Origin of the sequence: Pseudarthrobacter equi, from assembly GCF_900105535.1 — a bacterium.
In the GTDB taxonomy this organism is placed as follows: domain Bacteria; phylum Actinomycetota; class Actinomycetes; order Actinomycetales; family Micrococcaceae; genus Arthrobacter; species Arthrobacter equi.
Map to the genome: position 1 here is coordinate 3,989,267 of NZ_LT629779.1, position 54,357 is coordinate 4,043,623.

The following is a 54,357-nucleotide window of genomic DNA, read 5'->3' on the forward strand; positions in this document are numbered from 1 at the left end:
CCCTCTTTACGGCCAATGCCCGCGCCGGGGCGCAGGTCAACATCGTCTGCGCGTCCTGGGGTGCCGGCGAGGGTAAAGCAGAGCAGTGGGACCTCCTGGTGCGCGCCAGGGCCCTGGACAGCACCACCTTCGTGGTGGCCTGCGGACAGGGCGACCCCGAAACCATCGGTGCCGGGCCCGCCGGCAGTGCCCCCACCGGAATCGGCCACAGCGCCGTCATCTCTCCGCTGGGCAGCGCCCTGGTTGCGCTGGGCGGAAAGCCGGAACTCGCCGTCGTGGACGTCGATCCCGCCGTCATTGAGGACGTCCGCACCAAACTGCCCGTCTTGGCCAACGCCCGCCAGTTCTAGGGGCAGTCCGGGCGCTGTCCATGCCCCTCACGGTCCAGGAAACCGCGGAGGGCGCCCACCCAGTCGTCGAAAGCGTCCAGATGGGCGTCATGCGACGCTTCAGGCAGGTCAACCCGCGAAACCCGATGACCTTGCTGAACGAACGCGTCCTTGGCGTCTGCGGTGAACATCCCCCGGCCGCCATAGACCACCAACGCCGGCGCCTGGACCGCATGCCATTCCTTCCAGCGCGGCGCGGCCAACCCGGCCGCCGCTTCCGCCATGACATCCGGATCGAACCTCGGCCAGAAACCGTCCGCCCGTTCCTCGAGGTCTTCGGCCCAGGCCCGGGCCAACGGACCATCACCCAGGAAGCTGCGCGCCGCCGCCCGGCTGCTGAACGGCGTCGGCCAGGACCTGAAGTACTCCCCAATGGCCTCATGACCGTCGAAGTCTCCGCCGGCCGCGCCGCACTCCAGGAGAACCAGGCCGCCCACCAGGTCGGGGCGCTCCGCCGCGACGAGCATGGCCGTATGCGCTCCCATTGATTGGCCAACCAAAACCACCGGCGCACCAACGTGCTCGATGATTCTGACAACGTCCGAAACATAATCCGACCGCGCGACGCCGGGAGGGACCCGGGTGCTGCCCCCATGGCCCCGGAGATCAACCAGGACGGCACGGTACTCGGGGAGCGCGGCCGCCGTCGGAAAGAATTCGCGGGCTGTCCCCGCCAAACCGTGCAGCAGCACCACGGCAGGCCCGTCGCCACCGGAGTCATAGCAGCTCAGCTCGACGCCGGGAGCAGGGCCAACGGTGAACGCAGCCATGCCCATTCCCAGTTTCGTCCGCGGTGGCATGGTGCCACGCTACGGCACGCAGAAGCGTCCGACGGCGGTGAGTCGCCGTTCACGGGCGGGAAACCTTGACCGATCGGGGGCACGACGGCGGGAGCTCACCCTGGTATTCCCTTGCGCACCTTTGGTTGCGGGCCCGCGCAGGCCGGACGACGACGGGCGGGGCCGTATCGGTGGGAGCGCGTTTACATGCCTGAAACATTGCTGACACGCGAACTTCACGCAGGCACGTTTTGTGTAACGTAACGGCAACTTTCCACAGCATCGGATGAAACATGGGCGACGAAAAATAGACCCCGGGGGAAAAGCCGGGGTGGCACATCACCCCCTTGAATCTCATGCGAAGGGACCACCGGTGGAGATCTCTGCCCAACACGTCTGGCTGCTTATCTCGGCAGCGATGGTACTGCTGATGACCCCCGGGCTCGGTCTCTTCTACGGCGGCATGACCCGTGCCAAGGCCGCGCTGAACATGATCATGATGAGCTTCATCTCCGCAGGCATCGTCGGAGTTGTCTGGGTCCTGTGGGGCTACTCAATGACCACCGGTGACGGCTTCCTGGGCATCTTCGGCAACCCGTTCACCAATTTCGGGCTGCAGAACCTGATGGGCTCCCCGGACCTGATCAAGGCCGGCTACAGCGCAACCTTCGCCATCATCACCGTGGCTCTGATCAGCGGCGCTATTGCAGACCGTGCCAAGTTCAGCGCCTGGGCCGTGTTCGTGCCGGTTTGGATCACCCTGATCTACTGCCCCCTCGCCTACATGATCTGGGGCGGCGGACTGATGAGCGCCGGCGGTGCAGTGACGGCCATTTTCGGCCAAGTCATCGACTTCGCTGGTGGCGCCGTGGTGGAAATCAGCTCCGGCACAGCCGCGCTGGTGCTCGCCGTCATCGTGGGCCAGCGCCACGGCTTCGCGAAAGACCCCAACCACCGCCCCCACAACCTCCCTTTCATCATGCTGGGTGCGGCCCTGCTGTGGTTCGGCTGGTTCGGATTCAACGGTGGCGCGGCGACCAGCGCCGAACAGGCAGGCCTTATCTGGATCAACACCCTGGTTACACCTGCCGCAGCAATGCTCAGCTGGCTGGTGACCGAGAAGATGCGCCACGGCCACCCCACTTCCCTGGGGGCCGCCTCCGGCGTGGTGGCCGGCCTCGTTGCTATCACACCTTCCTGCGCCAACATCAGCCCGGTGGCCGCAATCGGCCTGGGCCTGGTGGCAGGTGCTGCATGCGCCGTCTTCGTTGACCTCAAGTACCGCTTCGGGCTCGATGACTCCCTGGACGTGGTGGGTGTCCACCTCGGCGCCGGACTCATCGGCACCCTGGCGCTCGGGTTCATTGCCCTGCCGTCAGCCGGCCAGGCCGGGGGTCTTTTCTACGGCGGCGGCGTGCAGCAGCTCATTGCCCAGACGGCTGCGGTAGTCATCACGCTGTTGGTCTCAGGGCTTGGCACCCTGGTGATCGGCCGCGCCATCAACAAGACCATCGGCTTCCGGGTCAGCCACGAAGCCGAAACGGCTGGCGTGGACCTGTCCGAGCACGCCGAGAGCGCCTACGCGTTCAACGAGGTGGGCGCCGGCTTCAACCCGCTGCGGGCGGTATTCGGCCACATTCCGGCCGGCGGGCACTCCGCAGACCGCCAGGCCGCCGAGGGTTCAAACCGCGAGGTTTCAGGCACCCAGGGCCCGGACCGTCAGGCAAAGGAAGATACTTTCGCCTGACGGCCGCCCGTACTCCGGCAGCCCCGCCACTAGTCCGCCAGGATTTTGTAGAGCGCGCGCCGGGTTTCGTCCAGCTTCTCGATGGCGGCGGTCCGCTGCTCCTCAGTGACACCGCCCCGGAACTGGTGGATAACGCCCATCAGTTTGCCGATGCTGTGGTGGAACTCGCGGTCCGATCCTTCCGGGACCGCGTTCCATGCACTGTCCATCTCCTCCGCGTGCCCGGCCACGTACTCCCGGCCGGATTCGGTGAGCGAGAACTCGGTGCCGCGGCCTTCACTCATGGCCTCGATCAGCCCTTCGTCCACCAGTTGCTGGAGCGTGGGGTAGATGGAGCCCGGGCTTGGTCGCCAGGCTCCTTCGGTCTTTTCGGCGATGGTCTTGATCAGCCCGTAACCATTCGACGGTGACTCCGCCAGGAGCGAGAGTATGGCGGCGCGAACGTCACCACGGCTTGCCCGCCGCCCTCCACGCCCGAATCCCGGACCGAAACCCGGGCCAAAGCCTGGACCAAAACCAGGGCCGAACCCGGGACCAAAACCTGGGCCGAACCCGCCGCCGCCGCCGCGGTGACCATGCGGTCCCCGGCGTCCCCTGCCCCGTTCAAACCGGCCCCTTGCGAACTCTGGGCCAGGGAATTTTTCGTCAGAAATGCCTCTCATGATGGCATCCGCCTTTCAATCTTCTTATTTACGCCGATCTCTTCGGCGATACTTAACGATATGTCGTTAAGTATCGCCGGTCAAGGATTTTTTGTGACCGTATCCTGACCTTCGAAGTTCTGGATCAGCCCATCCCAGCGGCGTAGGCTGGACGCACCTCCAAGCTTGAGGGCTGATAGATGGCGAAGAAGAAGAAGCGCAGAAGCGGTTTCGGCGCCGCCCTGGGACGATTCCTGGGGTTCCTCGCAGCCAGTGCCATGTGTGGCGTGCTGGTGGCCAGCCTGGTTGTCCCGGCAGTTGCGGCAGCCGGGATCGGAGTCAGCAATTCGATCGGATTCTTCGAGGGCCTGCCCAAAGAGCTGACGGTCCAGCCGCCGTCGCAATCCACCAGGGTCCTCACCTCCGACGGCCAGCCGATCGCCACGTTCTACGCCGAGAACCGCGTGCGGATTCCACTGGACCAGATGTCGCCGTATATCAAGGACGCCATCATCTCCATTGAGGACAGCAGGTTCTACGAGCACGCGGGAATCGACCCCCAGGGCATCCTCCGGGCGGTGATCGCTAACGTGACGAAAGGGGACCAGCAGGGCGCGTCCACCATCACGCAGCAGTACGTCACCAACGTGGTCAATGAGGCGCGGCTGTCCCAGGACCGGCCGGACGAAGTGGTCCTGAGCGGCCAGAAGGACATGGGCGACAAGTTGCGGGAGATGCGGCTGGCCATCGCCCTGGAAAAGAAGTACAGCAAGGACCAGATCCTTGAGGGGTACCTGAACATCGTCTTCTTCAACAGCGATGCGTATGGCGTCGAGGCGGCGGCACGTTACTTCTTCGGCACCACCGCAAAAGACCTCACGCTGCCGCAGGCCGCCCTCCTGGCCGGCCTGGTCAACAGTCCCACCTTCTACAACCCGGCCATCAACCCCGAGAACTCGCTGGCCCGCCGCAACCAGGTCCTTGACGAGATGCTTCGCCTCAAGAGGATCACGCAGGCGCAGCATGACGAAGCAAAAGCCACGCCGGTGGAACTCAAGATCACCCCTGAACGTCAGGGCTGCGCCAACGCCGCCATGGCCCCCTACTTCTGCGACTACATCTCCCACCTCATCCTCAACAACCCCGCCTTCGGGCCCAACGAAGTGGAGCGCGAGCGCAAGCTCTACCGCGGCGGACTGACGATCGTCACCACTTTGGACAGCAGGCTGCAGGCGGCGGCGCAGGCCCAGGTGGACAGCACAGCGGGCGCCAATCCGGACAAGTGGGGTGCAGCCCTGGTCACGGTGCAACCGGGAACGGGCAAGATCCTGGCCATGGCGCAGAACACCGTGTTCCTGCCCGAACCGGGCAAGTTCGACACGCAGCTGAACTTCAACGTGGATGCCCGCGATCCGCAGGGGAACGACCTGAACGGGGCAGGCGGCTTCCAGACCGGTTCCACCATGAAGCCGTTCACCTTCGCCGAGTGGCTCAACGAGGGCAAGTCCCTGACCACCGAAATTGATGCTTCACGGCGGGTTTATCCGCTTGGTTTCCCGTGGCGCTCCAGCTGCGGCAAGGTGCTGGGCGCCTACAGCACAGCGCAAAACAACCCCGAGCTGGGTGCGGCGGATGACCTGCAGAATTCGGAGGAGGGCTTCTACCGGAAGATGCCCATCAACTACGGCCTCTACAACTCGATCAATACGGCCACCTTCGCGTCAGCGGCGCAGCTGGATTTCTGCGGCATTCAAAAGATGGTTGACGCAGTGGGCCTGCACAGCGGCCTGGACGGGACACCCATCAACATGCACCAGCTGGGCAATCTGCTCGGAGCCACCGGCGTGGCACCCCTCCACCTTGCCAACGCCTTCGCCACCTTCGCCAACGACGGCCGCTACTGCAACCCCATCGCCCTGCTGGACATCAAGGACGCCACGGGTGGAAAGCTTCCCGCCCAAACAACCGAGTGCAGGGATGCCGTGAAGCCGGAGGTGGCACGCGGCGTCAACAGCGTCCTCCAGGACGTGCTGGTGAGGGGTTCGGGCTTCTGGATCCAGCCGAAGGTTCACGACAAGTGGCCAACGGCCGCCAAGACCGGCACCTCGAACAACAACGGCGCCACCTGGATTGTTGGGTACACCAGCGGACTGGCCACAGCATCCTTCTTCGGGGACGCACTTGAGGGGCAGAAACGTGCAGGCCAGAACGTCACCATCAACGGAACGTTCTATCCCCGCCTCGATGGGTACATGATCGCCGGCCCGCAGTGGGCGTACTTCATGCTGAAGGCCGTCCCGCTGTATCCGGCTGCGGCATTCCCGGGGCCTCCCCAGTCGATGATCGGTCCGGTTCCGGCACCCACCCCCGCGCCCAAGCGGTAGGAACGCAGGCAGGCTGCCTGAACCTGCCGCCCACAAGCCCTACGTCGAAAAGCATTGCTTCCGGGGCGATCACGGGCACAATGAACGGCGTGGAGAACCTTGAAACAGAGCGGCTGATCCTCCGGCCCTGGGAGCCCGAGGATGCTGACTTTGTGCTGGATCTGTACTCCCGCTGGGAGGTACAGCGCTTCATCGGAAACCCGCCCCGCGTAATGGCGGACCGCGGTGAGGCCGAGGACCGCATCCGGGCGTGGCGGGCCATGGACCATCCGGTCCACGCCGTCTGGGCCGTGCGGCTGAAAGGCACAGCCCAACCATCGAACCCCGCGCAGCAAACAAACCCCGCGCAGCCAAAGATCCCCGGACACAGCCGGCCCGCACTCGCCGGGACGCTGCTCCTCAAATCCATTCCGGCGTCGGGCGCTGAACTCCCCTGCAGCCCTCGGGCGACACGGAGATCGGCTGGCACTTCCACCCGGACCACTGGGGAAAGGGCTACGCCACCGAGGCCGCGGCGGCGGTCCTCCGCTACGCGTTCGCAGGCGGCCTGCCCAAAGTGGTGGCGGTAACCAACCCCGCCAACGCGGCGTCGCAAAGTGTGTGCCCCAGGATCGGCCTGCTCCACCAGGGGCAGACCAGCAGGTACTACAACGCCCTCTGCGAGCTGTACCAACTGGCGAACCCGGCGGCCTAGCCCGGCCCCTTCCACAGCCGCTGCCACCAGGAACGCTCCGGAACGGGCTCCTCCACCACCTCAGGCGTCCGTGCGGCACGCCTGGCCCGCCACCGCTCCACCTGTTCTTCCACGTCTCGGGTCTGCGTAACCACCGGAGGCCCGCCCTGGAGCTGGCGGCGCGCATCAATGACGCGGCGGTTGAAATCAGTTAGGAGGTCACGGACCTGCTGTTCGGTGTACTGCGCATCCAACTCGGCGTCCAGCCCGGCATCCTCCGCCCTGAGCAGGATGGCGGGCGGTCCCAGCCCGCTGATGTTCTCGCGCTGCAGCAGGCCCTTGACCCACCAGTCGGGATCGTAGGATTCGCCCAGCCCGGGGATCGGCTTGCCGGCGTATTTGAGGTCGTCGAATTTTCCCTGCGCCATCGCGTCGCGCACCAGGTACTCGGCCCGGGCTGAGTCGCTGACTTTGCGGCGCTTCTCCCGTTCCTTGGCGTCAAGCGCGTCCAGGGCGGCTTCTTCTTCGGAGCTGATGCCCGCCCCTCGGTACGAACGGACCTCGGCTGCGCGCTCCAGCCGTTTCCGGTATTCCGATGCGCCGCCGCCCATCCGTGTCACCGCCTTGCCTTGGTTGATGCCGTCCTCCCAGTATTTCGAAGCATCCCGCCGGGTTCAACGCCCAGCAGCAACCGCCTCAAGAAAACGTTTCCCGAGTGTGCAATACTTCCTCCCATGCCATCACCCTCCAGCGGTTCCCCGTCCGTCCTGCGCGCCGCCCACACGCCATGGGAAACTCCCCTGACGTTGCCGGCCATGAGCAACACCCATGACCGGCACCGCCGCTACCGCGTCACCAACCGCTACCTGGAGGCGGACGGGCAGCCAGTCCTTCCCGTGTCCGGCGAGCTGCACTACAGCAGGGTGCCGCGGGCGCGGTGGGAGGAGCGGCTGCGGCTGATGAAGGCCGGCGGCATCACGGTGGTGGCCACCTACGCATTCTGGATCCACCATGAGCAGACCGAGGGCAAGGTAAGGTTCGACGGCGGCCTGGACGTGGGTGCGTTCGTCCGCCTGTGCGCGGAGATCGGCCTGGACGTGGTGCTGCGCATCGGTCCCTGGTGCCACGGCGAGGTCCGCAACGGCGGCTTTCCGGACTGGGTGCAGGAGGCTCCGGTGCAGCATCGCACCAACGATCCCGCCTACCTGGAACTGGTGAAGGGCTGGTTCGGGCACCTCGGGGAAGAACTCCACCAGCTGACCGGGCCGGACACCAACGTGATGGGCATCCAGCTGGAAAACGAGCTGTACGACCAGCCCGGCCACTTCGTGGAGCTCAAGAAACTGGCCAGGAACGCCGGCCTGACCGCACCCATCTGGACCGCCACGGCCTGGGGCGGCGCCGACCTGCCGGCCGGGGAGGTCCTCCCCCTGTTCGGCGGCTACGGCGATGGGTTCTGGGTGGATGCGGACGCCCCCTGGGATCCCACGTTCAGGGAGCACTACTTCTTCAGCCATGTGTGGGACGATCCGGGCATCGGCGCCGACATCCGCGAGTTCGTGGGTAACGGTGCCGGGGATGCAGGCAGCGCGGGCGGCGGGACTGGCGCAGCGGCACCTGCACCCCGTACGCCGTCGGTGCTTTTCCCGCCGGCCACGTGCGAGCTGGCCGGTGGCATGGCCACGGCTTACCAGCGCCGCCCCTGGCCGCAGGGGCTGGACGTGGCCGCCGTGGCGCACAACAAGATCGGCAACGGCTCGGCCTGGCAGGGCTACTACATGTTCGCCGGCGGGATGAACCCATCCGACGGCCTCCAGGAATCCCAGGACACCGGCTACCCGAACGACCTGCCCCGGTTCGATTACGACTTCCACGCCCCCATCGGCGCGTCCGGCCGGCTGGCCGCCAGCTTCGCTGCCCTGCGCAAGCAGCACGCCTTCCTGGCAGCCTTCGGCGACCGGCTGGCCCAGATGCCGTCATCCCTTCCCGGGGCCCTGCCGCACGGTATCGAGGACACCACCACCCTTCGCTGGGCGCTCCGGAGCGACGGCACCGCCGGCTTTGTGTTCATCACGTGGCACCAGCCGCACATTCCGCTGCCCACCTACCACGACGCCCGCTTCGAGGTAGCGCTCGACGCCGGCCCGGTCACCTTTCCGGGGCAGCCGGTGGACATCCCGGCGGGCACCGTGGCGCACTGGCCCGTGAACCTCGAGGTGGCCGGCGTGACCATCGCCTGGGCCACGGCCTCTCCACTGACATGCCTGGAGCCGTCCGCCGAGGACCCGGATTCGCTGCCCACCCTGGTCCTAGCGGCCGAGCCCGGAATACCCGTGGAACTCTGCTTCGCCGCCGGAACAGAGGTTCATGGTGCTGGAGGATCGGACGCTGCGGGCTCCTACCGGATCCACGGCAACGAACCCGTAGTGGCCACCGCCCGCCACGGGGAGGCCCGGCTGGACATCCTGGTCCTCCCGGCAGAAGTTGTGGACACCGCCTGGGTCCTGGGCAGCCCCGCCCGGCGCGAACTGGTCCTTTCCGGCGATCCGGTGTGGCTGGATGGCCGCGGCAACCTGGCGGGCCGGTCCCGGGCCGCTGCTGAAGTACTGCGCTACCGCCCGGGGGCACGCTCATTCGAACCCGCAGCCACACTGCCGGTACTCCCGGCCGCAGCCAGCGTCGACGTTGCCGCGGAGCTGGTCAAGGCAGCAGGCCCTGCCCCCGCAACCTACGGCTCCTCCGCCAACCGGGCCGCGGCGCCGGACCCTGCGGTGATCACTGAGCTGGCCCGGGCCTACCGGTTGCCTCTTCCCGTCCAGGCGCTGGCCGGAGCGCACACCGAGCTGGAAATCCACTGGGCCGGGGACGTGGCCCGGCTGCTGGTGGACGGCGCGGTGGTGGCCGACAGGTTCTGGGACGGCTCCCCCTGGGTCCTTAACGTGTCCGACGCCGGAATCGGGCCCGGTGCCGACGTCATCCTTGAGATCCTGCCGCTTTCCCCGGAAGCCAAGGTTGGGCTGCCCGCCGAGGCGCAACGGCGCCGGGAAGCGTCGCAGGGAGACCTTGCCGCGCTGGATTCTGTCCGGCTGGTGGGCTGGACCGCCTGGCGGGAGGCGCCAGCGACGTAACCCGCACGGCAGCAGCCCAGGCACACGGAAGCGGACGACGCCGGGAGGCTCCGGCGTCGTCCGCTTCTTTTGTGTGCGGCGCAGTCAGCCCGCCTCGTCAGGCGTTGGCGTGCTCGGCGAGGATGCTGTCCATCTGGCCGACGGCCTCCTTGAGGCCTTCTTCCATGCCCATCTGCATCATCTGTTCCAGCTGCTCTTCGGACTCGAAGGCGGAGAGCATGGTCATCCGGGTGCGGTCCCCGAGCCGCTCCAGGGTCACTGTGGCGTGGCTGGTTCCGTGCTCCCCGGTGGGATTGCCGTCGCTGTCCGCGAAGCCGTCGTTGAATTCCAGCTGCTGCGGCGCCTGGATACTGGTGAACTCCCACCAGCCGTGGAACTTTTCGCCCTCGGGGCTGGTCATGTAGTAGCCGGCCTTGCCGCCTGGCACAAAGTCGTGCTGGTAGAACGTTGCCGGGTACGTGGGCGGACCCCACCAGCGCTCCAGTTGCCGCGGGTCCTCGAAGAGCTGCCACACGCGTTCCGCGCCGGCCTCGAACTCGGCAACCAGGGTAAGGCTCAGGGCCTCGAAGTTCTTGTCCGTACTGATGACTGTCATGGCAATGCCTTCCTAACCTTCAGCGAGAATGTCGGCCATCCGGGCGGCGCGTTGCCGCCAGATGTGTTCGTATTCGTCGAGCAGCCGGCGGGCTTTCTGCAGGCCTTCATGATTACCCCGCACAATCTGCTCCCTTCCGCGCTTCTCCTTGGTCACCAGGGAGGCACGCTCCAACACCGCAACATGCTTTTGGACTGCGGCGAAGCTCATGGCGTAGAGCGCTGCGAGGCCGGAAACCGAGAACTCGCCAACGGTCACCCTGCGGACGATGTCGCGGCGGGTGGAATCGGCGAACGCCTGGAAGAGGCGGTCCATTTCGGTCTCGCGGAGCTGATCTACAACCATTTGGTTGTACGATAGCCCCCGGCAAACGGCGTGTCAATGGTTCTGTATGTTGAGGGGCATGAGCATTTTCCTGGTGGGTGCCGGGCCGGACGCAGATTCGTTCCCCGACGTGTTTGACAGGTTTGCAGCCGAGGCGGAGCTGAGGGCAGGACCGGGACGGCAGGCCCGCATTGCCGTGGTGGTTCATGACAGCGGCGGCGCCCCGATGACCCGGCTGCCGGAGTATGCCGGTCCGCTGCAGGAACGGATTGCCTGTGACGTGGTTCCCGTACTGCTCGGCAACGGAGGCATCGCGGATCCCGCGGCGTTCGCCGGAGTGCACGGCGTGGTGGTGGGCGGCGGTCTGACGCCGGCTTACCTGCGCGGCGTCGAAAAAGCGTCCCCCACGCTCGCTCAACTGGTGGGAGACGGCGTTCCCTACCTCGGCTTTTCCGCGGGTGCGATGGTGGCGCCCGGCCGGGCGCTGATTGGTGGATACCTCGTCAACGGGATCGAGGTCTGCGGCGAGGAGTGCTCCGAAGGCCTGGCGGACCTGGAATTCCGCACCGGGCTGGGGATTGCCCCATTCGCGGTGGACGTCCACGCCGCACAGGCCGGCACGTTGAGCCGGGCCGTCGGCGCCGTGGCGGCCGGACTGGTAGACCATGCCGTGGCGATCGACGAGGGCACGGCCATCATCCTTGCCGCAGCGGACGCCGGGGACTACACAGTGATTGGCGCGGGCACGTCCTGGGATGTCCGGGCTGACCGCGGGCCGGGCCTTGGCGGAGGAGCCGCGGTAGTCACCGCACGGACGGCGGAACCGACGCGGGACTGACGACGACGGCGCAGGCCGCCTGACGCCGTCGGCAATCCACGCCGGGGTGGGCGCCTACTCGAAGTGGGTCTGGATGCGGTCTCCGGAGAGCTGCTGGATCAGCTCCGCTGCCACATCGCGGAGTTTGCGGTTCCGGTTGCTGGACACCCTGGTGAGGATTTCCATGGCCTCGGCCTGGGAGCAGCGGTTCTGCGCCATGATGACGCCGCAGGCGAGGTTGATGGCGGTCCTGCTCTCCAGCGCAGCCTCAAGATCGTCTGCACGGTTCTGGGCCCTGTTGAGCCGTACGGAGAGATTGAAGGTGTTATGCGCCGAGGCCGCGAAGCCCACCGCCTTCGCGTAGACCTCTTCCGTAAACGCACCTGGCTGGTCAGCGAAGAAGTTCAGGGCCGCGCTTGCGCCTTCGGTAATCTCCAGCGGAACGCCCAGCGTGCTGTGGACGCCGGCATCCAGGAGCGCCTTGCTGTAGGTGGGCCAGCGCTGGTCCGCGGCGACGTCTTCCACCAGCACCGGGGCCATCTCGCGGATCGCCTCGATGCAGGGACCGTCGCCCAGGGCCTGCTCAACCCGGTCCAGCTCCACCGCCCGCTCGCTGCTGCCGGCCGCGGTTGCGGGCCGCCGCTGGATCTTCAGGGTGACGGCACATTCGATCCGGTCGCCGGCCGCCTCGGAGACAGCAGCTGCGGCAATTCCGGACAGCCCGGAGAGAAACTCCACCACGCTCTCAGCGCCGGTGAGGATTTCCTGGAGTTCGTGGACAACGTTGTTGTCAGCCGGTTTCGACATGCGCCTATCCTACTGCGGCAGCCAATCGGGGAACTTCCTGACCGGCCAAATCGATTGGCATATGCTGGGAGGCATGGCCCAGCAGCTTCCCCTTGACGAGCTCAGCATGCTTATTGCCCGCATCCGCGGACTGTTGCTGACCGAGGAGAAAGTGGTGGCAGCTGTCCACTCCCTGGCCCGGGCCGCCAAAGACTCTGTACCGGGAACCATCGGCGCCGGCGTCTCCTTGCTGGATTCGCGCGGCACGCGTACCAGCAGCGGCTACACGGACAGCATTGTCCAGCAGGCCGACGCCGTGCAGTACGAGCTCGGGGAAGGTCCGTGCCTCACCGCCTGGGCAACGGAGCAGCCGGTGCTGGTCCGCGACGTCCACGGCGAGCACCGCTGGCCGGAATGGCGGCGGGCCGTCCAGCAACTGCCTGTCCGTTCGGTGGTGACCGCTCCCCTGATCGCCGGCAAGGAAGCCATCGGTTCGCTGAAGCTCTACTCCGCCGGCCCGCATACCTATGACGGCTCCAGCGGACGCCTCCTGGAGCTTTTCGCAGCACCGGCAGCCACCCTTATCGCGCACATCCAGGCCAGCGAAGCTCCGCAGAAGCTGACCGAGGGGCTGCGCCAGTCGCTCTACAGCCGGGACGTGGTTAACCGCGCCTGCGGAGTCCTGATGGAGCGGCAGGGCGTCCCCCACGAGGCGGCCCTGCGGCAGCTCATCAAGGAAGCCAGGGACCGCGGCGCCACCCTCCAGCAGGTGAGCGAGGCCGTCCTGTCCGGGCCGCCGGCGCCCAGGGCCTAGGACCGCCGCTATGGGCTTCGATCCGAACGAACCGGAACAGCGGCGGCGCCTCCGCGCAGCGATGAAGGCGGCGGACATCCCGCTGTCCGAACTGTGGCTGAAATACTTCAGCCTGTCCGGAGATGCCGGCGAATACGAGGTGGAAGCGTACCTGCAGGGACTCCTCTCACTCCCGTCCATCCAGCGCGACCTGCTGGCGCTGGCTGCCAACGAACTGATCGATGACCTCCCCCGCCCTCGGGCCCCGTACTCGGATGATTTCAGCGAGGAACCCGGCCACACGGAGCCCGTCATCGCGGAGCCTGCCCAGGATTCCGGCGCAGCCACCGGGCAGGGCCCGGTTGAAGAAGGATCAGGCGACGACAGCGGCCTTGCTGGCGGCCCGGATGGACTGGCGGAGACACCGGAAGGATAGTCCGGGCTAACACACCGGGGTTCGCCTGCGGCCCCACCCAACGGCTCAATGCCGCGCCACCTCCTTCCGTCGCTACCGCCCTCCTGCCCACCACCCTCCAGCCCGCCGACCGCCTACCCTCCTCACCCAGCCACGGGTGTGTGATGAGTTTCACCTGCAATATTCGGCCATCTGGTTGGGCGGCCCCCGAAGCCCTGTGCACTATGGAAGGGCAGGGCTGGAGAATATCCGGCTCTCGACCCACCTGGTGAAGCAATGAAGCGCACCGGTGCGCCCCCGGCCGCCGACGCCTCAGAGCTCGACCAGGCCGCTTCCCGGCTTCCCGCCGGGGTACCCAGAAAGTACAGAACCGTGAATCCCTTGCCACCGCATGGGCCCGGTGTGATTGCTCACATTGCGGCTCGATTGGTTGCCATCTCTGGCAGCGGCATGCACCATGGAAGAACGGGAATGCGCTTTCCCACCTGATTGCCTCACCGACGAGGACCCGGCCTGTTCAGCCAGGCCGCCCACCGCAAGAAATGGAAGTTGAATAATGACGTTCGATGCCACTCACTCCGTAACCCTGAAGATCTGGGACAAGGCAGCCCTCCACCACACCCTTGATGCCGCCATCACCGATCTCTCCTCCCGCCACAACACCACCACCTGCCAGGTGGCCGTGACCTGCAGTGGCCCGAACACCTTCACGCTGAGCCTGCGCAACAGCGGCGCCCTGGCCACCGCCTAGGCAACCAGCACCGCACGGAAGCGGACGACGACGGGCCCTCCCGTCGTCGTCCGCTTTCTTTTTGGCCCCTCCCGCCGCCAGGCGTCCATTAGGAGAGGCAGCCAGCAGAGCAGGAAACCAGCAAAGCAGGGCGTCCAGTAGAGTCGTGGCAAAACCCGCGACCCAAAGGTTTGGAAGATGCAGGCTGGCGGTAATTCCATGCGCATGCCCTCGTCGGACCCCGAAGCCGGGCAGGCTGGGCCGGCGCCCGTTCGGGCCAGGCTGGCCGTTGTTCCGGCGGTGATGCTGTCGGCCGCTGGATTCCTCCTGTTCGCCCGCGAAGACCGGATCTCCGGCTTCCTCCTCCTGGCGGCCGCCCTTATCCTCGCGGGGTTCCTCAGCCGGAAGCTGGTGATCGACCTGGCCCTGATCGCCGTGGGACTGACCGCCATGAGCCTGGTGCCCATCACCACGGACATCAGCACTGAACACATGGCCGTCATGGGCACCGCCATGGTGCTGGCGGTGGGCATCCCCTACGCCGCCTCACGTTTCATTACCAAGGACCACGCCATCCGGTTCCCCATCCGGACCGGGCAGCCGTGGACGCGGGCGGAAAAGTGGTACCTGCCGGCGGTCCTGGTGATCGGCTACGCCCTGATGCCCGTGTACATGATCCGGACCGGCGTCTACGAGAACTGGCCCGCGGTCAGTGACGCTGACGGCATAGCCCGGCTCTTCCTGGGCACCAACGTCCTGGGCATCTGGGACGAACTGTTCTTCATCTGCACCACCTTCACGCTGCTCCGCCGGCACCTTCCGGACTGGCAGGCCAACCTGCTCCAGGCCGTGCTGTTCACCTCGTTCCTGTGGGAACTCGGCTTCCATGCCTGGGCGCCGTTCTTCATTTTCCCGTTCGCCCTGCTGCAGGCCCGGCTGTTCACGGTGACCAAATCGCTGTCCTACATTGTCAGCGTCCACCTGCTGTTCGACTTCGTGCTGTTCCTGGTCCTGATCCATGCGCACAACCGCGAATGGATCAACATTTTCCTGTACTGACTACCTCCCACTGCGCGTGATGCACGTCACACGAACAAGACCGTGACGATCTCCCGCCCTGCTGCGTCTTACCTGTAACGGCGCAAACCCGCGCCTGGAACAGAACGCCAACCGAGCAGGAGTGACCTAATGACCACGCAGACAAACGCCAGCACGCAGCAGACCGGCAACGCAGCGCAGGCCACCACCGCACCGGGTACCGCCGGGCAGAAGAAGCCGGCAGCTACCCACTCCCTGGGCACGGCCGAAGGCCACGACGGCCGTGGCCGCACCACCGTCGCCGACGGCGTAGTGGCAAAGATCGCCGGCATCGCCATCCAGGAAATCGACGGCGTCCACGCCCTGGGCGGCGGCGCTGCCCGGGCCATCGGAAACCTCCGCGAGCGGGTGGGCCAGAAGGACCTCACCCAGGGCGTGAGCGTTGAAGTGGGCCAGACCCAGGTGGCCGTGGACGTGACCCTGGTGGTCGAGTACCCGCACCCCCTCCAGCAGGTGGCGGACAACGCCCGCGACGCCGTCTACTCCGCGGTGGAGGACCTGGTGGGCATGGAAGTCACCGAGGTCAACATCACCATCACGGACATCCATGTTCCGTCTGAGGACAACGACGATGAGGCTGACGACGCCGGCCACGAGCCGAGGGTGGCATGACCCCGGTCATCGGCGGCGCGGCAGCCGGAGCAGTCCTGGCGATAGTGGCGCTGGCCTTCGGATTCTGGGGCTTCATCCTGACCCTGCTCTTCATGGGCATTGGTGCGGTCCTGGGACGCGCCGCCGAGGGCCGCCTGGACCTGGCCGAGGTGTTTGACGCCCTGCGCGGCCGCCGCACGTCGTCGTGAACCGCCAGGGCCACACCCGCATCGCCCCGGCCGCCCTCCGGAAAACCGTGGAAGCCGTGACGTGCCAGGCGTTCGACGTTCCCCACACCGACGTTTCGGCGTCGCTGCGGGACGATGCAGGGAAGCTGGGGGTGGACCTCCTGGTCCGCCTGCCGGCACCAACCCTGATGACGCCAGCCTCGGAGGGCCGGCCAGCCCTGTTTGAACAGGCGGAAATTGCCCGGCTGAAGATTTCCTTCATGGGGCGCCAGGTCACGGGCATGGAGATCGGAAAAATCAACATCAGGCTCGGGGCTGCATGAGAAGCCTTCCCGCGGCGGCACACAGGCTGCCCGCGGCCAGGGCGGCAGCACCGAATATCAGCAGCACATCCAGCAACCCACCAGGAGGTCACCGTGGGCACGGCCCGAACCCATAGCAGGATTGTCCGGCGGGAAACGCATTCATCGCGCGCCGGGTTGTCCGCCGCCACTGCGGTGCTCCTCCTGGTCGCCTTCCTCTGGCTGGGAACCGAAAGCGTCCTCGCCCTGTTGGGACAGGACGCCCTGGTGGCCAGCCCCGGCCGGCTTGCCGACGCCGCGGCCACAGCGCCGCAAACCACGCAACCGGCCGAACTGACCGCGGCCGGGGTTGCCGCCGCCGTCCTGGGACTCACGCTGCTGGTGGCGGCCCTCAAGGGCGGCCGCAAGGGACGCCGGGCCATGGACGGCGACCGGGCCGCGGTGGTGGTTGACGACCAGGTCATCGCCGCGGCCGTCTCGCGGCGGGTGCAGCTGACCGCCCAACTCGCCCCCGAACAGGTGGCCACCACCATCAGCCGGGCCCGCGCCCAGGTAGCCATCCGGCCGACGTCGGGCGCTCCCCTGGACCGTGAAGCCGTCACCCGGGCTGCCGAAAAGGAGATCGCTTCCTGCCGCCTGGGACGGAAACTCAGCACCGATATCCGCATCGCCACCGAAGGAGCACTGGGACGATGAACCACACCAACCGAGCCCTGAACCGCTTCTTCCTGGCCGCCACTGGACTGGTCCTGCTGGCCGCAGGCACCCTCACCGCGGGTGCCGGCATGGACGCCGGCGTCCGGGACCGCTGGAGTTCCGTCAGCACCAGCCTATTGGGGGGCTGGCGGAACCTCCGGGGCACCGCACCCCTGCAGGAACCCCTGGGCAGCTGGTGGGCACTGGCCGTGCCCGCCGTACTGCTCCTCGGCGCCGCGGTCAGCATCATGTGGCTGACCCGGCAGGGCGGCGGGCGGACCAGCGAGGCAGCCCGGCAGCGGGACCCCGAACTCGGGGACACCGCCGTCGACATTTCCTACCTCGAATCCGCCGTGGAGGCCGCGCTGGAAGGCAACCGGGCCGTCGTCGGCAGCTCAGTGTCCGCCTGGCGCGGACGCGGCCGGCGGCGCACCACAACCCAAGGACTGCGAATCACCCTGCAGGCACGGCGCGGAGCATCTCCGCGTGAGGTGGCCGACCTCGCCGAGGCACTGGTCACCGGCATGGAAACCCTGCTGGGCCATCGCACCACCGTTCTGGTCCGAATAGCAGGTGGAACCAGGACCCGGCTGGCGGGTGCACACCGCACCAGCTAGCAAAGGCTGCTGTGTTTCGGACACACAGGAGCACAACAGGAACACCGAGAGAAGGGCATCACCATGGGACTCGACGACAAGATCAACAACGCCGCCACCAACCACGCGGGCGCCGCCAAGGAAGGCGTAGGCAAGCTCACGGGCAACGAACGGCTCGAGCGCGAAGGCCAGCACGACCAGGCCCAGGCGAAAGTCCAGGAAGCCGGCGAGAAGGTCAAGGACGCTGCCAAGGACATCGGCCACAACCTCAAGGAAGCTGCGGAGAAGGTCAAGGAAAGCTTCCGCAAGGAGTAGCCAGCCCCTGGACGGCAGGCGCGTTGCAGCCAACCACGGCGCAACGCGCCCTGCCGTCAGTCCGTTCGAACGGCGCACTTCTTTCACGCCCAGCAGGCATGATAGCGCCGATAATGAAAGCAGAGTCAGGTGACAGGAACACCCTTGGTGCGGGACCAGTTGGACCTGGTCCCCGATGCCATCCTGGCCGGAAGGGCAGCCGACGGCGATACAGCGGCTTTCGAGGCCCTCGCCCGGCGGTACGGGCCGCACATGCGGGCATGCGCCCGCCGGCTGACCGGACAGTACGCCGATGCCGACGACGTGGTCCAGGAAGCCCTGGTCCAGGCCTGGAAGCAGCTTGAATCGCTGCGCGAACCCGCTGCAGTGAAGGGTTGGCTGCTCCGGCTGACGGGCAGCAGGAGCATCGACTACCTGCGCCGGCGCAGGAACCACACCAGCCTCTCGGCGCTGGAAGAGGGCGGAGCAGGAATGGAACCTGCAGCCACCGGGCCCAGCCCCGAGTCGTCCGCCGTGGCGGCGTCGGGTACCGAAGCCCTGAAGGCTGCCTTGTCCCGGCTGCCCGAGGAACAGCGCCGCTGCTGGGTACTTAAAGAGTTCAACGGACAAAGCTATGAGCAGATTGCGCAGACCCTGAACATCAGCCCAGCCAGTGTCCGGGGCCGCCTTGCCCGGGCCCGGATTACACTGGTCCGCGAAATGGAAGGATGGCGATGAGCATCCCCCACGACACGTTCGAGTGCGGGCACACGCTCGAGGAGTTGAGCCAGTACCTGGATACCGGCGAATTCCCCGATCCCCGCCACCTCGAGACCTGCCCTGATTGCCGCAACGGCCTCGACTCGCTGCGCCGGCTCTCCACCGCCGGCAGCGAGCTGTTCAGCAACGACCTCGCCGAGGCCGGCAGCGGCAACGACGACTGGATGAAGAACATCCTGGCCAACCTCAAGCTCGAGCTCCGGCCCGGGCGTTCCATCCCGCTGCGGTCCGGGCACCCGGCGGACACCCTCACCGAAACGGAAGGCTCGGTCCTCGCCCTGGTCCGTTCCGTCACCGACCTTGCGCCCGGGGCCGTGGCAGGCAGGGTCCGGCTTGAAGGAGATGTCACCGTGCCGGGCGAAGCCATCACCGTCAACCTGGACCTTGCCGTCGCCTTCGGCAATCCACTGCTGGGCAGCGCGGAAGCGCTCCGGCAGCACCTCGGGGAAGCCCTGGCCCGGCACACCGAGCTGAACATCGCCGCCATCGACATCACCGTCACGGACGTGATCGACATTCCCCGGGAGGAACCATGACAGTGCCGACGCAGCCAACTCCCGCGCAGCGGGAAGATGTGCCGGACGAACTTCCGGGCAAGGGACAGGAAGTGGAACGCAAAATTGGGCAGGCAGGGCAACCGGGCGCCGCTGCGGCGGGGTCCCTGCGCGCCGCCGTCCTGGGCGTGGAGGGCGTCACTGACGTCTTTCCGTCCCGGCCCCTGTGGCAGCGGCTGCCAGCCGGAGCCCTGTCCCTGCTGCAGCAGGCAGCGGGCCAGCAGGGTACCGGCAACCAGGGCGCCGGAGATCCCGACGACGGCCCGCTGGTTGAAGCCCGGGCGGAGGGCAGTGCCACGGACGTAACAGTCCGCATCGGCGTGGGTGCCGACGCCCGGACTCCGGACGTGGTGCGGGCGGTGGCCGCGGTGGTCCGCGCCCACTTTGCGCCCGCGGAGGTTTCGGTCAAGGTCACCGTGGCGCGCATATCCCCCGAGTAGCGGCAGCTGTGCACGTGCGGCGGCAGCGCATCCTCACACGCGTTAGGTAAACTGCAGCATCACTGTTGTTTGCCACCAGAGGATCACCATGAATCGCAAGGCCACCGCACTGGACGTCGCCAAGCTGGCCGGTGTTTCGCGCAGCGCCGTCTCACTGGTCCTCAACGGACGGGGCGACGGCAACGTGGCGCTGGAGAGCCAGCAGCGGATCCGTGAAGCTGCGGCCACCCTGAACTACACGCCCAACAAGATCGCGCTCAGCCTGCGGAACCGGCAGTCCCGGATCATCGGCATTGTCTCGGACCAGGTGGTCACCAGCCCGTTCGACGGCAACATCATCGCCGGAGCGGACGCCGTGGCCCGTGAACATGGCTTCGTCACCGTGGTGATGGACACCGAACTGGACGGGTCCCGGGACGAAGGGGCTGTGGAAACCCTGCTGGACCGGCAGGTGGACGGGCTGATGTACGTCACGGTGGGCCTGCGTCCCCTGCACGTGCCGGCGAACATGGAGCGGGTGCCGTCCATCCTGGCCAACTGTTTTGATGACCGGCCCGAAGCCGGCGTTGGGGCGGTGATCCCGGACGAGGTCCGGGGCGGGCGGGAGGCCGCCGAGCACGTCATGTCGCTGGGCCACCGGGACATCGCGTTCCTGGCCGGTGACTCGCTCACCCCCGCGGCGCCGCGCCGGATCCAGGGCTACAGGGACGCGTTCCTCCGGGCAGGGCTGCCAGTGAACGAAGCCAGGGTGCTGCAGGTGGGCTGGGACATCGACGCCGGTTTCCACGGTGCCATGAAGCTCCTGGACGGCGCCGAGGCTGGCCGCCGCCCCACCGCCATCCTGTGCGCGAACGACCGCCTGGCCATCGGCGTGGTGCTGGCCTGCTACCGGCTGGGCCTGAGCGTCCCACAGGACATCTCCGTCATGGGCTACGACGACGAATTCCGCGTGGCCAAATCCATGGTGCCCGCACTGAGCACCATGGCCCTGCCGCTGCGCGAGATGGGCGCCGCCGCCATGACCGCCCTGCTGGGCGATGTCACGCACCACCGGACGCATGTGGCAGAAGGCAGTGAGACAGACGGCGCGCCAGGCGGCAGCGGCACCGAAACGATGGTGCCCTGCCGCCTGGTGGTCCGCGAGTCCACCGGCCCGGTTCCCGAGGGACGCTAAACCGGCGATAGAACCGGACGTTGGCTGCCGGCGCTAGAGCCCAGCGCTAGGGCTGGCTGAGCTCCCACACGTCTGCCGCGGCGCCGGCCGGAAGCAGCAGCTGCCACTTCTCCCCCGCCGCCGGGTACGCGCGGAGGGTGGTGGCCACGGCCCCGGCGCGGTAAACCTCCACCAGCGAGGCGTCCACGTAGATCCGCAGTTCCTCCCCGTCGGCAAGGGGTCCGCTGAAGACGGTCTGTTGCCCGTCCCCGCCCGCCAGCAGGAGTTCGACGACGGCGTCCCCGGCGCCGGCTTCCAGACCACCGGCGGAGTGGGTCACCACTGCTTCCGCGAAGGGCGGCAGTTCCACGCGGCCTTCGGCCGAGCGGGCCACCTGGTCACCGCGGTAAGCCTCGATTTCCGGGGCCGGCGTGACCGCCAGCGTCCCGTCCACCACAGAAAGCTCCCGCGGGAAGGTGAGCACCCCGGCCCAGCCTGCGGCGTCGATCTCTTCCTGGCTGCGGCCACGGCGCCCGTCGCGGCCAGGCCCCTCGTTGGCCCAGCCCCACAGCAGGGCGCGGTCCTCCAGGGCAAGAACCTGCGGGGCGTAGAAGTCCCGGCCCTGGTCCGAGGATCCGCCGCTGCGGGGCGTGAATACCGGCAGTCCCGTGGCGGGGTCTTCGGTGAGCGAGCCGATCAGGTGGCCCACCCCATTGGCGTGCTCGTGGGCGTCGCCGGAGAGCCACAGCGAGAACATCGCCACCCAGGTCTCCGCGCCGGAGCTGTCCGGGACCCGCACCAGCTGCGGGCACTCCCAGATTTCAGCGGGGGTGAACTGCGATGCCACAGGGTTTTCCGTGGTGAGCCAGATGCCCTGGTACTTCCAGTCGGACAGGTCCTCCACCGTGTAGAGGAGCAGCGCAGCGTGTCCGTTCGCAAGGCCGGCGCCCTGCATGGCGTACCGCTTGCCGTTGAAACGGAAGATGAAGGGGTCCCGCACGGCCGTGACGTCCCCGCCGTCGGGCATCCGTGCCGCAACGTGCCCTGTCTGGTCCCAGTCCACCAGGTCCTGCGAACCGCGGGCGATGACCACCTCTGAGTGCCCGCCGTCGCCGCGGACGCCCGAGTACGCTGCGGTGGGGACACCGGCGTCGTCGGTCACCACGCCCGTCCAGCAGCCGTACTCGTCCGGCCCGCCCGGCTGGGGACGCAGCGCCACGGGGTGTTCTTCCCAGCGCATCAGGTCCGCCGAGCTCACGTGGCCCCAGGCGATCCGGTGGTGCCGGGCCGAATCCGGGTTGTACTGGAAGAAGACGTGGTACCGGCCGTTGATGAAGCTGATGCCGTTGGGATCGTTGATCCAGCCCTGGGCAGGACGCGGGTGGAACCGCGGGAAGGCTGCATCGGGGTGGGCGGCGGCGACGTCGTCGAAGGAGATGGCGGCGAGGTCCGGGGTGGGCATGGTGGAGCCTTTCAGGGTGGAGGAAGGGAGGAAGTTACTTGCCGGTGCCGGCGGTGAGGCCGGCCTGGAGTGCGCGCTGGCCGAACATGAAGACCACCAGCGCCGGGATCATGGACAGGACAACGCCTGCCAGGACCACCGAGATGCTGCCGGTGCCCAGGTTGCCCTGGAGCGAGACGAGGCCCAGCGGAAGCGTGAAGTTCTGTTCGGAGATGGTGAGGATGAGGGGCCGGAAGAACTCGTTCCAGTGGAAGTTGAACGCCAGGATCCCCACGATTGCCATGCCGGGCATGGCCAGCGGCGCGTAGACCGAGCGGAAGGTCCGCCAGGGTGAGGCACCGTCGATCGAGGCGGCCTCGGCCAACTCCGTGGGCAGTCCCAGGAAGTACTGCCGCATCAGGAAGGTGCCGAACGCCGTCGGGATGGCCGGCAGGATCAGCGCCAGGAGGGTATCGGACAGGCCCATGCCGCGGATCAGCATGAACACGGGCACGATGGTCACCTGCACCGGCACCATCATGGTGGCCAGCACGATGGAGAACAGTGCGCCGCGGCCCCGGAACTTCAGGTGGGCGAAGGCGTAGCCGGCCAGCGCCGCGGACACCATCTGGCCCACGGCGATCAGGCCGGTGACCAGGGCGCTGTTGAGGACCAGGAGGAAGATGTTCAGCTGCTGGAACACCTGGCCGTAGGACGTGAAGTCAGGGTTCCAGGGGATGAACGACGGCGGCAGCTTGAAGGATTCCGACGGCGACCGCAGCGAGGTGGACAGCGTCCACAGCACCGGTCCCAGGGTCAGGGCCGCGGCGATCAGCAGCAGGAGCACGCGGAGGGCGGTGTTCCAGCTGAACCTGCGCCGGTTGGTGCGGACGGCGGGGAGTCCCGCGGAGAGCCGGGGCGTGGGCCCGGAGGCCAGGCCGTGCTCAGTGGTGGTGGTCATGGCTGGCCTTACTGGTAGAAGACGAATCGTTTGCTGAGCCGGAACTGCGCGGCCGTGATGGCCATGATGATCAGGGTGAGCAGCACGCCGCTGGCGGATGCCTGGCCGAATTCGAGCCGCTGGAAGGCCGATTCGAAGATCACCATGACGGCGGTACGGGTCGAGTCGCCCGGGCCGCCCCGGGTGAGGACGTACGGCTGGTCGAACACCTGGAGGGCGCTGATGATGGCCATCACGGACGCCACCAGAGTGGTGGGGCTGAGCAGCGGAAGCGTCACGTGGAGGTGCTTGCGCCAACCGGTGGCGCCATCGATAGATGCGGCCTCGTAGGTCTCCACCGGGATGGAGGCCAGGCCGCCGATGAACAGCAGGAACGAGAAGCCGAAGTTCTGCCAGACGTAGACCAGGATCACGACGGCGGCGGACCCGCCGGGGGTGGTCAGCCACGGGACCGCAGGGATGCCCACCAGGGACAGGAGCCAGTTGACCACGCCGAACTGTTCGTTGAAGAGGTACCGCATGAAGATGGACACCGATGCTGCGGAGAGGATCAGCGGGAAGAAGAAGGCGGAGCGGAAGAACACCCGCATCCACGCCGGCATCTTCTCCTGCACCATGATGGCCAGCGCGAGGGCCAGCCCCAGCTGCAGGGCCACGGCCACCACCACGAACACGATGGTGTTCACGAACGACACCCGGACGGTGGGATCCTGCACCACTTCGGCGAAGTTGTTGAAGCCCACGAAGGACGGGGCCGAGATGATGTCCCAGCGGAAGAAGGCAAGGACCACGGACGCCACGATGGGGATCAGCGTGAACAGGCCCATGCCCAGGATGGTGGGGGCCAGGAAGACCCAGGCCAGCCAGCGCTGGCTGTGGCGGTTGCCGGGGGCGCCTTTCCTGCCCCGGGCCGGCGCGGGCTTGTCCGGCCGGGCTGCCTGCCGCGGCCTCTCCCGCGGCGGGATGGTGGTGCTCATGGCTGCCTCCTCAAGGCAATTTCAAGGTCGCGCTGCATCGATGCCAGGGCCTGCTTGAGCTGCTGTTCGTCGCCGCTGACGGCGAGTGAGACGTTCTTCATCAGGGCCGTTTCGACGGCGGCCTGCTGGGGCGGCGCCGGGATGGGGCCGGTGGTGGGGAACCTGTCCAGGGTGTCGTAGAAGACCTTCCAGTGCGCGGGTCCCTTGCCGGCGTAAAGCTTCTCGTTGACCATGGAGCGGCGGGCCGGCGTGGTGGCGGGGTTGGGGAAGATCAGTTCCATTGCCTCGCGGCTGGAGCTGAACTTGATCCATTCCCAGGCGGCGTCTTTGTCCTTGGCGGTTTTCATCATGGCGTAGCCGGCGGTGCCGAACTGGTGCCGTTGCGTCTTCCAGCGCGGGAAGAACTGGACATCGAAGCCGTCTTCGGCCATGCCTGCCTCGTGCAGGCCCTGCACCCAGTAGCCGCCGGCAGGCGTGGTGCCGATCCGGTTGGAGGCGAACAGTCCCACCAGGGAGTTGCCGCCGCCTTCTTCGGGGCGGACACCGAGACCGTCCTTGACCAGGCCGCGGAGGTAGTCGAAGGATTCGAAGACACGGTCATCGTTGGCGTTTGGTTCCAGCCACTGGTAGCCGCCGGAACGGAGGCTGCGGGAGGGATCGCTGGCGTAGAAGCCGTCCCAGAGCCAGTCTCCGCCGGTGGACCGGGTCTCTTTGAGGAAGCTGGTGTCGTTGGCGTAGAGCCAGGGCACCACGCCGCCGAAGAGCCGGTTGGTCCAGTAGTACGGGGTGAAGTCCGAGGGCCGGGCCTTGCGCATGGCGGCGAGGTTGCTGCGGAAATCGAGATGCGTCCAGTCGTCCGCGGGGCGGTCCAGTCCCGCTTCCGCGAACGCCGCGGTGTTGTAGTACATGTTGGCCGCGTTCCAGTCCATGGGGAGCTGGTAGAGGCTGCCCTTGTACATGAACGCTTCCACCAGGCTGGGGTGGACATCGGTGAAGAACTCCCGCATGTCCGCGGCGTCACGGCGGATGTAGTCGTCCAGCGGGTGGGCCAGCTTCTCGGCGAAGAGCTGGGCGCCTTCGGTGGCCACGTACACCACGTCCGGCGGGGTGCCGGCAGCCACCATGGTGAGGATCTTTGTGAAGAAGTCCTTCCAGTCCACGGCCTGGATGGCCTGGACCTTCACCTTGATATCCGGGTGGATGCGGCTGAAAGCGTCAATGGCTCGCTGACGGGCGGCGGCGTCCGCCGCGGTGCCCAAAATGGCGATGCTGAGGCTGTTGTCCCCGCGGCCGGGAATGTCCGTCCCGGAGAGCCGCGGCCACGACGCCACGGATGCTCCGATGATTCCAGCTCCCAGGGCACCAAGGGCGGTGCGGCGGGTGATTTGCCGCAGCTGCCCGTTTATGGCTCCGGTCATGTCTAGTTCCTTCCTAACACGTGTTAGGAACTGTAGACCTGCCACCTAACACGTGTCAAGCGTCACACAGCCTTCGCCTTCGAGAGTCATTTTTTGGGCAGTCCACGCCGGGGCCGTACCCTACTTAGGATTACCTAAGAAAAAGGATCCATTCAGTGCCTGTGACCTACCGCGACCCCTGGGGCATTCCGCATCTTCGCGCCGGCTCCGCGGATGAGTTGGCGTTCCTGCAGGGCAGTAACGCCGCAGCTGACCGTTCCTGGCAGATCGAGGTAGAGCGTTGGCGGTCCGAGGGCCGCACCGCCGAACACCTTGGCAGTGACGGTCTTTTGTGGGACAGGTTCGCCCGCCAGGCGCGCATCAATGACACCGCCCGCCGCTGCTTCGACAACCTGGACCGGGAAACGCAGCGCTGGGTCACGGCCTACGTGGACGGCGTCAACGACGCACTGTCCCGCGGACGCCGGCAGGCGCAGGAGTTCCGGGACACCGGCACCGAACCCGGGCCGTGGAAGCCGTGGACCCCGCTGGGTGTCTTCCTGGTCCACCACATCCTGTTCAGCACCTTCCCGAACAAGCTCTGGCGCGACCATGTGGCCCACACGCTCGGGCCCGATGCGGTGGACCTGTTCAGCATCGAGGCGCCGGTGTGGGCAGGCAGCAACGCCTGGGCGGTCAATGGAAGCCTGGCCGCCGGCGGCTCTCCCCTGCTGGCCGGCGACCCGCACCGGCTCATGGAGTTGCCCGGCGTCTACCAGCAGGTGCGGCTTGCCTGCCCCGAGTTCGACGCCGTGGGGCTGGCTTTTCCCGGCGTCCCCGGGCTGCCGCACTTCGGCCATGCCGGCGCGGCAGCGTGGGCGGTCACCAACGCCATGGCCGATTACCAGGATCTTTACCGCGAGCAGTTGCGCCGGGACGGCGGGACCCTGCACGCCCTTGGCCCCGACGGCTGGGAACCGGTGGCGGCGGACCATGAGGAGCAGATCCGGGTCCGAGGCGGCGCCACCGAGGCGGTCCAGGTTGTGGAGACTGTGCGCGGTCCCCTCATCACCAGCGGGTACGACGGCGGCACGCTGAGCCTGCGAATGCCCTCGCGGGTTAGCGGACGGCTGGGTTTCGAGGCCCTCCTGCCGCTGCTGCGGAGCCGGTCCGCAGCGGATGTGGAGGCGGCGTTCGGCGCCTGGGTGGAGCCGGTCAACTGTGTCCTGGCCGCCGATTCGAGCGGCGGCGTCCGGCAGTTCGTGGCCGGTGCAGTCCCCGAGCGGAACCATGGGAACCGGGTGCGCCCCGTGCCCGCCGAAGCCCGGGAGCATCAATGGACCGGCGGCTGGGTGGCGCTGCCGGCCGCGGATGTGGAAAGGCTTGCGGTCAACGCCAACGACCGCGCGTCCGGCGGCGGCCGCCTGACCGGACTGGAGTTTGCCCCTGCGCACAGGGCAGACAGGATCCGCGAGCTGTTGGAGGAAGCAGGGAGCGGCCTCGATGCCGATGCCATGCAGCGCATCCATACGGACACCAGGCTGGGGTCCTGGCCCGCCTTAAGGGCAGTGTTGGAACGGTGCGGAAATGCCGCTCCCCTGTCGGCGGCAGCGGCGGACCTTCGCAGCAGCCTGCTCGGATGGGACGGTGACATGCGGGCGGACAGTTCCCGGGCAGCTTCCTTTGCCGCCTGGCGCTCGGCGTTCGTCCGCGCCCTGGCCTCCGCTCCCCTGCTGGCTCCGCTGGCCAAACCCGCGGGCCACTCGCCGCTGTTCAGTCCCTGGCTGGACCCGGTGTCCAGGGTGGGTTTTGCACTGGAAACCCTCGTGGCGAAAGGTGACGCCGCGGGCCTGGATGTGGCAGCAGCGGCGGCCGAGGCGCTCGAGGCGGCGGCAGCGTCGCCGTCGTCCGCGGCCTGGGGCAGCACCCACACTGTCCTGCCGCTGCACGCCTTGGCGGACCACCCGTCCGCCGGCGCAAAGGCACCGCGTGTCCCCATGACCGCGCTGTCCGGTGACACGGGCTGCGTGCTGTCCACCGAAAGCCTGCCTGGCGTCACCGATGCATCGTTCCGAGGACCGGTGGCCCGCTACGTATGGGACCTCGGCGACAGGTCACGGAGCAGGTGGGTGGTCCCGTTCGGGACGTCCGGAGATCCCGGAGATGCGAACTTCCTCAGCCAGCTGCCGCTGTGGGCCGCCGGCGAACTGCTGCCGGTCATCACGGACTGGGACCAGCTGAGCAGGGAGAACCATGACGAAGGAGAATCATGATGGGCACTGACGCTTCAGGCCGCACGAGTGAGGCCGTCTACGTGGAGGAGCTGGAGGGCCTGGGCATACTCAGGTTGTTCCGGCTGTCGCCGGAGGACGACGCGGACCTGATCCACAGCTGGGTGCGTGAGGAGCGGGCGAAGTTCTGGGGCATGAACGGCTGGAGCCGGGACGAAGTCCGGGATGTCTACCGGTTCCTGGACAGCCTGGACACCCATCACGGCTACCTGATGGTAGTGGATGGTGAGCCCGCGGGCATCTTCCAGACCTACGAGCCGCAGCACGATCCTGTGGGCGAGGTGTACCCGGCACGGCCGGGCGACACCGGCATCCACCTGTTCCTTGCGCCCACCGAAGATCCGGTGCCCAATTACACGCCGCGGCTGGTGGCGGGGCTGATGCGGTTTGCCTTGTCCGATCCGGCGAAGGACAGGGTGGTGGCAGAGCCGGATGCCCGGAACAGCAAGGCCATCAGCCGGCTGGCCGGTTTCGGGTTCGAACAGGGAGCCGTGGTGCAGCTCGCCGAGAAGGAGGCACAGCTGATGTTCCTGGGCCGGGCAGCGTTCGAGGCACGGACCGGGCTGTAACGCGCCGGAGTGCTAACCCGCCGGGCGGAGCGACGTGATCATGCGGCGGATGTCCTGGTATTCGGTGGTGTCCATGTATTTCCGGGCCTGCTCCAGGTACGGAAGGTTTTCTGCGCCCGGAGTCGCATTGTTGTCCGGGTTGTAGAACGCACCGAACATGGCGGCCGTGGGCGGCCAGGTGAAGAACTGGAAGATGGGGCAGGCCAGGTCGCCGGTGGGGGCAGCGGAAACGGTAATGCCGTAGGCCGCCGCCGGGGTGTTGGCCGGGCCTGGGGCGCTGCTGTTGCCGCGGGTTTCGAACACGAACCGCGGGACTGTTCCGGCCTGCGCCAGGGCAGGGAGCTGCTGGGACTCAAACTCGGTGAACGGATACTTCTCCGTGCAGGTGGAGCCGGTGGCCATGTTCGTCCGAAGCGTCGCCAGCGGTTTCCCGGCCTCGTTGGTGACCTCGGCGAAGGCCCCGCCACCTTCGGGCAGTTCCCCGGCGGGATCCCTGACGCTCCAGCCGGCGGGCTGGTCGAACGCCAGCTGCCCGTCCGCCGTCGTAAACGTTGTCCAGGACTTTGCCGGGCTGGTGGTCATCGAGGTGCTGGTGGGCGTGGGCGCTGGTGGCGTAACGGTCCCGTCGGGCGGAACAGTGGTGACGGGAACGGATGCTGACGCCGTGGCTGTGGCCACCGGCGGGCTGGCCTGCTGTCCGCAGCCGGCCACGGCCACGGCGGCCAGAACCAGGACGGGCAGCAGCCCGCGGAACGTTTTCATGACACCCTCCCCTTGTCCCGGAAAATGTGTCCTTCAATTGTGGGGCTGCTTCCCCGTTTTGGGCCGGGCTGCGGAGGATTGCAGCCCAACCGTTGCGCCCGGTAACGAGGGGGTCTAAGCCACTGCCGAGCATTAACGCCGAACGGCGGCCGCGCTCCTTTCGGAACGGGCCGCCGCGCGCGTTTGCTGGTTAGAAAGTGGCGGTATCGATCACGAAGCGGTAGCGGACGTCCGATGCCAGGACGCGCTCGTAGGCGTCGTTGATCTTTTCGGCCGGGATGACCTCGATCTCGGCACCGATGCCGTGCTCGGCGCAGAAGTTGAGCATCTCCTGGGTTTCGCGGATGCCGCCGATCATGGAGCCGGCGAAGGACCGGCGTCCGCCGATCAGGGCGAAGGCGTTGACCGGGAGCGGTTCGGCGGGGGCACCAACGTTGACCAGTGCGCCGTCGAGGGTCAGCAGCTGCAGGTAGGAGCTGATGTCGATCGAGGCGCTGACCGTGTTGATGATCAGGTCGAAGTGTCCGGCGAGTTCGGAGAAGGTGTTCTCGTCGCTGGTGGCGTAGTACTTGTCGGCGCCCAGGCGGAGGCCGTCTTCCTGCTTCTTCAGGGACTGCGACAGGACCGTCACCTCAGCGCCCATGGCGTGGGCGATCTTGACGGCCATGTGGCCGAGGCCGCCCAAGCCGACGACGGCGACCTTCTTGCCGGGGCCGGCACCCCAGTGGTGCAGCGGTGAGTAGGTGGTGATTCCGGCGCACAGCAGCGGGGCGGCGACGTCGAGGTCCAGGCCTTCGGGGATGGTCACCACGAAGTCTTCGGTGACGACGACGTGGGTGGAGTAACCGCCCTGGGTGATGGTGCCGTCGCGGTCAACGGCGCCGTAGGTACCGACGTTGCCCTTGAGGCAGTACTGCTCCTCGCCCTTCAGGCAGTTCACGCACTCGCGGCAGGAGTTCACCATGCAGCCGACGCCGACGCGGTCGCCGACCTTGTGCTTGGTGACCTCGGAGCCAACCTCGGTGACGATGCCGGCGATTTCGTGGCCGGGGGCCAGCGGGTACTGTTGGGGGCCCCAGTCACCGCGCACGGTGTGGATGTCGGAGTGGCAGATGCCGGCGAACTTGATGTCGATCAGGACATCGTGGGGTCCGACTTCGCGGCGTTCAATGGTGGTTGCAACCAGGTCCTCGGTGGCGGACGGGGATGCGTATGCCTTGACGGTGGTCATGGTTCTCCTGTGCTTCTTGGGGGGATCTCTAAAATGCTACCGGCGCTAGCTGCGTGGAATCTGTGAAACGGGCCTGCCTCGGTGGCCCTGTTGTACCTAGTACTGGCAGTCCTACCCTTGGCGGCCTTCGAACTGTTCGTCCGTGATGTGCTCAGCCCAGGCGGTGGTGGCGGCCGGATCCTCATCGTTTTCGAGGATGGCGATGTGTTCCATGAAGGTACCGTTCGCCGAGGCGTGCCAGTGTTCCTCCCCCGGCGGCGTGTAGAGGGTCTGGCCGGGGTGTACTTCAATGATGGTGCCGTCGCGGCTGCCGAAGCGGGCCACCCCGGAGGTGACGTGCAGGTACTGGCCGCGGGCGTGGGAGTGCCAGGCCGTGCGTGCTCCGGGGGCGAAGCGGACCTTGGCGACGACGGCGCGCTGCTCGGGTCCGTTCGGGGCAGCGATGAGGTCCACCCAGACGTCACCGGCGAACTGCTCCGGCGGGTTCTTGACGGTTTCGCGTGCTGGTTCGATGTTCATGGTGTTTCCTTCCGCCTCGGGGCTTTACTTGCCTTCCATTCATCAAACCGGGTCCGAGGAGCGGTAGCGAGGGCCCTGCTGTAACGGGTTATGGCAGACCCTCCTTAGGGCCCGGGCATTCGTCGTAACGTGTCCTGTATGGATAACCGAGCCGAGGTACGGCAGTTCCTTTCCACCCGCCGCGGGCGCATCACGCCCGAACAGGCAGGCATTGAGCCCTACGGCGGGCGGCGGCGGGTGCCGGGGCTCCGCCGGGAGGAAGTGGCGAGGCTGGCCGGCGTCAGCGTGGACTACTACACGCGCCTGGAACGGGGAAACCTGACGGGGGTTTCGGACAGCGTGCTGGATGCCATCGCCGGTGCCCTGGAACTTGACCGTGCCGAGCACGACCACCTCTACGACCTTGCCCGCACCGCCAACACGTCGGGGCGGAAACGTACCGCCACCGCACCGGCGGCGGGGGTGCGCCCGGAGCTGCAGTACCTGCTGGACACCATCACCGGAGCGCCCGCGTTCATCGGCAACAACCGTCTGGACATCCTGGCCGCGAACACGTTGGGCTATGCGCTGTACTCGGACATGTACCGGGTCCCCGCCAGGCCTGCGAACCATTCACGGTTCATTTTCCTGGACCCCAGGGCGCACACTTTCTACACCGATTGGGAACGGGCTGCGAACACCAATGTGGCCATCCTGCGGCGCGAGGCGGGGCGGAACCCGCACGACAAGGGCATTGCCGAACTCATCGGTGAGCTGTCCATGCGCAGCGACGAGTTCCGTACCCGGTGGGCCGCCCACAACGTGCGCCGCCACTACGCGGGGACCAAGTTTTTCCAGCATCCCGTGGTGGGCCTGCTGGAGCTGAACTACCAGGTCCTGGGGCTGGAGGAAGACCCCGGGCATTCCCTGACGGTTTATCCGGCCACCCCCGGCAGCGCCTCAGACCAGGCACTGAAGCTGCTCGCGTCCTGGGCCGTAACGGAGAACATCGTGGAACTGGCCCAGGCGGGCGCCCGGAGCTGAAATCACAGCTAAAGGAGCCGGGCTGCCCGCCACTCAAACGGCGGCACGTTACCGCCGACCATATTAATCCCGGGTCAGGGGCACGGCGAGGATCCGGTCGTCGCCCTGCCGCGGACTGCCCCGCCCGTCGGTGTTGTTGGTGACCACCCACAGCTTGCCGTCCGGGGCCACGGTGACGTCACGAAGCCGGCCGAGCTCGCTTCCGAAGTGCTCAGTGGAGGTGGACGGATCCGAGACCGGTACGGCCCGCAGCACCTGCCCGCGCAGGTTGGCAATGAACAGGGTTCCGCCTGCGTGGGCCATCCCGCTGGGGCTGGCCGAGCCGGGCTGCCACTGCTGCACCGGGTCCACGAAGCCGTTCCGGTCCGCGATACCCTCCACCGTGGGCCAGCCGTAGTTCGCTCCGGCGGTGATGATGTTGAGTTCGTCCCACGTGTTCTGCCCGAATTCCGTGGCGAACATGGTTCCGTCGTCCGCCCAGGCGATTCCCTGCGGGTTCCGGTGTCCGTAGCTGTAAACGAGGGATCCGGGGAAGGGGTTGCCGGCCGGGACGGTTCCCTCGGGCGTCATCCGCAGGATCTTTCCGGCCAGGGCGTCCCGGTCCTGGGCGTCGTCCCGCCGCCCGGCATCCCCGGTGGTCACGTACAGCATGCCGTCGGGCCCGAAGGCGATCCGGCCGCCGTCGTGGTTCCCGGCAGCCGGGATCCCGTCCAGGAGGGTCCGCGGCTGCCCCAGGGACAGCGAGCCGCGCGTTCCCGTGACCTGGAAGCGTTGGACACGGTTGCCGTCCCCGGCCGTCGAGTAGACGAAGAGGTCACCGCCGCTGCCCACAGCGAGGCCGAGGAGACCGGCTTCCCCTCGGGCGGCCACGCCGTCCACGGTGCCGATGGACCGCGCCGCCCCGTCCGCGGCGAGCTCAAGGATCCGGTCGCTGTTGCGTTCACTGACCAGCGGAACGCCGTCGCGGAACACCACCGACCACGGGGCGGCCAAATCAGAAGCCACCGTCTCGGGATCCCCGGCGATGGTGGCTGCCGCTGCCGGGGATGGACCGTCGGCAGTCGGAGAAGACGGGACGGGCGCGGACGAAGTTGGGGAAGCCGGCGCACCTGAAGCAGGCGGAGGCGTTTGGCCCACTGTGCACCCCGCCAACGCCACCAGAGTGGCGGCGAGCGCTGCGGCAACCATGAACCGCGCCGGCCGGTCAGCGGACGGTGCACTCCTGACACGCTGATGCGCTTTCACCACAGGCCGGCGTGTAGTCATAGCTAGATCATCGCCTGCCTTCAATGGATGCGCATCCCCGATGCCCTACTAGGCTTGCCGTCATGGGGGATACACACGATAACGGTGGGACAAGGTTGGCTGTAACGGGCGGGAGTGATGAACACCAGCCCCGGGCGCTTTCGCCGGTGGCGAGGGCCTTCAAGGCTGCGTCACCCTGGATTTGGCGGCTGTGCGGCGGCGCCTTCCTGCTCTTTGCCCTTGCCATGGTGGTAACCATTTTCGGAGATTACGTGGACGTCCGGACCGTCCGCTGCGATGTGGTGTCTGCAGCACCGAGCACCAGTTCCGGAGGAACCCGCGGCTCAGCCTCCACCGCCGGGGTCCGGCTGGAAACATCGGACTGTGGTCCGGTGCACTACTCCGATGGCGTGTCCTTCGAGAACCGTGACCAGATTGCCGCGTCCATCTCGCCAGGCGCATACGAGTTCGACATGGGATGGTCTTCCCGCGTTTTGGGCGTGGAAATGCGGCAAACCATACCCACAGCCCGCGGGTACCGGGCCTACCACGACTGGATTGTTGACGGCGCGGCGTTCGGCTCTGAAGAGGACGCCAGGAATGCAGCCCTGGCCGCCCTCCGCGCCCTGGACGGGCCGAACCACGGAGCGCTCATTGTGGAGTACGGCACCGCCCGGTTCGAAGCCGTCGGCTCTGCCAGTGTGGGTTTCGTCTGCCACCGGAACAGCGACGCCGGAAACGCGGACCGGTGGTCGGTGCTGTGGGACTTCGGAGCCGGCGCCGGGTCCTCCTCGGGCACCGTCGAGGTGCCCGTCGCGAACGGAACAGCCTCCGTGGCGGCTCGCAACGTGCACACCCTGGACCGCACCGTGGCAGCAGTGGAAGAGTTCTTCGCCGACCCCACGGCAACGCCGCCGGCGCCGGCCTGGGCCACCGGGAACATGGTCGAACGGACCCGGTTGACCCGCTAGCAGCAGCTTCCGCACCGTCCAGTCACATGAAGCCCCGTTGCGGTTCGTGGCGCAGCGTTGCCTGTTTTGACCGTGCAGCGCCCCAATATGTAGCGCGGTTGCGTCCCGTTGAGCGTCCGCAGCAAAGTGCTGGCCAAGCCCCTGACGTGCGTGCTTAGGTAGTTCCCACGGTCCCGGCCAGGCCAGTTTTGCAGCACCCACCAGCTTCAACCCGCGCCAGTTCCCATCAAGGACAGGAGGACCTGATGTCTGATTCATCCAGCAGCATGCACCGCAGCACCACATGGGGTCCGCACTGTTGCCGCCCCCGAATGTCGCCGCCCCGCCAAATGGCAGCAACACGGCGCTAGCTTCGGCCGCGGCCCCACAGCTCTCCTTAGAACGGGTGCCGGCGCGTCGGGCCTGAATCGCCCGACGCCGGCACTCCCCCTTTCACCCTTTTCCCGCCTTCCGGGCCACACGCCTCAGTTTGCCCTGCCCGGATTTGCCCGCATTCCTTCCGAAAGGCACCCATGTCCTTCGCAGCATCCTCCCCACCCGCCTTCACCCGGCGCCGCGCGCTGGGGGCACTCCTGGCGATTCCCGCCGTCGGGCTCCTCACCGCCTGCGGCGGTTCCGCCACGGCCGGCGGCGAGCGCATCAGCCAGGAAGCCCTCGCCCCGCTCGCGTCATCGGTCCCGCCCGGCACCACCATCACCGTGGGCGATCCCAGCATCCGCGTGGCACTGGAACTTTCCGGCCTGAACAAGGAACTGGCCGGCATCGACGTGGAGTTCGCCAACCTTTCCGGCGGTCCGCAGACCACCGAGGCGTTCCGGGCCAATGCCCTGGACGTCGGCTCGGTGGCCGATATTCCCCCCATCCACGCCACCTGGACCGGCCTGGATGTGCGCATCATCGCCGCCGTGTACCGCCAGGACGCCGTGAACCACCCCATCTACGAACTCGGCATCGCGACCGGTGCCGGGATCACGAAGCTTGAGGAGCTGCGCGGCAAGAAGGTGGCCTATAGCCCCGGCCAGGCACAGGGCGCCCTGGTCCTTCGCATCCTGGACAAGGCCGGTCTCAAGCAGGAGGACGTGAAGCTCGTGGAACTGCCCAGCACCGGCGACGCCTACGCCTCCGCGCTGTCCAGCAAGCAGGTGGACGCCGCGCCGCTGGGTGGAGTCCAGATTAAGCGCTACCTCGCCAAGTACAGGGCCGACGGCGCCACCACCCTCCGCCATGGCCTTCGGGATGACCCCGGCCACCTGTACGCCCCCGCCAGCGTACTGGCCGACCCCGCCAAGGCAGCGGCACTGGCCAAATACGTGGAGGTGTGGGGCAAGGCCCAGCGCTGGGTGGAAGACCACCCGGAGGAATGGCTGGCCGGCTACTACGTCAAGGACCAGGGCCTGTCCCGCGAGGACGGCCAGTACCTGATCGAGGCCACCGGCAAGCGGGACATCCCCACCTCGTGGACCGAGGCAATCGAACGCCACCAGCAGACCATCGACCTGCTGTCCCGCGAACAAAAGAAACCGCAGCTGAAGGCCACGGACCTCTACGACACCCGGTTCGAGGCCATCGGCGGCACGTCCTTCGCCGCGGCCGCCAAGGCAGGCGCCGCATGAGCGCCGTACTTGACCGTCCCGTCGTCGAACCCCACCTGGACCCGGACCTCCACAAGCGCGAAGACGTCCGGCCCACCGGCAGGCGGCTGGGCCCGGGCAGGCGCCGCAGGCTCGCCTGGTTGCTCGGCCCCGGTGCGCTACTGGCCCTCTGGACCGTCACATCCGCCACCGGCCTCCTCGATCCCCGGATCCTCTCCGAACCCTGGACCGTCGTGGCCACCGCCGGCGAACTGATCGCCGACGGCCGGCTCCAGGAAAACCTCGCTATCTCAGCCCAGAGAGCCGGCCTGGGGCTGTTCTTCGGCATCGTGGTGGGCGCAACCCTGGCCCTCCTGGCCGGGCTGAGCCGGATCGGGGAAGCCCTGATCGACGGTCCCGTGCAGATCAAGCGCGCCATCCCCGGCCTGGCCCTGATCCCGCTGCTGATCCTGTGGTTCGGCATTGACGAGACCATGAAGGTCCTCACCATGACCCTCGGCGTGTTCGTCCCGATCTACCTGCAGACCCACGCCGGGTTGCGCGGCATCGACTTGCGCTACGTGGAACTGGCACAGACCGTGGGCCTGAGCCGGGCCGGCTTCATCCGCAAAGTGGTCCTCCCCGGCGCCCTGCCCGGCTTCTTCCTGGGCCTGCGCTTCGCGGTGACCGGCGCATGGGTATCCCTGGTGGTGGTGGAACAGATCAACGCCACCAGCGGCATCGGCTACATGATGGAGCTCGCCCGCACCTACGGCCAAACCAACATCATCGTCCTCGGCCTGGCTGTCTACGGCATCCTTGGCCTTTTCTCCGACGGCATTGTCCGCTTCATCGAACGAAAGGCCCTCTCATGGCAGCGCACCCTGGCGGGCTGACCGCCGTCGCACCCCGTCCTGCGGCAACCCCGTCCTCGAACGGCGCCGATTCCGCCGTGTCTGTCCGGGACCTGGTCCGCAGCTTCGGGCCCAAGGGCGTCCTGAACGGCGTGGACCTGGACATCGCCCCCGGCGAATTCGTGGCCCTCCTTGGACCCAGCGGCTGCGGCAAAAGCACCCTGCTCCGCGCCCTCGCCGGACTGGACCATGATGTCCGCGGCAGCGGCGTGATCAGCGTCCCGGACCGCGTGTCAGTGGTGTTCCAGGACTCGCGGCTCCTGCCGTGGGACACGGTCCTGGGCAACGTCACCCTGGGTTTAAGGGAGCACGACGCCGAGAGCCGGGCACGCAGGGCCCTCGCCGAGGTGGGGCTCGCCGGCCGCGAAAAGGCCTGGCCGCATGAGCTGTCCGGCGGTGAACAGCAGCGCGTCGCCCTGGCACGGTCCCTGGTCCGTGAGCCGCAGCTCCTACTGGCCGACGAGCCGTTCGGTGCCCTCGACGCGCTGACCCGGATCAGGATGCACGGCCTTCTCCAGGATCTCGTAGCCGCGCACCGGCCCGCCGTCCTGCTGGTCACCCACGACGTGGATGAGGCCATCGCCCTGGCCGACAGGATCGTGGTGCTGGACCACGGCCGGATCGCCACCGTTCGCACTGTTGCACCGGAGATCGGTTCGTCAGCCGACGCCGCCGGCCACGAAGCGCTCCGCCGCGACCTGCTCACCGCCCTGGGCGTCGAAGCCGCGCACGCTCCGGAGCCCGTCCACCCCGCCCAGCCCGCCGCCGTCGGCCGCTAACCCAAAACTTTCCAAGGAGCCTTCCATGAGCAGCACGCCCACTGAACCGCAGCGCCACCTCCATCTCAACGCCTTCCTCATGAGCACCGGCCACCACGAAGCCTCCTGGCGGCTGCCGGAGAGCGACCCCCGGGCCAGCACCGACGTGGAGCACTACAAGAACCTCGCCCGCACCGCCGAACGCGGCAAGCTGGACTCGATCTTCTTCGCCGACTCCCCCGTCCTGTTCGGCGAGGTGGGCCGCCGCCCCGCGGGCAAGCTCGAACCCACGGTGCTCCTCACCGCCATCGCCGGTGCCACGGAACGGATCGGGCTGATCGCCACCGCGTCCACCACCTACAACGAGCCGTTCAACCTGGCCCGCCGCTTCGCTTCGGTGGACTGGGCCAGCGGCGGACGGGCCGGCTGGAACGTGGTGACCACGGCGGGCCCGGACGCCGCCCGCAACTTCGGCGTGGACGATCAGCCCGCCCACGCCGTCCGGTACGAGCGTGCCGGCGAGTTCATCGAGGTGGCGCAGAAGCTGTGGGACAGCTGGCAGGACGACGCCGTCCTGGCCGACAAGGAAGAGGGCGTGTGGGGCGACGCGGACAGGATCCGCACCGTGGACCACGAGGGCAAGCACTTCAAGGTCCGCGGACCGCTCAATGTGCCCCGCTCCCCGCAGGGCCACCCGCTGATCGTGCAGGCAGGCTCGTCCGAGGACGGTAAGGATCTCGCCGCGAAGTACGCGGACGCTGTGTTCACCGCGCACCAGACCCTCGCCGACGCGCAGGAGTTCTACCGCGACCTCAAGGCCCGCACCGCCGCTGCCGGCCGGGACCCGAAAACCATCAAGATCCTCCCCGGAATCGTGCCCGTCATTGGCGCCACCGTGGAGGAAGCCCTGGAGCTGGAGCGTGAGCTGGACCGGTTGATCAAGCCCGAGTACGCCCGGATCCAGCTGGCCAAGACTCTGCGGGTGGAGCCGGAGGACCTGCCGCTGGACCGCCAGCTGCCGGACAACCTGCCCAGCGAGGATGAGATCGAGGGCGCCAAGAGCCGCTACACGCTGATCGTGCAGCTGGCCCGCCGGGAGCAGCTCACGGTGCGGCAGCTAATTGGCCGGCTGGGAGGGGGCCGCGGTCACCGCACGTTTACGGGCACCCCGGTGCAGGTGGCGGACGCCATCCAGGAATGGTTCGACGGCGGCGCGGCGGACGGGTTCAACATCATGCCGCCGGTGCTCCCCTCCGGGCTGGAAACGTTCGTGGACCAGGTAGTGCCCATCCTCCAGGAGCGCGGGCTGTTCCGCACCGAGTACGCCGGGCGGACGCTGCGGGAGCACTACGGCCTTGCCCGCCCGGAGAACCGGTACGAGGGTGCTGAAGCGCCGGAGCTCGCATCGATCGGCTCCGCGTTCTGATGGGCCGGCAGCTGAAACTCAACCTGTTCATCTACCCGGGCGGCCACCACGAGGCAGCGTGGCGGCACCCGAAGTCCCACACCGACCGGCTGCTGGATATCCGGTTCTACCAGGAGCTGGCGCAGCGGGCCGAGGCCGCGAAGCTGGACGCGGTGTTCTACGCGGACGGCCCGGCGCTGGAAAGCAACGTCCAGTTCGCCACCCGGTTCCGGATCGAACCGTTCACGTGGCTGTCCGCGATTTCGGTGGCCACGGAGCGGATCGGGCTGATCGGCACGGCCAGCACCACGTACCTGGAGCCGTACAACGCGGCCCGGCTGTTCGCCTCGCTGGACCACCTCAGCAACGGCCGCGCCGGCTGGAACATCGTGACCACCGGCGCGGAGCGGGCGGCACAGAACTTCGGGCTGGACCAGCACCCGCCGCACGCTGAACGCTACGACCGGGCTGACGACTTTGTCCGCGTTGTGGGCAAGCTCTGGGACAGCTGGGAGGACGACGCAGTAGTGGCCGATGCCGGCACGGGAGTTTTCGCCGACACGTCACGGATCCATCCGGTAGAGCATGAGGGCAGGTACTTCCGCGTGGCAGGGCCCTTGAACACACCGCGCTCCCCGCAGGGCCGGCCCGTCTACGTGCAGGCAGGTTCGTCCGAAGACGGCAAGGCCTTTGCCGCCGAACATGCGGAAGCGGTGTTCACGGCCCATCAGTCACTGGGCAGCGCGCAGGAGTTCTACTCGGACATCAAAGCCCGGGCGGCGGCGTTCGGCCGGGACCCCGGCCAGCTCCTGGTGCTGCCCGGCATCAGCCCGTACCTGGGCTCCACCGAGGCGGAAGCGAAAGCCCTGAAGCAGGAGTTCGACGAGCTCACCCAGCCGGAATACGGGCTGGGCATCCTGCGGAAGCTGCTGGGCATCGACCTGGACGGGGTGCCGCTGGACGGGCCGTTCCCGCCGGAGCTGCTGGCCACCGCGGGTCAGGCGGGCAGCCGCAGCCAGCTGGTGCTGGACATCATCCGCCGCGAAAACCTCACCGTCCGCCAGGTGCTGCACCGGTTCGCCGGTGCCCGGGGACACTACGTTTTTGCCGGCACTCCCATGCAGGTGGCGGACGAGATCCAGCGCTGGTTCGAGGGCGGCGCCGCGGACGGGTTCAACATCATGCCGCCGTGGCTGCCCGGGGGCTTCGATGCGTTCGCTGACGAGGTGGTCCCCATCCTGCAGTCCCGCGGCCTGTTCCGCACCGAGTACTCCGGATGGACGCTGCGTGAGCACTTCGGCCTGGCCCGTCCCGAAAGCCAGTACAGCCGGGGCCGGCATACGCCGGGCCAACCCGGCGCAGTCCAGCGGAGCCAGCACTCCCCGGGCGAGCCGCTGCTGGCGGCAAACACCTGACCGGACTCCGCAAACCCCGGTTCTGTGCCGCCGCCGCATCCGCGGGCCCCTCCTTTAGACTGGCCCCTTGACGGTATTGCCCCCGAATGAAGGAGCCCCCATGAGTGGAGTAGTCGTTGTAGGCGTGGATGCCAGCGCATCAGCGCGTAAAGCTGCAGAAGTGGCACTGGACCTGGCGGAGTCGCTCGGAGCGTCGCTGCACGTGGTGACCGGGTTCGAGTCGGAGAGCCCCGAGACCTTCGGTTCGGGCTCTGACCAGGTGACGGTTTTCCGGGGTGACAGCGCGCAACATGTTGCCGAATCCCTGGGCGTCTCCAGGCCGGGAGTGCAGGTCACCCACTTCGCTGCGCGCGGCAAGCCCGCCGATTCGCTCATCAAGGAAGCCATCCGCCTGGATGCCCGCCTGATCGTGGTGGGCAACCGCAGGATGCGCGGCATCGGCCGGCTCCTGGGCAGCGTGGCCAACAGCGTGGCGCACAACGCCCCGTGCGATGTGTACATCGCCAACACTTACGAGGACTGACCTTCCCCCGTGCCCACGGGCAGCGTGGCGGACGGCGGCGGAACTTCCCGCCGTCGTCCGCTTTTTTCGTCCGGGGGCGCCGGTTTGTAGACCCAGGCCACCAGCACCACGGAAATGATCATCAGCAGGAACCAGGCCACGAGCTTCTCCAGGCCCACCGGGTGCCAGCCGGCCACCTGGCTCGGATAGAGCCACGCCCCGGACCAGGTGGCGATGTTCTCGGCGATCCAGATGAACAGCGCCACCAGCAGGAACGAAACCACCAGCGGCATCCGGAAACTCCGCCGGAACACCCGGAAGTGCATCACACAGCGGCCGAAGACCACCACGACGGCGGCGAGCAGCACCCACCGCAGGTCCCAGATGTAGTGGTGGCTGAAGAAGTTGACGTAGATGGCCGCCGCCACGATTGCGGTGATCCACCTGCGTGGGTAGTTGGCGAACCGGAGGTCGAAGAGCCGGTAGACGCGCACCATGTAGGAACCCACGGCCGCGTACATGAAGCCGCTGAAGAGGGGCACGGCGCCGATGCGCAGCACGCCCTCGGCCTCGTAGGACCAGGAACCCACGTCCGTCTTGAACAGTTCCATGCAGGTCCCCACCAGGTGGAACAGCACGATGACCCGCAGTTCCTTCAGGGTTTCGAGCTTGAAGGCGACCATCAGGACCTGGATCACGACGGCGGCGAGGGTCAGGAAGTCGTTGCGGGCCAGCGCCGCGCTGTCCGGGTACCAGAGGCGGGCCGCCATGAGCACCGCGAGGAGGGCCGCGCCGAAGATGCAGGCCCAGCCCTGTTTGAGGCCGAACACCACGAATTCCGTGAGCTTGGCTTTGGCGCCGTTGGCGGGCGCGGTGGCGAGGAAGCGGCGGGCGCTTTCGTCGAGCCGCTGCTCAACCGGGGTGGAACTACGCACTGACTCCCTGACGCTTGGCTGACCGGCTGTTCCGGCGGATGTCCTTGTCCAGTTCGCCCAGGAGGTAGTCCTTGAGCCCGTGCCGGATCCCCCGCGGAAGCCTGGGGTAAGTGAGGGACAGCATCCGCATGGTGCTGTTGAAGCGGCGCTCATGGCGGTCGTTCCACGGCAGGCCGAAGTCCTGGCGGATCCGGTCCGGCAGGAATCCTGCGGTGAGGAACCGGGCCGGCGGAATGATGGCCCGGTACCAGAGGGCGGTGTGCTTGGGGTAGAGCAGGCCGTGCGCCACCCGGATGCCAGCGGGTCCGGCCTGGAGGGTAGCAACCTGTTCGTCCCAGTAGCGGCCGAACGCGGCCCGGTCCTGCGGCCACATGCCCTCGGGAACCTGCAGGGCGGTGCCGAGCCGCGCATAGTCGCGGTACATCGCATCGGCCGTGCCGGCGTCGAGCGGGCCGTAGATCTTTTCAATGACGGTGCGGGCGGTGTCGTAGAGCGTGGCCACCACCCAGAGCTGGAGTGCGGGATCGTAGGCGCTGTAGCCGGGCGACTCCGCGTTGTCCGGGCGCCGGACGGGCACGTGGGCCCGGTTCACGCGGCGGCGGACTTCCTTCACCTGTTCGTCGGTGCCGTAGACGATCGCATACACGTAAGTCAGGGTGCCTTTGAGCCGGTTGACCGGGCGGCCCTCGAAGGTGCTGTGTTCGGCCACGCCGCGCCCCACGGCCGGGTTGGCCAGTTGCAGCAGCAGGGCGCGGCCAGCCCCGGCGAGCATGATGCCCTCGCCGCCGAACTCAGCCATTGCCCGAACCATCCCAACAGGCTACCGGAGGTAAACACCACTGTAAGCAGGGGTCGGTACCCGGAAATGCGAGTACCCACCACTCATGCGCTCCGGCCCCGCGGGCACGTACCGTCCGATGAAAGTCCTGCCGCAGCATCGCGCAGGTATGCGGACAGCGGGAGGCACATCATGGGCCGGCAGCGGGACGTGCGGGGTGGAGGACCGTGACGCAGGAAGACGGCTACGCGCTGCCGCTGCTGGACAAGGCGGTGCTGGAACGGCTGCGCTCCGACCTGGACGACGACGAAGGCGTGTGGCAGGTGTTCATCCAGGATTTCATCGCCAACCTGCCGCACCGTATCCAGAAGGTGCGCCTGACGTTTACCACCGGCGACGCTCCGGGTGCACTGGATGCCATCCTGAGCCTGAAAACCTCCAGCCAGATGATCGGTGCGGAGCGGCTGGCCGGCCTGGCCCTGGAACTGGAGCGGGCGCTGCGCACCGCTTCCCGCGGCAACGGCTCGGCCACGGCCCTCCCCCGGCTGGCGGCCCAGCACCTGCGCGGCATCAAGCAGTGTGCGGACCAGACCACCAACCTGCTGCGGGCACTCCTGCAGGACCGGCCCGGCGGTTACTGACCCACGTCAGGCTGGCTGGCCAGGACCCCGTCGATCCGGTTCAGCAGGCCGGGCCAGCCGCTGCCCATCCCCTCGTAGGCGGTCCTGCCCATGGGCGTCTCCGGGTCGAAGCCGGCGTGCTCGAAGTGGAGTACCGTTCCATTCGCCGCGGCCTCCAGCCTCCAGGTGATGGTGGTGTCCAGCATGCCCTCGGAAAACAGGAAGCTGATGGCGGTGCCCGGCTCCACGGTGAGGACCTCGCACTGTTGCTGGCCCCAGTTGCCCATGTCCATGGTGAACCGGTGGCCGGGGACGGGCTCGATGTTTCCCGGCGCCCACCAGCGAGCCAGCAGTTCCGGTGTGGTCAGGGCAGCCCAGACGGCGACCTGGGGATGTTCGAAGCGGCGTTCAAGCCGGATGGCATTGGTCATGGCGGGGTTCTCCTCGTCCGGGTTCTTAGTGACCTGTCTAGCACGCCGGTATGACACACAGGCCGCCTAAGCCCGACATCCAGCTACAAGCCTGCCGATTCGGGCAGGAGGTCTCGAGGCGTGGTTCTGGGAAACGCAAGCGCTGGACATCTTGCGTGAATCGGGGGTGCCAGAGGCAGGTCAGACCCTGTTAGTTGCAGTAAGGGACCGGCTTACGGGCACCTCTGTGTGATTGCTCGAGTCTTTGCCAGAATGAAGCGATGGGAACCGAACTTAGATCGCTTATCGTCCGCCCAGCGGATCTCAGCGGCCCGGACGCCGAAGCGGTAAGTCGGCTGGTCGAGGCGTACCTGATACAAACCGAACGCGAGAAAGCTACCTACTTGGGCGGCACCTTCAGAGACGCAGAACTCCCCGAACGCTATCGCCAGGAAGTCGACCACCCAGAGCGTGCCTACCTGAGCGCGGATGTTTACGTCGCTGAACTGGGAAATTCTCCGGTCGGCGTGGTGGTCGTACAGCAGACAGCAGAGGCACGCGAGATCAAGCGGTTTTGGGTTGAACCCGGCGCGCGAGGACATCGCGTGGGCTCCGCCTTGATGGATGCCGCAATCAGACAGCAGGATCTTCCTATCCGTCTGACGGTGTGGGATTGGCGAGACGATGCAATTCGGCTGTACGGGAAACGTGGGTTCATCCCTGTTCCATCCTGGGAAGATCGGCCACGACTTCTTTGCATGGAGAAGCGACTGGTCGCCCTTGAGGCTGCCCGCTGAGGATTCCCCTGTCGGACGCGGAAGTGCGTCCGACACGATTTCTGAGGGCCCCGAGCGGATCGGCTTCCTCAGACCGGAAAACCGTGAAGGCGTCGTCCTCCGGTGGTTAGCTTTACCCCTACCCGCGAAAGGAGCCGGATGGAAACGGACACTGAAGTACTGGCAGCCGACATGATGCGATTTGCGTCCCTGCTAAGACACATGGACCTCTCTGTCGTGGCGCTCAAATACGAATCGCTTGCCAGAGCGCTCCAGAGCGAACCATCGGAAGAGTCTGTGGAGGAGGTCCGACTGTGGCTCCGGTCGTCAATGAAGGGCGGCAGCGGAAGCCTCAGTGACCGGTACGTGCAGAAGGACGGAGCGGTGGATGAAGTCCTCAACGCCGAGTACGAAGAACTTCTCCAAAAGTTCACGGATTTCGTCAATGCTGAGCCTGAATCGAAAGAGAGCGCGGCTGCTGCCATGTTCGCCAACGGAAGCGCTTACTTCCGTCTGATCGAAACTCCCATCCGCAAGAGGTGGTTCTCCCTCGAAGGAACCTTCACCTACGAAGTAGCGACTGCGCCGGGAGTCACACAGCTGGTGACTTTAGATCAACTCGGTCAAGCCGTCGGCTATGGGCCGCAGGACTCCCGGAAAGACTGGCAGGAGTGCCAAATGGTCGCAGATCGCCTTTTCAGGGAGGGACGCAGGGACGATTGGGTTCACTACTCCAGCTCCTATGTCGTTCCGGACGAGACACTCCGAAAGGATTGTTAGCGATATGTTCGCAAAAGGGAGCGTCTACCTGCGGCAGATCACAATAGTGGTAGCTCAGTGCACGCGGCACTCTCACCGTGGATTTTATCGTTCGGTGTAAACGTACAAATCAGGCGCCGACAACGCGGTGGTCCTGGCCAGGGGGACGGGGCCGGAGCACGCGTTCTTCGCACTTGGAAGAGCAGCGGCTCCGAGGGGTTGTACCCTCTTGCTCGGTTGGAGGCGCGGGAGGGCGGCAAGATGCTCTGCCGTGGTGTCGAGTACCCGTGATCCGTGGCAATTGGAACAGGCAACAGCGACGGTGAGAGTGCCTGCCTGCCGACCCGAAACGGTCGGCGACTCAACTTCAAGGTACAGATCGTTATCACACGTCGGGCACCAGGGGCGTTTGCCCCGCGGCTGATGAGCGTGTCGGGGAACGTAGCTGCCTGCCGATGCGGCCGCGGTGGGGTTCATAGCAGGGCCGGGTAGCTGGTGAGAATATAGTCGGCGGCAGCTGGTCCCTTCATACGCAAGCCCTGTCCGGGACCAACGCGAAGTCTCATCGCGGCCCAGAATGAGTGCTCCGTCCGAGGGGCGCTGCTGGATAGGCTGCACCAGCTGGTGTAGAGCCCATAAAGCGAATCCCCATCAAGAGTCGATTCCGACTCCTGATCACGATAGGTGGCTTCCTGAAGGAAATGATCGAACTGTGAATACGCCATAGTGGCTCTTTTCAACAAAGTGGTGTGTCCGCCGTTTTTCTACAGCGTCAAAACTCGGTGCCCCGCGCAAGCGACGCGAAGCGGAACCCCGGGTAATCCTCCGGCGGGGAAACAAAGGTGAGGCCGAATCAGCCGCATCCTGGCCCGGGAGCCGGAATGCGACAGTGGGGGTGTGGTTGTCAATGGATTAGCTTGCCGGCGGCCGACGGTCCGCTCCCGGCCAAAGCGGCGGAGCCTCCGTGGACGGAAATGAGGGAAGCGGCCATCCTTTGGGCCAGCACGGCTGCCTCCCTGTCTCCCTCCACCGCAGAAATAATGGAGCCCTTAGTCAGAATGTGGCAGGACCGGGCAAATTCATCCGGCTGGTCAAGACCTGCGTCCGCAGCGAGGGTTCGCATGAAGTCCCTCACCTGGGCCAAATAGCTGATGGACGCCTCTCCTAAGGGGTGGGTGGGGCCCATCTCAAGCATCGTGCTCACGAATGCGCACGCTTGGAAGTCATCCCGGCGGAACCACCCGTCCAGAACGTCGAAAATGACCAGCAACTGGGCTGTTGGGTCGTCGGTTGTCCTTTTGCATTCAGCGATGATCGCCTCGACAGTAAGGCTCTGATGGCAGCGTTCTAAGAAGGCCAGGACCACATCATCCTTGGAGGCGAAGTGCCCGTAGAACGTGGCCTTAGCCACCCCCGCACGCAAAATCAGCTCATTTACGCCAACATCGCGAATGCTGCGCTGCGCGAACAGCTCATCAGCGGCAGCCAAAATACGCTCCCGCGCACCAACCTGCATGGGCCGTGAACGGGCATCGGCGCCTATCGGGTCAGCCACAGAGCTGTTTGCGTTTACCATCCCCGCAGACACTACACCAAAACCAGACAGACCGGTCTGTCTGGTCCAAGACCTACTACGCAAGCGGACGACGGCGGGAACCTCCCGCCGTCGTCCGCTGCTGTTTGGCGTGGCCTACTTCAGCGCCCCCTCCCGCACTGCCGCCGGCGTGAACGCTGCACCCGCACCCGGGAATACCGGCACGTCGATCCGGGCGTGGGTGTGGATTTCGGTGACCGAGGCCTTGGTGTGCCGGGCGATCTCGTCCATGGTGGTCACCCACATGCCGTCCATGCCCTTCACCCGTTCGATGAGCTGATCCAGGGCCACGGCTTTGGAGGGCCGGCCGGAGATGAACGGGTGGTTGGTGAGGACGAAGCAGCTGCCCTGCGAGTGGTGGGCTTCAGCCTCGAGCGTCCACATTTCAAGGACCTTGGCGGGGCTTTCGATGACGCCGCTGCCGGTGACTCCCGGGTAGAAGGCGTACTGCTCCCAGTCGTCCAGCGTCCAGTCCACGGGGATCTCCACGATGTCCCGGGGATCGTCGGCGGCGACGGCGAAGCGGTAGGGGGCGTCGCCGTCGAGCAGGCTCGAATCGTAGAGGAACCCGCGGTCTGCCAGCAGGCCCGGCGAGTGCCAGTTCAGCTCCCACCACGGCGCCCGGTACCCCACCGGCCGCACCCCCGCCACCTTGGCCAGGGCGTCAAGTCCGCGGTCCATGTAGCTGGCCTCGGTGGCGGCGTCAATGCCCTGCATCGGCTCGTGCAGGTAGCCGTGGTGGCCCACCTCGTGCCCGCCGTCCACGATCTGCCGGACGATGTCCGGGTAGGACTCGGCCGTGAAGCCGGGGATGAAGAACGTGGCCCGGATGTCCTGGCGCTCCAGGATCTTCAGCAGCCGCGGCACCGCCACCTTGGGCCCGTAGGACTGGTGGGTCATCAGCGACATCCGCCGCGTGCTGATGGGGTCGTGGGCGATGGTGCAGGACTCGGCGTCAACGTCGAACGTGAAGGACGCTGCGGCCTTGAAGCCTTCAGGCCAGGTGATGGGGTGCAGGAGGTCCGCGATGGCGGGCTGGTTCACGATGGATTCCTTTCGGCGGGCGCCGTGCGCCCGCCTGTACAGCTGGGGTGTTGAGTGGAAGTGCGGGTCAGATGACCGGGAGTGCTGCGGCGCTGTCCGGGTTTTCGGCGGCCGGGGCAGCCGCGGGATTGGCGTCGGTGCCGGTGCTGGCGCCGGTGACGTAGCGGCGGTGGACCTTCGGGCCGAGGATTGCGTAGACGCCGGCGCTGGTGAGTCCGCCGGCCAGCCAGGAGAGGTCCCAGCCGCCCAGTGCCACGGCGATGGGGCCCTGCATGGCGGGGACCAGGCCGTACATGAACAGCCAGGTGGCGAAGATGCCGGCCAGGAGCGAGGTGACGCCGGCCCAGTTGACGCCCGGGAAGCGGCGCGTGCCGATGCCGTCGAAGAGCCGCTCGGTTCCGCCCGGCCAGCGCTTCTCAAGCCAGAAGTAGTGCACCAGCATGACGCCGCCCCAGGCAGCCACCCAGGCCACCAAGCCGATCAGCCAGGCGTCCAGCACCTCGGCGAAGTTCTCCTGGAAGATGAAGAACACGACGGCGGCGAGGGAGAAGACGCCGACGAACAGGTTGAGCTTGCGGCGGCTGATGGAGATGTCCAGGGCCTGCGTGGCGACCGAGAAGGTGTAGATGTTCAGGATGTTGGTGGCGATGGGGCCGTGCAGCACCATCAGCAGGACCGGCAGCGCCATGACGCCGAAGTTCTGGACGATCAGCTTTCCGGGGTCAACTTCGCCGCTGTTCGTGGCAAGGCTGGCGCCAAGGATGCCCAGCCAGACCACCGGGATGAACTGGCCCAGGACCGAGGCCAGGTAGACCTTCTTTTTGGGAACCGAGGTGCTGACGAAGCGGGAGTAGTCAGCGGCGTAGGTGAACCAGGTGATGCCCCAGCCGATGCCGATGGCGGTCATCACGGCGCTCATGGCTGCGATGCGTTCCGAGCCTTCGAGGATGTTGCCCGCGGGGCCGGCGTAGCCCCAGTCGATCTTCATGCCGAACCAGGCCACGGCGGACATGACCGCGAGGATGATGATGGTGGGCGGCACCGTCCACTTTTCGAAGGCGGCGATGGCTTTGTAGCCGAACCAGGCAATGGCAACCTGGGCAGCCATGATGGTGGTGGCCACGCCAATCTTCCAGGCGTAGTTGTGGGCTTCGGGGTCCACCCAGCCGAGCGTTCCGAAGAGTGCCATTACCAGGTCAAGGATGATCCAGGTGTTGACTGCGCACCATCCGATTACCAGCAGCGCCTGGATGGCGGCGGGGAGGTAGTTTCCGCGCCGGCCGAAGGCTGCGCGGGCCAGGACCATGCCGGTGGCTCCGGTTTTCTGGCCCAGAAGTACGAAGCAGCCGAAGAGCAGCATGCCGATCAGGTTGCCGAGGACAAGGACGGTGACGGTGTCCGCGAAGCCGAGTCCCAGGTGGATCCCGAGCGCCCCGAGGACCCAGTTGATGGGTGCCAGGTTGGCGCCGGCCCAGATCCAGAACTGGCCGGACACCTTGCGGGTGCGGGCGGATTCCGGGATGGGCTGGAGCCAGGCTTCGTGGTCGGTGGTGGAGTGGTCAGTGGCGGAGTGGTCGGTGGTGGAGTGGTCAGTGGTGGAGTGGTCGGTGGTGGAGTGGTCTGTGTGGCCGTTTGCGTCAGAACCAGCGCGCCTTTGCGCTGAAGAAGAAAGCTTTTCTTGCATGGGGGCCTCCGTGAGGTGGATTTCGTACTCACAAGGCTATGTGGCCCCAATCACAGTAAACAAGATACGATGTGTCGAACAGATTCCACTTCTACGTTACGGACTGTCGTGTCAGTGTCTCTTGGTGAAATACTCGCCCACCCAGCCCTCAGCGCAGCCGATCCGGTGGTCCATCCGCTGGGCACGGACACCTCCGCACAGCCGGTTCGCTGGGTGCACTCAAGCGAAGTCTTGGACATCGCGCCGCTGCTGCGCGGCGGTGAGCTGCTGCTGTGCGGCGGCATCACCCTGGCAACGGCCACTCCCGCCAGGCGCGGGGACTACGTCCGGGAACTGGCACAACGCGGCATTGCGGCCCTCGCCATCGAGACCGGCGGAGTGCTTCCCGAGGTTCCCGCCGACATGCTGGAAACGGCGGCCGAATACGGGCTACCGGTGGTGGAGCTGCGCAAGGTGGTGCCGTTCGTGGGCGTTATGCAGGCCATCAACTCCATCCTGGTCAGCGAGTCGGCGGGGCACCTGCACCAGGCGGACGCCGCCACCCGGGCCATGGCCGCCGAGCTGGCCCACGGCGCGTCTCTGGACAAGATCCTTGGCGTCCTGGCCGGCATCACTGCGTCCGCGGTCCGCCTGGTTTCTCCGTGGGGCGTTGACCTGGGCAGCGCACTGCCGGAAGGTTTGGACGCAGCGGAACGCGAGGCTTCGCACGACGCCGGCACGGACAGCGGAGGGACGGCCGACGGCGGTGCAGGGGGCGGCAGGGAAGGCCACGGCGGCGGTGCGATGCACGACGGCGGCGCGGACAGCGGCGCGGCAGGCGACGCCGTCGGGACTCACCACGGCACGAACCCGGCCGGGGCAGGCGAGGTCACCGGGACGCCGGACCGTCCCGACGTGCCCGCAGCTCCCGAGCCGCCCGCCGGGACTGTCATGAGCGTGGACATCCCGGTGCGCGGTGTCCTGATGGGCAGGCTGGAGGTGCTGGTGCCGCACGGCGGGGACACTGCGCTGGCGCAGGTGGCCGGGGAACGCGCCGTCGACATCCTTGGCCTGGCGCTGCTGCAGCACACCCCGCCCGGCCTGCACGCCCAGGCTGGCGCCGAGCTCATGCGCGCCGTCCTCACATCCGCCCCCGAATGGCGCCTGGAACAGCTGGCCCCGGGGGCAGGGTTCCCGCTTGATTCGCCGCTGGTGGTGGCAGCCGTCCACGCAGCGTCCCCGCAGGAAATGCGCGGAGCCATCGAGGCGTTCCTGGGCGCCGGCCGGATCCCCAGCGCCGCCTACCTGGACGATGCGGAACTCGTGGTGATGGCCGGGCTCCCCTGCGCCGACACAGCCCGGGTGCGCCGTGAGCTGCTTGCTTCGCTGCAGGGCTTGGAAGGCAACCACGACGCGGTGATCTCCGTCGGCCCGATGGTTGACGGGGTGGCCGATGCCGCTTGGTCCCTGGCCGAGGCACGCCGCGCCCTGGATGTGCGCCAGGTGCGGCGCCGCAACGCCTCACCGCGCAGGCGGCCGCCGGCCCACGGCCTGGTGGTGCTCGACGCCGACGACGCAGCCGTGGAGAGCCTGGCGCTGACGGGGCTGCCGGCATCAGCCCGGGAAGCCTTCGTCAACCACCACCTGCGTGCCGTCCTGCAGCATGATGCGCAACGGCAGTCCCAGCTGATGGAGACGCTGCAGGTCTGGCTCGATTCGGGCTGCAACACGGCCCAGTCGGCCCGCGAACTGCACCTCGAGCGGCAGTCGATGCACCACCGGCTGCAGCGCATCTTCGATCTTTGCGGCGGCGATCCCCGCGGCACCGGCAGGCTGGCGGCGCTGCACCTGGCGGTACGGATGGCCGGCCTGCCCTGACCCACCGGCTGGCCCGCTTACGAGTTCTGGCTGGCGCGCCCGCCAAGCCGGGTGGTGACCTGGGCGGCCGCGGCCATGCAGGCTTCGCCGAGGTCTTCCAGCCGTTCGCGTGACACGCGGAACCTTGGGGCTGGTATGAGCACGACGGCGGTGACGTCGCCGCGGTGGTCGTAGGCAGGCGCGGCGACCCCCACTTCGTCCATGGAGGACTCGCCGTAGTTCCCGGCCCAGCCACGCCCCGCAACTTCCTTGAGCCGGGCTTCGTAAGCCGCCAGTCCGGCGTCGTCCATTCCCGGGAAGGTGACGGCGCCGCTGCGCAGGAGTTCGCGGACCCGCTCGGCGGGCTGGTGGGCGAGGAAGACCTGGACCGAGGCGCTCATGGCGTCCCGGTAGCGCGCGCCCAGGGGCGTGGTGTGTTTGATCTGGTGGGGGCTGGCGATCTGTTCCACGCAGATTGCCTCGTCGCCGTTCCAGAGCATGAGGGCGCTGGTCTCCCCCGTCTGCTCGGTGAGCCGCCGCAGCACCGGGTACGCCACGCGGCGCTCGTCCATTTCCGCCAGCAACGGCCCGGCCACGGCGATCAATCCCAGGCCCAGGCGGAACCGGCGGGTTTCGGGGTCCCGTTCCACCAGGCCTTCCTGCTCCAGGGTGGCCAGAATCCGGGAAACGGAACTCTTGTGCATGCCCACGCGGCCCGCGATTTCGGTGACTCCCAGCAGGGGTTCCTCGGCGCTGAAGGTGCGCAGCACGGCGATGGCGTTGACGACGACGGAGGCACCTTTGGCGTCCGCACCGCCATTGGTGCCGGTGCCGGCGCTGCCGTTGTCACCTGCGGCGTCGTTGTCTGCTGCGTCTTTTTGGCTGGTCTTTGCAGGAGTCATGGTGGACACCATCTTTCCCTAAACGGCGGAAGCGGCGCCACGTGTGCGTGACGCCGCTTCCAGTGCTGGACGGTTAGGCCTCGATGATGTTCTTCTCCGGGCCGAACGGGAACTTGGTGATGTTCTCCACCGAGTTGTCCTCGCCGATGACCAGGATGTCGTGCTCGCGGTAGCCGCCGGCGCCCGGCTGGCCGTCGGCCACGGTGATCATGGGCTCCATGGAGACCACCATGCCGGGCTCCAGGACGGTATCGATGTCCTCGCGCAGTTCCAGCCCGGCTTCGCGGCCGTAGTAGTGGCTGAGGACGCCGAAGGAGTGGCCGTAGCCGAAGGTGCGGTTGGCCAGCAGCCCGTGGCTGATGTAGATCTCGTTCAGTTCCGCGGCGATGTCCTTGCAGACGGCACCGGGCTTGATGAGTTCCAGGCCGCGCTTGTGCACCTCCACGTTGATGTTCCACAGTTCCAGGGAACGCTCATCCGGCTGGCCCAGGAAGAGGGTGCGCTCCAGGGCGGTGTAGTAGCCGGAGGTCATGGGGAAGCAGTTGAGCGAGAGGATGTCGCCCTGCTGCAGCTTGCGGGTGGTGGCCCAGTTGTGGGCACCGTCGGTGTTGATGCCGGACTGGAACCACACCCAGGTGTCACGGACTTCCCGGTCCGGGAAGGTCTTGGCGATCTCGTGCACCATGGCCTCGGTGCCGATCAGGGCAACCTCGTACTCGGAGATGCCTTCGCGGATGGCGTTGCGGATGGCCTCGCCGCCCAGGTCGCCGATGCGGGCACCGTGCTTGATGACCTCGATCTCCTCGGCGGACTTGAACATGCGCTGGCGCATGGCGTCCTGCGAGACGTCCAGGAGCTGTGCGCCCGGGAACGCGGCGGCGATCTTCTCGCGGGTCAGACCGGGGAGGAAGTCATCCTCGACGCCGAGGCGGGTTGCCTTGACGCCGCGCTGGCGCAGTGCTTCCTGCAGGCCGAAGTAGAAGTTGTCCCGGCGCCAGTCGGTGTAGACGATGTTCTCGCCGTAGGAGGTGCGCCACGGCATTCCGGCGTCGATGTTCGCGGTGATGGTGACCGAGTCGTCGGCGGTGACCACCAGGGCGTAGTTGCGGCCGAACGTGGTGAACAGGAAATCGGAGTAGTACTTAATGCCGTGGTAGCTGGTCAGGATGACGGCATCCAGGCTCTTGGCGGCCATGATCTGGCGGAGGCCGCCCAGGCGGCGCTCGAACTCGGCGTCGGAGAAGGTGAGCTTGCCCTTGGTGCCGTTGTGGAGGACCTTGAGGCGCTCGAGGTCGGCGATGGACGAGGCGATATCGGCGGTGATAGTCACTGTGGTGCCTTTCGTTGATGCTTCTGGATTGTCCAGTGCAGTTGATGTGGTGTGGATCGGAAGGGTGGTCAGGGGGCCTTGCGGCGGGCCGGGCGTGCCGGCGGGTCTGGCACATGCCGGTGGGTCCGGCAATACCCGGGGGTCAGAGGTGCTTCAGGGGCTTTCGCGACGTCTCAGTGGCGAACAGGACTGCCGCCAGGGACACGGCCGAAGCTGCAACCAGGTACCAGCCTGGGGCGATCTTGCTCTGGGTCATGGCGATCAGCAGGGTGGCCATGAACGGCGCGGTGCCACCGAAGAGGGCGTTGGAGAGGTTGAAGCTGACGGCAAACCCGCTGTAGCGGACCTTGGTGGGGAACAGCTCGGCCAGGAAGCTGGGGAGTGTTCCGTCGTTCAGGGTGAGCATGCCGCCCAGGAGGATCTGGACCAGGACGATGACCAGGAAATCTCCGGTTTCCAGCAGCATGAACGCCGGAACGGTAAGGACCATGAAAAGGATGGATGCCGTGATGAGCATCCGTTTGCGGCCAAAGACGTCCGAGGCCATGCCGGTAAGGAAGATGAATCCGATGTAGCTGGCCAGGGCAATGGTGGTGGCCAGGAAGGACTCGGTGGGGCCGAAGCCCAGTTCCTCGGAGAGGTAGGTGGGCATGTAGCTGAGGATGACGTAGAAGCCCACGGCGTTGAGCAGTACCGCGCCGCAGGCGATGACGAGCTGCTTCCGGTAGGTCTTGAACATGGCCAGCGCGGGGGCCTTCTCTTCGGTGCCTTCCTTCGCGGCCAGTTCCCGGAAGGCCGGGGTGTCCTCGAGTTTGGTGCGGATGTAGCGTCCGATGAGCCCCAT

57 protein-coding genes and 2 pseudogenes (2 of these 59 only partly in view) are annotated in these 54,357 nt (G+C 67.0%); 36 read left to right on the forward strand and 23 right to left on the reverse strand.

The window, feature by feature from the left end; translation table 11 throughout:
- Positions 1-350: the end of a carbon-nitrogen hydrolase family protein gene (locus BLT71_RS18180; protein WP_091723119.1), read on the forward strand. It extends 445 nt beyond the left edge of the window; only the last 350 of its 795 coding nucleotides appear in the window; its start codon lies beyond the left edge, outside the window; the stop codon is at positions 348-350.
- Here the strand turns inward: BLT71_RS18180 and BLT71_RS18185 are convergent.
- Positions 347-1,159, reverse strand: a complete 813-nt coding sequence (locus tag BLT71_RS18185) for an alpha/beta fold hydrolase (RefSeq protein WP_091724166.1) — start codon at positions 1,157-1,159, stop codon at positions 347-349. The genes BLT71_RS18180 and BLT71_RS18185 overlap by 4 nt on opposite strands.
- Before the next feature lie 382 nt (positions 1,160-1,541).
- Between BLT71_RS18185 and BLT71_RS18190 the strand changes: the two genes are divergently transcribed.
- Positions 1,542-2,915: an ammonium transporter gene (locus tag BLT71_RS18190; RefSeq protein WP_091723121.1), complete on the forward strand. Its 1,374-nt coding sequence runs from the start codon at positions 1,542-1,544 to the stop codon at positions 2,913-2,915.
- 29 nt (positions 2,916-2,944) lie between these two features.
- On the opposite strand, the gene BLT71_RS18195 is transcribed toward BLT71_RS18190, so the two are convergent.
- Positions 2,945-3,577: a PadR family transcriptional regulator gene (locus BLT71_RS18195; RefSeq protein ID WP_091723122.1), complete on the reverse strand. Its 633-nt coding sequence runs from the start codon at positions 3,575-3,577 to the stop codon at positions 2,945-2,947.
- Positions 3,578-3,756: 179 nt separating this feature from the next.
- Here BLT71_RS18195 and BLT71_RS18200 point away from each other — a divergent pair, with 179 nt between their 5' ends.
- From BLT71_RS18200 to BLT71_RS20940, 4 genes and pseudogenes are all read left to right on the forward strand, one after another.
- The gene (locus BLT71_RS18200; protein WP_091723124.1) at positions 3,757-5,940 is read left to right on the forward strand and encodes a transglycosylase domain-containing protein; all 2,184 of its coding nucleotides are present in this window, start codon (positions 3,757-3,759) and stop codon (positions 5,938-5,940) included.
- A gap of 80 nt (positions 5,941-6,020) precedes the next feature.
- Positions 6,021-6,188 (forward strand): annotated as a pseudogene (locus BLT71_RS20930) (GNAT family N-acetyltransferase); the annotation flags it as partial.
- Between the two features lie 209 nt (positions 6,189-6,397).
- Positions 6,398-6,499, forward strand: a pseudogene (locus tag BLT71_RS20935) (GNAT family N-acetyltransferase); the annotation flags it as partial.
- The gene (locus BLT71_RS20940; protein ID WP_269457139.1) at positions 6,500-6,634 is read left to right on the forward strand and encodes a hypothetical protein; all 135 of its coding nucleotides are present in this window, start codon (positions 6,500-6,502) and stop codon (positions 6,632-6,634) included. It abuts the pseudogene before it with no gap.
- Here BLT71_RS20940 and BLT71_RS18210 read toward each other — a convergent pair.
- Positions 6,631-7,224: a DnaJ family domain-containing protein gene (locus BLT71_RS18210; RefSeq protein WP_091723125.1), complete on the reverse strand. Its 594-nt coding sequence runs from the start codon at positions 7,222-7,224 to the stop codon at positions 6,631-6,633. The two genes, BLT71_RS20940 and BLT71_RS18210, sit on opposite strands and share 4 nt — an antisense overlap.
- A gap of 123 nt (positions 7,225-7,347) precedes the next feature.
- Here BLT71_RS18210 and BLT71_RS18215 point away from each other — a divergent pair, with 123 nt between their 5' ends.
- Complete coding sequence (locus BLT71_RS18215; RefSeq protein WP_091723127.1) at positions 7,348-9,741, forward strand: beta-galactosidase; 2,394 nt, start codon at positions 7,348-7,350, stop codon at positions 9,739-9,741.
- Between the two features lie 97 nt (positions 9,742-9,838).
- Here BLT71_RS18215 and BLT71_RS18220 read toward each other — a convergent pair whose 3' ends face one another.
- Both BLT71_RS18220 and BLT71_RS18225 read right to left on the reverse strand, forming a co-directional pair.
- A complete protein-coding gene (locus tag BLT71_RS18220; protein ID WP_091723128.1) occupies positions 9,839-10,336 on the reverse strand; it encodes an SRPBCC family protein in 498 nt (165 codons plus the stop codon).
- 12 nt (positions 10,337-10,348) lie between these two features.
- The gene (locus BLT71_RS18225) at positions 10,349-10,681 is read right to left on the reverse strand and encodes an ArsR/SmtB family transcription factor (protein ID WP_091723130.1); all 333 of its coding nucleotides are present in this window, start codon (positions 10,679-10,681) and stop codon (positions 10,349-10,351) included.
- Positions 10,682-10,739: 58 nt separating this feature from the next.
- On the opposite strand from BLT71_RS18225, the gene BLT71_RS18230 reads away from it, so the two are divergent.
- Positions 10,740-11,498, forward strand: coding sequence for a type 1 glutamine amidotransferase family protein (locus BLT71_RS18230; protein ID WP_091723132.1), 759 nt, complete (start codon positions 10,740-10,742; stop codon positions 11,496-11,498).
- 54 nt (positions 11,499-11,552) lie between these two features.
- Here the strand turns inward: BLT71_RS18230 and BLT71_RS18235 are convergent, their stop codons facing one another.
- The gene (locus BLT71_RS18235) at positions 11,553-12,284 is read right to left on the reverse strand and encodes a GAF and ANTAR domain-containing protein (protein WP_091723133.1); all 732 of its coding nucleotides are present in this window, start codon (positions 12,282-12,284) and stop codon (positions 11,553-11,555) included.
- Between the two features lie 73 nt (positions 12,285-12,357).
- On the opposite strand from BLT71_RS18235, the gene BLT71_RS18240 reads away from it, so the two are divergent.
- The 14 genes from BLT71_RS18240 to BLT71_RS18305 all read left to right on the forward strand — a co-directional run bounded on the left by BLT71_RS18240 (position 12,358) and on the right by BLT71_RS18305 (position 20,914).
- The gene (locus tag BLT71_RS18240) at positions 12,358-13,077 is read left to right on the forward strand and encodes a GAF and ANTAR domain-containing protein (RefSeq protein ID WP_091724168.1); all 720 of its coding nucleotides are present in this window, start codon (positions 12,358-12,360) and stop codon (positions 13,075-13,077) included.
- Positions 13,078-13,087: 10 nt separating this feature from the next.
- The gene (locus tag BLT71_RS20840) at positions 13,088-13,492 is read left to right on the forward strand and encodes a hypothetical protein (protein WP_231994357.1); all 405 of its coding nucleotides are present in this window, start codon (positions 13,088-13,090) and stop codon (positions 13,490-13,492) included.
- Positions 13,493-14,027: 535 nt separating this feature from the next.
- Positions 14,028-14,222 carry a hypothetical protein gene (locus BLT71_RS18250; RefSeq protein ID WP_091723135.1) on the forward strand — a complete coding sequence of 65 codons (195 nt, stop codon included), beginning with the start codon at positions 14,028-14,030 and terminating at the stop codon, positions 14,220-14,222.
- A 177-nt stretch (positions 14,223-14,399) separates the two neighbouring features.
- On the forward strand, positions 14,400-15,260 hold the full coding sequence (locus BLT71_RS18255; protein WP_091723136.1) for a CPBP family glutamic-type intramembrane protease: 861 nt from the start codon (positions 14,400-14,402) through the stop codon (positions 15,258-15,260).
- Positions 15,261-15,389: 129 nt separating this feature from the next.
- Complete coding sequence (locus tag BLT71_RS18260) at positions 15,390-15,911, forward strand: Asp23/Gls24 family envelope stress response protein (RefSeq protein ID WP_091723138.1); 522 nt, start codon at positions 15,390-15,392, stop codon at positions 15,909-15,911.
- Entirely contained in the window at positions 15,908-16,099 is a 192-nt protein-coding gene (locus tag BLT71_RS18265; protein WP_091723139.1) for a DUF2273 domain-containing protein, read from the forward strand. The genes BLT71_RS18260 and BLT71_RS18265 overlap by 4 nt, the downstream gene beginning before the upstream one ends.
- Positions 16,096-16,401: a hypothetical protein gene (locus tag BLT71_RS18270; RefSeq protein WP_091723141.1), complete on the forward strand. Its 306-nt coding sequence runs from the start codon at positions 16,096-16,098 to the stop codon at positions 16,399-16,401. The genes BLT71_RS18265 and BLT71_RS18270 overlap by 4 nt, the downstream gene beginning before the upstream one ends.
- A 93-nt stretch (positions 16,402-16,494) precedes the next feature.
- On the forward strand, positions 16,495-17,076 hold the full coding sequence (locus BLT71_RS18275) for a hypothetical protein (RefSeq protein WP_091723143.1): 582 nt from the start codon (positions 16,495-16,497) through the stop codon (positions 17,074-17,076).
- Positions 17,073-17,693, forward strand: coding sequence for a hypothetical protein (locus BLT71_RS18280; RefSeq protein ID WP_091723145.1), 621 nt, complete (start codon positions 17,073-17,075; stop codon positions 17,691-17,693). The genes BLT71_RS18275 and BLT71_RS18280 overlap by 4 nt, the downstream gene beginning before the upstream one ends.
- Before the next feature lie 63 nt (positions 17,694-17,756).
- A complete protein-coding gene (locus BLT71_RS18285) occupies positions 17,757-17,987 on the forward strand; it encodes a CsbD family protein (RefSeq protein WP_045731032.1) in 231 nt (76 codons plus the stop codon).
- A gap of 129 nt (positions 17,988-18,116) precedes the next feature.
- Positions 18,117-18,704: an RNA polymerase sigma factor gene (locus tag BLT71_RS18290; protein WP_231994359.1), complete on the forward strand. Its 588-nt coding sequence runs from the start codon at positions 18,117-18,119 to the stop codon at positions 18,702-18,704.
- Entirely contained in the window at positions 18,701-19,282 is a 582-nt protein-coding gene (locus BLT71_RS18295; RefSeq protein WP_091723147.1) for an anti-sigma factor family protein, read from the forward strand. Before BLT71_RS18290 ends, BLT71_RS18295 begins: the two co-directional genes overlap by 4 nt.
- Complete coding sequence (locus BLT71_RS18300) at positions 19,279-19,740, forward strand: hypothetical protein (RefSeq protein WP_091723149.1); 462 nt, start codon at positions 19,279-19,281, stop codon at positions 19,738-19,740. The genes BLT71_RS18295 and BLT71_RS18300 overlap by 4 nt, the downstream gene beginning before the upstream one ends.
- Positions 19,741-19,828: 88 nt before the next feature.
- Positions 19,829-20,914: a LacI family DNA-binding transcriptional regulator gene (locus BLT71_RS18305; protein ID WP_091723151.1), complete on the forward strand. Its 1,086-nt coding sequence runs from the start codon at positions 19,829-19,831 to the stop codon at positions 20,912-20,914.
- A 46-nt stretch (positions 20,915-20,960) separates the two neighbouring features.
- Here the strand turns inward: BLT71_RS18305 and BLT71_RS18310 are convergent, their stop codons facing one another.
- The 4 genes from BLT71_RS18310 to BLT71_RS18325 are packed head-to-tail and all read right to left on the reverse strand — an operon-like array spanning position 20,961 to position 25,690.
- Positions 20,961-22,355, reverse strand: a complete 1,395-nt coding sequence (locus BLT71_RS18310) for a glycoside hydrolase family 32 protein (protein WP_091723152.1) — start codon at positions 22,353-22,355, stop codon at positions 20,961-20,963.
- Between the two features lie 34 nt (positions 22,356-22,389).
- Positions 22,390-23,295 (reverse strand): carbohydrate ABC transporter permease, encoded by a 906-nt coding sequence (locus tag BLT71_RS18315; protein WP_091723154.1) that lies wholly within the window; start codon positions 23,293-23,295, stop codon positions 22,390-22,392.
- An 8-nt stretch (positions 23,296-23,303) separates the two neighbouring features.
- On the reverse strand, positions 23,304-24,272 hold the full coding sequence (locus tag BLT71_RS18320) for a carbohydrate ABC transporter permease (RefSeq protein ID WP_091723156.1): 969 nt from the start codon (positions 24,270-24,272) through the stop codon (positions 23,304-23,306).
- Positions 24,269-25,690, reverse strand: a complete 1,422-nt coding sequence (locus BLT71_RS18325) for an extracellular solute-binding protein (protein ID WP_091723157.1) — start codon at positions 25,688-25,690, stop codon at positions 24,269-24,271. The genes BLT71_RS18320 and BLT71_RS18325 overlap by 4 nt, the downstream gene beginning before the upstream one ends.
- A 155-nt stretch (positions 25,691-25,845) precedes the next feature.
- Here BLT71_RS18325 and BLT71_RS18330 point away from each other — a divergent pair, with 155 nt between their 5' ends.
- Together BLT71_RS18330 and BLT71_RS18335 are read left to right on the forward strand one after the other, a co-directional pair.
- Positions 25,846-27,942 carry a penicillin acylase family protein gene (locus tag BLT71_RS18330; RefSeq protein ID WP_091723158.1) on the forward strand — a complete coding sequence of 699 codons (2,097 nt, stop codon included), beginning with the start codon at positions 25,846-25,848 and terminating at the stop codon, positions 27,940-27,942.
- On the forward strand, positions 27,939-28,529 hold the full coding sequence (locus tag BLT71_RS18335; protein WP_231994360.1) for a GNAT family N-acetyltransferase: 591 nt from the start codon (positions 27,939-27,941) through the stop codon (positions 28,527-28,529). The genes BLT71_RS18330 and BLT71_RS18335 overlap by 4 nt, the downstream gene beginning before the upstream one ends.
- 12 nt (positions 28,530-28,541) lie before the next feature.
- Here the strand turns inward: BLT71_RS18335 and BLT71_RS18340 are convergent, their stop codons facing one another.
- The 3 genes from BLT71_RS18340 to BLT71_RS18350 form a co-directional block, all read right to left on the reverse strand.
- On the reverse strand, positions 28,542-29,291 hold the full coding sequence (locus BLT71_RS18340) for a hypothetical protein (protein WP_091723162.1): 750 nt from the start codon (positions 29,289-29,291) through the stop codon (positions 28,542-28,544).
- A gap of 190 nt (positions 29,292-29,481) precedes the next feature.
- A complete protein-coding gene (locus BLT71_RS18345) occupies positions 29,482-30,522 on the reverse strand; it encodes an NAD(P)-dependent alcohol dehydrogenase (protein WP_091723164.1) in 1,041 nt (346 codons plus the stop codon).
- A gap of 111 nt (positions 30,523-30,633) precedes the next feature.
- Positions 30,634-31,041, reverse strand: a complete 408-nt coding sequence (locus BLT71_RS18350; protein ID WP_091723166.1) for a (R)-mandelonitrile lyase — start codon at positions 31,039-31,041, stop codon at positions 30,634-30,636.
- 138 nt (positions 31,042-31,179) lie between these two features.
- Here BLT71_RS18350 and BLT71_RS18355 point away from each other — a divergent pair, with 138 nt between their 5' ends.
- Positions 31,180-32,064, forward strand: a complete 885-nt coding sequence (locus tag BLT71_RS18355) for a helix-turn-helix transcriptional regulator (protein ID WP_091723167.1) — start codon at positions 31,180-31,182, stop codon at positions 32,062-32,064.
- Positions 32,065-32,127: 63 nt separating this feature from the next.
- Here BLT71_RS18355 and BLT71_RS18360 read toward each other — a convergent pair whose 3' ends face one another.
- The gene (locus BLT71_RS18360) at positions 32,128-33,252 is read right to left on the reverse strand and encodes a PQQ-dependent sugar dehydrogenase (protein WP_091723169.1); all 1,125 of its coding nucleotides are present in this window, start codon (positions 33,250-33,252) and stop codon (positions 32,128-32,130) included.
- A 140-nt stretch (positions 33,253-33,392) separates the two neighbouring features.
- On the opposite strand from BLT71_RS18360, the gene BLT71_RS18365 reads away from it, so the two are divergent.
- The 7 genes from BLT71_RS18365 (at position 33,393) to BLT71_RS18395 (ending at position 40,866) form a co-directional block, all read left to right on the forward strand.
- The gene (locus BLT71_RS18365) at positions 33,393-34,280 is read left to right on the forward strand and encodes a hypothetical protein (protein ID WP_157693500.1); all 888 of its coding nucleotides are present in this window, start codon (positions 33,393-33,395) and stop codon (positions 34,278-34,280) included.
- A gap of 512 nt (positions 34,281-34,792) precedes the next feature.
- The gene (locus BLT71_RS18370) at positions 34,793-35,893 is read left to right on the forward strand and encodes an ABC transporter substrate-binding protein (protein ID WP_091723172.1); all 1,101 of its coding nucleotides are present in this window, start codon (positions 34,793-34,795) and stop codon (positions 35,891-35,893) included.
- Positions 35,890-36,747 (forward strand): ABC transporter permease, encoded by an 858-nt coding sequence (locus BLT71_RS18375; protein ID WP_157693501.1) that lies wholly within the window; start codon positions 35,890-35,892, stop codon positions 36,745-36,747. The genes BLT71_RS18370 and BLT71_RS18375 overlap by 4 nt, the downstream gene beginning before the upstream one ends.
- Complete coding sequence (locus BLT71_RS18380) at positions 36,723-37,544, forward strand: ABC transporter ATP-binding protein (protein WP_091723174.1); 822 nt, start codon at positions 36,723-36,725, stop codon at positions 37,542-37,544. The genes BLT71_RS18375 and BLT71_RS18380 overlap by 25 nt, the downstream gene beginning before the upstream one ends.
- 25 nt (positions 37,545-37,569) lie before the next feature.
- The gene (locus tag BLT71_RS18385) at positions 37,570-38,949 is read left to right on the forward strand and encodes an LLM class flavin-dependent oxidoreductase (protein ID WP_091723175.1); all 1,380 of its coding nucleotides are present in this window, start codon (positions 37,570-37,572) and stop codon (positions 38,947-38,949) included.
- On the forward strand, positions 38,949-40,343 hold the full coding sequence (locus tag BLT71_RS18390) for an LLM class flavin-dependent oxidoreductase (RefSeq protein WP_091723177.1): 1,395 nt from the start codon (positions 38,949-38,951) through the stop codon (positions 40,341-40,343). The genes BLT71_RS18385 and BLT71_RS18390 overlap by 1 nt, the downstream gene beginning before the upstream one ends.
- Before the next feature lie 100 nt (positions 40,344-40,443).
- The gene (locus BLT71_RS18395) at positions 40,444-40,866 is read left to right on the forward strand and encodes a universal stress protein (protein WP_091723179.1); all 423 of its coding nucleotides are present in this window, start codon (positions 40,444-40,446) and stop codon (positions 40,864-40,866) included.
- Here the strand turns inward: BLT71_RS18395 and BLT71_RS18400 are convergent.
- The gene (locus BLT71_RS18400; protein ID WP_091723181.1) at positions 40,854-41,780 is read right to left on the reverse strand and encodes a DUF817 domain-containing protein; all 927 of its coding nucleotides are present in this window, start codon (positions 41,778-41,780) and stop codon (positions 40,854-40,856) included. The two genes, BLT71_RS18395 and BLT71_RS18400, sit on opposite strands and share 13 nt — an antisense overlap.
- Positions 41,773-42,579: an oxygenase MpaB family protein gene (locus BLT71_RS18405; protein WP_231994361.1), complete on the reverse strand. Its 807-nt coding sequence runs from the start codon at positions 42,577-42,579 to the stop codon at positions 41,773-41,775. Before BLT71_RS18405 ends, BLT71_RS18400 begins: the two co-directional genes overlap by 8 nt.
- A 206-nt stretch (positions 42,580-42,785) precedes the next feature.
- Between BLT71_RS18405 and BLT71_RS18410 the strand changes: the two genes are divergently transcribed.
- Positions 42,786-43,199 (forward strand): Hpt domain-containing protein, encoded by a 414-nt coding sequence (locus BLT71_RS18410; RefSeq protein ID WP_091723185.1) that lies wholly within the window; start codon positions 42,786-42,788, stop codon positions 43,197-43,199.
- Here the strand turns inward: BLT71_RS18410 and BLT71_RS18415 are convergent.
- Positions 43,193-43,609, reverse strand: coding sequence for an SRPBCC family protein (locus tag BLT71_RS18415; protein WP_091723186.1), 417 nt, complete (start codon positions 43,607-43,609; stop codon positions 43,193-43,195). The two genes, BLT71_RS18410 and BLT71_RS18415, sit on opposite strands and share 7 nt — an antisense overlap.
- A gap of 260 nt (positions 43,610-43,869) precedes the next feature.
- Between BLT71_RS18415 and BLT71_RS18420 the strand changes: the two genes are divergently transcribed.
- Positions 43,870-44,385, forward strand: a complete 516-nt coding sequence (locus BLT71_RS18420) for a GNAT family N-acetyltransferase (protein WP_091723188.1) — start codon at positions 43,870-43,872, stop codon at positions 44,383-44,385.
- 138 nt (positions 44,386-44,523) lie between these two features.
- Positions 44,524-45,144, forward strand: coding sequence for a hypothetical protein (locus tag BLT71_RS18425; RefSeq protein WP_091723189.1), 621 nt, complete (start codon positions 44,524-44,526; stop codon positions 45,142-45,144).
- An 883-nt stretch (positions 45,145-46,027) separates the two neighbouring features.
- Here BLT71_RS18425 and BLT71_RS18435 read toward each other — a convergent pair.
- The 3 genes from BLT71_RS18435 to BLT71_RS18445 all read right to left on the reverse strand — a co-directional run bounded on the left by BLT71_RS18435 (position 46,028) and on the right by BLT71_RS18445 (position 49,445).
- Positions 46,028-46,699: a TetR/AcrR family transcriptional regulator gene (locus tag BLT71_RS18435; protein ID WP_231994363.1), complete on the reverse strand. Its 672-nt coding sequence runs from the start codon at positions 46,697-46,699 to the stop codon at positions 46,028-46,030.
- 114 nt (positions 46,700-46,813) lie between these two features.
- Positions 46,814-47,761 carry a polysaccharide deacetylase family protein gene (locus tag BLT71_RS18440; protein ID WP_091723194.1) on the reverse strand — a complete coding sequence of 316 codons (948 nt, stop codon included), beginning with the start codon at positions 47,759-47,761 and terminating at the stop codon, positions 46,814-46,816.
- A 67-nt stretch (positions 47,762-47,828) separates the two neighbouring features.
- Entirely contained in the window at positions 47,829-49,445 is a 1,617-nt protein-coding gene (locus tag BLT71_RS18445) for a purine-cytosine permease family protein (RefSeq protein WP_091723195.1), read from the reverse strand.
- Between the two features lie 108 nt (positions 49,446-49,553).
- On the opposite strand from BLT71_RS18445, the gene BLT71_RS18450 reads away from it, so the two are divergent.
- Positions 49,554-51,302 carry a PucR family transcriptional regulator gene (locus BLT71_RS18450; protein ID WP_091723197.1) on the forward strand — a complete coding sequence of 583 codons (1,749 nt, stop codon included), beginning with the start codon at positions 49,554-49,556 and terminating at the stop codon, positions 51,300-51,302.
- 17 nt (positions 51,303-51,319) lie between these two features.
- Here the strand turns inward: BLT71_RS18450 and BLT71_RS18455 are convergent, their stop codons facing one another.
- The 3 genes from BLT71_RS18455 to BLT71_RS18465 form a co-directional block, all read right to left on the reverse strand.
- A complete protein-coding gene (locus BLT71_RS18455; protein ID WP_091723199.1) occupies positions 51,320-52,195 on the reverse strand; it encodes an IclR family transcriptional regulator in 876 nt (291 codons plus the stop codon).
- A gap of 61 nt (positions 52,196-52,256) precedes the next feature.
- Positions 52,257-53,513 (reverse strand): aminopeptidase P family protein, encoded by a 1,257-nt coding sequence (locus tag BLT71_RS18460; RefSeq protein ID WP_091723201.1) that lies wholly within the window; start codon positions 53,511-53,513, stop codon positions 52,257-52,259.
- 142 nt (positions 53,514-53,655) lie between these two features.
- Positions 53,656-54,357, reverse strand: the 3' portion of a protein-coding gene (locus tag BLT71_RS18465) for an MFS transporter (protein WP_172830005.1). The gene runs 669 nt beyond the window's last position; 702 of the gene's 1,371 nt are visible here — the last part of the coding sequence; its start codon lies off the right edge, out of view; the stop codon is at positions 53,656-53,658.

What these genes read in the sequence shown, in the direction of transcription:
- BLT71_RS18185 (WP_091724166.1), bottom strand. Translation starts at nt 1,159, where the DNA reads ATGGCTGCGTTCACCGTTGGCCCTGCTCCCGGCGTCGAGCTGAGCTGC.
- BLT71_RS18195 (WP_091723122.1), bottom strand. Translation starts at nt 3,577, where the DNA reads ATGAGAGGCATTTCTGACGAAAAATTCCCTGGCCCAGAGTTCGCAAGG.
- BLT71_RS18200 (WP_091723124.1), top strand. Translation starts at nt 3,757, where the DNA reads ATGGCGAAGAAGAAGAAGCGCAGAAGCGGTTTCGGCGCCGCCCTGGGA.
- BLT71_RS18210 (WP_091723125.1), bottom strand. Translation starts at nt 7,224, where the DNA reads ATGGGCGGCGGCGCATCGGAATACCGGAAACGGCTGGAGCGCGCAGCC.
- BLT71_RS18215 (WP_091723127.1), top strand. Translation starts at nt 7,348, where the DNA reads ATGCCATCACCCTCCAGCGGTTCCCCGTCCGTCCTGCGCGCCGCCCAC.
- BLT71_RS18220 (WP_091723128.1), bottom strand. Translation starts at nt 10,336, where the DNA reads ATGACAGTCATCAGTACGGACAAGAACTTCGAGGCCCTGAGCCTTACC.
- BLT71_RS18225 (WP_091723130.1), bottom strand. Translation starts at nt 10,681, where the DNA reads ATGGTTGTAGATCAGCTCCGCGAGACCGAAATGGACCGCCTCTTCCAG.
- BLT71_RS18230 (WP_091723132.1), top strand. Translation starts at nt 10,740, where the DNA reads ATGAGCATTTTCCTGGTGGGTGCCGGGCCGGACGCAGATTCGTTCCCC.
- BLT71_RS18235 (WP_091723133.1), bottom strand. Translation starts at nt 12,284, where the DNA reads ATGTCGAAACCGGCTGACAACAACGTTGTCCACGAACTCCAGGAAATC.
- BLT71_RS18240 (WP_091724168.1), top strand. Translation starts at nt 12,358, where the DNA reads ATGGCCCAGCAGCTTCCCCTTGACGAGCTCAGCATGCTTATTGCCCGC.
- BLT71_RS20840 (WP_231994357.1), top strand. Translation starts at nt 13,088, where the DNA reads ATGGGCTTCGATCCGAACGAACCGGAACAGCGGCGGCGCCTCCGCGCA.
- BLT71_RS18250 (WP_091723135.1), top strand. Translation starts at nt 14,028, where the DNA reads ATGACGTTCGATGCCACTCACTCCGTAACCCTGAAGATCTGGGACAAG.
- BLT71_RS18255 (WP_091723136.1), top strand. Translation starts at nt 14,400, where the DNA reads ATGCAGGCTGGCGGTAATTCCATGCGCATGCCCTCGTCGGACCCCGAA.
- BLT71_RS18260 (WP_091723138.1), top strand. Translation starts at nt 15,390, where the DNA reads ATGACCACGCAGACAAACGCCAGCACGCAGCAGACCGGCAACGCAGCG.
- BLT71_RS18265 (WP_091723139.1), top strand. Translation starts at nt 15,908, where the DNA reads ATGACCCCGGTCATCGGCGGCGCGGCAGCCGGAGCAGTCCTGGCGATA.
- BLT71_RS18280 (WP_091723145.1), top strand. Translation starts at nt 17,073, where the DNA reads ATGAACCACACCAACCGAGCCCTGAACCGCTTCTTCCTGGCCGCCACT.
- BLT71_RS18285 (WP_045731032.1), top strand. Translation starts at nt 17,757, where the DNA reads ATGGGACTCGACGACAAGATCAACAACGCCGCCACCAACCACGCGGGC.
- BLT71_RS18295 (WP_091723147.1), top strand. Translation starts at nt 18,701, where the DNA reads ATGAGCATCCCCCACGACACGTTCGAGTGCGGGCACACGCTCGAGGAG.
- BLT71_RS18300 (WP_091723149.1), top strand. Translation starts at nt 19,279, where the DNA reads ATGACAGTGCCGACGCAGCCAACTCCCGCGCAGCGGGAAGATGTGCCG.
- BLT71_RS18305 (WP_091723151.1), top strand. Translation starts at nt 19,829, where the DNA reads ATGAATCGCAAGGCCACCGCACTGGACGTCGCCAAGCTGGCCGGTGTT.
- BLT71_RS18310 (WP_091723152.1), bottom strand. Translation starts at nt 22,355, where the DNA reads ATGCCCACCCCGGACCTCGCCGCCATCTCCTTCGACGACGTCGCCGCC.
- BLT71_RS18315 (WP_091723154.1), bottom strand. Translation starts at nt 23,295, where the DNA reads ATGACCACCACCACTGAGCACGGCCTGGCCTCCGGGCCCACGCCCCGG.
- BLT71_RS18320 (WP_091723156.1), bottom strand. Translation starts at nt 24,272, where the DNA reads ATGAGCACCACCATCCCGCCGCGGGAGAGGCCGCGGCAGGCAGCCCGG.
- BLT71_RS18325 (WP_091723157.1), bottom strand. Translation starts at nt 25,690, where the DNA reads ATGACCGGAGCCATAAACGGGCAGCTGCGGCAAATCACCCGCCGCACC.
- BLT71_RS18335 (WP_231994360.1), top strand. Translation starts at nt 27,939, where the DNA reads ATGATGGGCACTGACGCTTCAGGCCGCACGAGTGAGGCCGTCTACGTG.
- BLT71_RS18340 (WP_091723162.1), bottom strand. Translation starts at nt 29,291, where the DNA reads ATGAAAACGTTCCGCGGGCTGCTGCCCGTCCTGGTTCTGGCCGCCGTG.
- BLT71_RS18345 (WP_091723164.1), bottom strand. Translation starts at nt 30,522, where the DNA reads ATGACCACCGTCAAGGCATACGCATCCCCGTCCGCCACCGAGGACCTG.
- BLT71_RS18350 (WP_091723166.1), bottom strand. Translation starts at nt 31,041, where the DNA reads ATGAACATCGAACCAGCACGCGAAACCGTCAAGAACCCGCCGGAGCAG.
- BLT71_RS18355 (WP_091723167.1), top strand. Translation starts at nt 31,180, where the DNA reads ATGGATAACCGAGCCGAGGTACGGCAGTTCCTTTCCACCCGCCGCGGG.
- BLT71_RS18360 (WP_091723169.1), bottom strand. Translation starts at nt 33,252, where the DNA reads ATGGTTGCCGCAGCGCTCGCCGCCACTCTGGTGGCGTTGGCGGGGTGC.
- BLT71_RS18365 (WP_157693500.1), top strand. Translation starts at nt 33,393, where the DNA reads ATGGGGGATACACACGATAACGGTGGGACAAGGTTGGCTGTAACGGGC.
- BLT71_RS18370 (WP_091723172.1), top strand. Translation starts at nt 34,793, where the DNA reads ATGTCCTTCGCAGCATCCTCCCCACCCGCCTTCACCCGGCGCCGCGCG.
- BLT71_RS18375 (WP_157693501.1), top strand. Translation starts at nt 35,890, where the DNA reads ATGAGCGCCGTACTTGACCGTCCCGTCGTCGAACCCCACCTGGACCCG.
- BLT71_RS18380 (WP_091723174.1), top strand. Translation starts at nt 36,723, where the DNA reads ATGGCAGCGCACCCTGGCGGGCTGACCGCCGTCGCACCCCGTCCTGCG.
- BLT71_RS18385 (WP_091723175.1), top strand. Translation starts at nt 37,570, where the DNA reads ATGAGCAGCACGCCCACTGAACCGCAGCGCCACCTCCATCTCAACGCC.
- BLT71_RS18390 (WP_091723177.1), top strand. Translation starts at nt 38,949, where the DNA reads ATGGGCCGGCAGCTGAAACTCAACCTGTTCATCTACCCGGGCGGCCAC.
- BLT71_RS18395 (WP_091723179.1), top strand. Translation starts at nt 40,444, where the DNA reads ATGAGTGGAGTAGTCGTTGTAGGCGTGGATGCCAGCGCATCAGCGCGT.
- BLT71_RS18405 (WP_231994361.1), bottom strand. Translation starts at nt 42,579, where the DNA reads ATGGCTGAGTTCGGCGGCGAGGGCATCATGCTCGCCGGGGCTGGCCGC.
- BLT71_RS18415 (WP_091723186.1), bottom strand. Translation starts at nt 43,609, where the DNA reads ATGACCAATGCCATCCGGCTTGAACGCCGCTTCGAACATCCCCAGGTC.
- BLT71_RS18420 (WP_091723188.1), top strand. Translation starts at nt 43,870, where the DNA reads ATGGGAACCGAACTTAGATCGCTTATCGTCCGCCCAGCGGATCTCAGC.
- BLT71_RS18425 (WP_091723189.1), top strand. Translation starts at nt 44,524, where the DNA reads ATGGAAACGGACACTGAAGTACTGGCAGCCGACATGATGCGATTTGCG.
- BLT71_RS18435 (WP_231994363.1), bottom strand. Translation starts at nt 46,699, where the DNA reads ATGGTAAACGCAAACAGCTCTGTGGCTGACCCGATAGGCGCCGATGCC.
- BLT71_RS18445 (WP_091723195.1), bottom strand. Translation starts at nt 49,445, where the DNA reads ATGCAAGAAAAGCTTTCTTCTTCAGCGCAAAGGCGCGCTGGTTCTGAC.
- BLT71_RS18455 (WP_091723199.1), bottom strand. Translation starts at nt 52,195, where the DNA reads ATGGTGTCCACCATGACTCCTGCAAAGACCAGCCAAAAAGACGCAGCA.